Annotated in this window: 60 protein-coding genes (1 of these 60 cut by a window edge); 32 read left to right on the top strand and 28 right to left on the bottom strand. The window is 61.2% G+C overall.

Annotated features, from left to right (window positions below):
• Positions 1-151 precede the first annotated feature (151 nt).
• Genes MK745_RS04745 through puuE form a run of 3 tightly spaced genes read right to left on the bottom strand, consistent with a single transcriptional unit; the run spans position 152 to position 3,515 of the window.
• The gene (locus tag MK745_RS04745) at positions 152-1,555 is read right to left on the bottom strand and encodes a uracil-xanthine permease family protein (RefSeq protein WP_243612125.1); all 1,404 of its coding nucleotides are present in this window, start codon (positions 1,553-1,555) and stop codon (positions 152-154) included.
• Between the two features lie 59 nt (positions 1,556-1,614).
• Positions 1,615-2,103: an ureidoglycolate lyase gene (locus tag MK745_RS04740; protein ID WP_243612124.1), complete on the bottom strand. Its 489-nt coding sequence runs from the start codon at positions 2,101-2,103 to the stop codon at positions 1,615-1,617.
• On the bottom strand, positions 2,100-3,515 hold the full coding sequence (gene puuE, locus MK745_RS04735; RefSeq protein WP_243612123.1) for an allantoinase PuuE: 1,416 nt from the start codon (positions 3,513-3,515) through the stop codon (positions 2,100-2,102). Before puuE ends, MK745_RS04740 begins: the two co-directional genes overlap by 4 nt.
• 152 nt (positions 3,516-3,667) lie before the next feature.
• Here puuE and uraH point away from each other — a divergent pair, with 152 nt between their 5' ends.
• Positions 3,668-4,021, top strand: a complete 354-nt coding sequence (gene uraH / locus MK745_RS04730) for a hydroxyisourate hydrolase (protein ID WP_243612122.1) — start codon at positions 3,668-3,670, stop codon at positions 4,019-4,021.
• On the opposite strand, the gene MK745_RS04725 is transcribed toward uraH, so the two are convergent.
• Positions 4,018-4,947 (bottom strand): LysR family transcriptional regulator, encoded by a 930-nt coding sequence (locus tag MK745_RS04725; protein WP_243612121.1) that lies wholly within the window; start codon positions 4,945-4,947, stop codon positions 4,018-4,020. The genes uraH and MK745_RS04725 overlap by 4 nt on opposite strands.
• A 105-nt stretch (positions 4,948-5,052) precedes the next feature.
• On the opposite strand from MK745_RS04725, the gene MK745_RS04720 reads away from it, so the two are divergent.
• Positions 5,053-6,282, top strand: a complete 1,230-nt coding sequence (locus tag MK745_RS04720; protein WP_243612120.1) for a urate hydroxylase PuuD — start codon at positions 5,053-5,055, stop codon at positions 6,280-6,282.
• 57 nt (positions 6,283-6,339) lie between these two features.
• On the opposite strand, the gene cbbR is transcribed toward MK745_RS04720, so the two are convergent.
• Complete coding sequence (cbbR, locus tag MK745_RS04715; protein WP_243612119.1) at positions 6,340-7,275, bottom strand: LysR family regulator CbbR; 936 nt, start codon at positions 7,273-7,275, stop codon at positions 6,340-6,342.
• Between the two features lie 108 nt (positions 7,276-7,383).
• On the opposite strand from cbbR, the gene MK745_RS04710 reads away from it, so the two are divergent.
• From MK745_RS04710 to MK745_RS04660, 11 genes are all read left to right on the top strand, one after another.
• The gene (locus tag MK745_RS04710) at positions 7,384-8,394 is read left to right on the top strand and encodes a class 1 fructose-bisphosphatase (protein WP_279391735.1); all 1,011 of its coding nucleotides are present in this window, start codon (positions 7,384-7,386) and stop codon (positions 8,392-8,394) included.
• Between the two features lie 23 nt (positions 8,395-8,417).
• A complete protein-coding gene (locus MK745_RS04705; protein ID WP_243612118.1) occupies positions 8,418-9,290 on the top strand; it encodes a phosphoribulokinase in 873 nt (290 codons plus the stop codon).
• Between the two features lie 26 nt (positions 9,291-9,316).
• Positions 9,317-11,308 (top strand): transketolase, encoded by a 1,992-nt coding sequence (gene tkt / locus MK745_RS04700; protein WP_243612117.1) that lies wholly within the window; start codon positions 9,317-9,319, stop codon positions 11,306-11,308.
• A 20-nt stretch (positions 11,309-11,328) separates the two neighbouring features.
• A complete protein-coding gene (gene gap / locus MK745_RS04695) occupies positions 11,329-12,327 on the top strand; it encodes a type I glyceraldehyde-3-phosphate dehydrogenase (RefSeq protein ID WP_243612116.1) in 999 nt (332 codons plus the stop codon).
• A 13-nt stretch (positions 12,328-12,340) separates the two neighbouring features.
• Complete coding sequence (fba, locus tag MK745_RS04690; RefSeq protein ID WP_243612115.1) at positions 12,341-13,405, top strand: class II fructose-bisphosphate aldolase; 1,065 nt, start codon at positions 12,341-12,343, stop codon at positions 13,403-13,405.
• A gap of 97 nt (positions 13,406-13,502) precedes the next feature.
• On the top strand, positions 13,503-14,192 hold the full coding sequence (gene rpe / locus MK745_RS04685) for a ribulose-phosphate 3-epimerase (protein WP_243612114.1): 690 nt from the start codon (positions 13,503-13,505) through the stop codon (positions 14,190-14,192).
• Positions 14,193-14,269: 77 nt separating this feature from the next.
• A complete protein-coding gene (locus MK745_RS04680) occupies positions 14,270-15,193 on the top strand; it encodes an MBL fold metallo-hydrolase (protein WP_243612113.1) in 924 nt (307 codons plus the stop codon).
• Between the two features lie 15 nt (positions 15,194-15,208).
• Positions 15,209-15,754 (top strand): thioredoxin family protein, encoded by a 546-nt coding sequence (locus tag MK745_RS04675; RefSeq protein WP_243612112.1) that lies wholly within the window; start codon positions 15,209-15,211, stop codon positions 15,752-15,754.
• Entirely contained in the window at positions 15,751-16,398 is a 648-nt protein-coding gene (gph, locus tag MK745_RS04670) for a phosphoglycolate phosphatase (protein WP_243612111.1), read from the top strand. The genes MK745_RS04675 and gph overlap by 4 nt, the downstream gene beginning before the upstream one ends.
• On the top strand, positions 16,395-17,096 hold the full coding sequence (locus tag MK745_RS04665) for an HAD-IA family hydrolase (RefSeq protein ID WP_243612110.1): 702 nt from the start codon (positions 16,395-16,397) through the stop codon (positions 17,094-17,096). The genes gph and MK745_RS04665 overlap by 4 nt, the downstream gene beginning before the upstream one ends.
• Before the next feature lie 269 nt (positions 17,097-17,365).
• Positions 17,366-18,205 (top strand): DUF4393 domain-containing protein, encoded by an 840-nt coding sequence (locus tag MK745_RS04660; RefSeq protein WP_243612109.1) that lies wholly within the window; start codon positions 17,366-17,368, stop codon positions 18,203-18,205.
• A 16-nt stretch (positions 18,206-18,221) separates the two neighbouring features.
• Here the strand turns inward: MK745_RS04660 and parE are convergent, their stop codons facing one another.
• Complete coding sequence (gene parE / locus MK745_RS04655; protein ID WP_243612108.1) at positions 18,222-20,180, bottom strand: DNA topoisomerase IV subunit B; 1,959 nt, start codon at positions 20,178-20,180, stop codon at positions 18,222-18,224.
• A gap of 282 nt (positions 20,181-20,462) precedes the next feature.
• On the opposite strand from parE, the gene MK745_RS04650 reads away from it, so the two are divergent.
• A complete protein-coding gene (locus MK745_RS04650; RefSeq protein WP_243612107.1) occupies positions 20,463-20,855 on the top strand; it encodes a hypothetical protein in 393 nt (130 codons plus the stop codon).
• 99 nt (positions 20,856-20,954) lie between these two features.
• Here the strand turns inward: MK745_RS04650 and MK745_RS04645 are convergent, their stop codons facing one another.
• Positions 20,955-21,239, bottom strand: coding sequence for a DUF2218 domain-containing protein (locus MK745_RS04645; RefSeq protein ID WP_243612106.1), 285 nt, complete (start codon positions 21,237-21,239; stop codon positions 20,955-20,957).
• A 185-nt stretch (positions 21,240-21,424) separates the two neighbouring features.
• On the opposite strand from MK745_RS04645, the gene ppk2 reads away from it, so the two are divergent.
• Together ppk2 and MK745_RS04635 are read left to right on the top strand one after the other, a co-directional pair.
• On the top strand, positions 21,425-22,378 hold the full coding sequence (ppk2, locus tag MK745_RS04640) for a polyphosphate kinase 2 (RefSeq protein ID WP_243612105.1): 954 nt from the start codon (positions 21,425-21,427) through the stop codon (positions 22,376-22,378).
• A gap of 238 nt (positions 22,379-22,616) precedes the next feature.
• Positions 22,617-24,002, top strand: coding sequence for an MATE family efflux transporter (locus tag MK745_RS04635; protein WP_243612104.1), 1,386 nt, complete (start codon positions 22,617-22,619; stop codon positions 24,000-24,002).
• 145 nt (positions 24,003-24,147) lie between these two features.
• Here MK745_RS04635 and MK745_RS04630 read toward each other — a convergent pair whose 3' ends face one another.
• The 3 genes from MK745_RS04630 to MK745_RS04620 are packed head-to-tail and all read right to left on the bottom strand — an operon-like array spanning position 24,148 to position 26,125.
• Complete coding sequence (locus tag MK745_RS04630; RefSeq protein ID WP_243612103.1) at positions 24,148-24,552, bottom strand: hypothetical protein; 405 nt, start codon at positions 24,550-24,552, stop codon at positions 24,148-24,150.
• Entirely contained in the window at positions 24,549-24,926 is a 378-nt protein-coding gene (locus tag MK745_RS04625) for a bleomycin resistance protein (RefSeq protein ID WP_243612102.1), read from the bottom strand. The genes MK745_RS04630 and MK745_RS04625 overlap by 4 nt, the downstream gene beginning before the upstream one ends.
• Positions 24,923-26,125, bottom strand: a complete 1,203-nt coding sequence (locus MK745_RS04620; RefSeq protein ID WP_243612101.1) for a pyridoxal phosphate-dependent aminotransferase — start codon at positions 26,123-26,125, stop codon at positions 24,923-24,925. Before MK745_RS04620 ends, MK745_RS04625 begins: the two co-directional genes overlap by 4 nt.
• Positions 26,126-26,209: 84 nt before the next feature.
• On the opposite strand from MK745_RS04620, the gene MK745_RS04615 reads away from it, so the two are divergent.
• The 3 genes from MK745_RS04615 (at position 26,210) to MK745_RS04605 (ending at position 27,481) form a co-directional block, all read left to right on the top strand.
• Positions 26,210-26,620: a helix-turn-helix domain-containing protein gene (locus MK745_RS04615; protein WP_243612100.1), complete on the top strand. Its 411-nt coding sequence runs from the start codon at positions 26,210-26,212 to the stop codon at positions 26,618-26,620.
• Position 26,621: 1 nt separating this feature from the next.
• Complete coding sequence (locus MK745_RS04610) at positions 26,622-26,879, top strand: succinate dehydrogenase assembly factor 2 (protein ID WP_243612099.1); 258 nt, start codon at positions 26,622-26,624, stop codon at positions 26,877-26,879.
• 104 nt (positions 26,880-26,983) lie between these two features.
• A complete protein-coding gene (locus MK745_RS04605) occupies positions 26,984-27,481 on the top strand; it encodes a MarR family winged helix-turn-helix transcriptional regulator (protein WP_243612098.1) in 498 nt (165 codons plus the stop codon).
• 41 nt (positions 27,482-27,522) lie between these two features.
• On the opposite strand, the gene MK745_RS04600 is transcribed toward MK745_RS04605, so the two are convergent.
• The gene (locus MK745_RS04600) at positions 27,523-28,266 is read right to left on the bottom strand and encodes a DUF1194 domain-containing protein (RefSeq protein WP_243612097.1); all 744 of its coding nucleotides are present in this window, start codon (positions 28,264-28,266) and stop codon (positions 27,523-27,525) included.
• 5 nt (positions 28,267-28,271) lie between these two features.
• Positions 28,272-28,700: a VOC family protein gene (locus tag MK745_RS04595; protein ID WP_243612096.1), complete on the bottom strand. Its 429-nt coding sequence runs from the start codon at positions 28,698-28,700 to the stop codon at positions 28,272-28,274.
• Between the two features lie 146 nt (positions 28,701-28,846).
• On the opposite strand from MK745_RS04595, the gene MK745_RS04590 reads away from it, so the two are divergent.
• The 3 genes from MK745_RS04590 (at position 28,847) to MK745_RS04580 (ending at position 30,548) form a co-directional block, all read left to right on the top strand.
• Positions 28,847-29,638: a thymidylate synthase gene (locus MK745_RS04590; RefSeq protein ID WP_243612095.1), complete on the top strand. Its 792-nt coding sequence runs from the start codon at positions 28,847-28,849 to the stop codon at positions 29,636-29,638.
• 4 nt (positions 29,639-29,642) lie between these two features.
• A complete protein-coding gene (locus tag MK745_RS04585; RefSeq protein ID WP_243612094.1) occupies positions 29,643-30,119 on the top strand; it encodes a dihydrofolate reductase in 477 nt (158 codons plus the stop codon).
• 120 nt (positions 30,120-30,239) lie between these two features.
• Positions 30,240-30,548 (top strand): hypothetical protein, encoded by a 309-nt coding sequence (locus MK745_RS04580; RefSeq protein ID WP_243612093.1) that lies wholly within the window; start codon positions 30,240-30,242, stop codon positions 30,546-30,548.
• 57 nt (positions 30,549-30,605) lie between these two features.
• Here MK745_RS04580 and MK745_RS04575 read toward each other — a convergent pair whose 3' ends face one another.
• Positions 30,606-30,812, bottom strand: a complete 207-nt coding sequence (locus MK745_RS04575) for a cold-shock protein (protein ID WP_243612092.1) — start codon at positions 30,810-30,812, stop codon at positions 30,606-30,608.
• Between the two features lie 201 nt (positions 30,813-31,013).
• Here MK745_RS04575 and MK745_RS04570 point away from each other — a divergent pair, with 201 nt between their 5' ends.
• Together MK745_RS04570 and MK745_RS04565 are read left to right on the top strand one after the other, a co-directional pair.
• The gene (locus tag MK745_RS04570; protein WP_243612091.1) at positions 31,014-31,325 is read left to right on the top strand and encodes an ArsC/Spx/MgsR family protein; all 312 of its coding nucleotides are present in this window, start codon (positions 31,014-31,016) and stop codon (positions 31,323-31,325) included.
• A gap of 50 nt (positions 31,326-31,375) precedes the next feature.
• The gene (locus tag MK745_RS04565; protein ID WP_243612090.1) at positions 31,376-31,744 is read left to right on the top strand and encodes a hypothetical protein; all 369 of its coding nucleotides are present in this window, start codon (positions 31,376-31,378) and stop codon (positions 31,742-31,744) included.
• On the opposite strand, the gene MK745_RS04560 is transcribed toward MK745_RS04565, so the two are convergent.
• The 6 genes from MK745_RS04560 to MK745_RS04535 form a co-directional block, all read right to left on the bottom strand.
• Positions 31,733-32,293: a DoxX family protein gene (locus MK745_RS04560; protein WP_243612089.1), complete on the bottom strand. Its 561-nt coding sequence runs from the start codon at positions 32,291-32,293 to the stop codon at positions 31,733-31,735. The two genes, MK745_RS04565 and MK745_RS04560, sit on opposite strands and share 12 nt — an antisense overlap.
• A gap of 9 nt (positions 32,294-32,302) precedes the next feature.
• Entirely contained in the window at positions 32,303-33,049 is a 747-nt protein-coding gene (locus MK745_RS04555; protein WP_243612088.1) for an HvfC/BufC N-terminal domain-containing protein, read from the bottom strand.
• On the bottom strand, positions 33,046-33,903 hold the full coding sequence (bufB, locus tag MK745_RS04550; RefSeq protein ID WP_243612087.1) for an MNIO family bufferin maturase: 858 nt from the start codon (positions 33,901-33,903) through the stop codon (positions 33,046-33,048). Before bufB ends, MK745_RS04555 begins: the two co-directional genes overlap by 4 nt.
• Before the next feature lie 61 nt (positions 33,904-33,964).
• A complete protein-coding gene (locus MK745_RS04545) occupies positions 33,965-34,267 on the bottom strand; it encodes a BufA1 family periplasmic bufferin-type metallophore (RefSeq protein ID WP_243612086.1) in 303 nt (100 codons plus the stop codon).
• 238 nt (positions 34,268-34,505) lie between these two features.
• Positions 34,506-36,455, bottom strand: a complete 1,950-nt coding sequence (gene thrS / locus MK745_RS04540; protein ID WP_243612085.1) for a threonine--tRNA ligase — start codon at positions 36,453-36,455, stop codon at positions 34,506-34,508.
• Between the two features lie 147 nt (positions 36,456-36,602).
• Positions 36,603-38,228: a thiamine pyrophosphate-binding protein gene (locus tag MK745_RS04535; protein WP_243612084.1), complete on the bottom strand. Its 1,626-nt coding sequence runs from the start codon at positions 38,226-38,228 to the stop codon at positions 36,603-36,605.
• A 233-nt stretch (positions 38,229-38,461) separates the two neighbouring features.
• Between MK745_RS04535 and MK745_RS04530 the strand changes: the two genes are divergently transcribed.
• The 5 genes from MK745_RS04530 to MK745_RS04510 all read left to right on the top strand — a co-directional run bounded on the left by MK745_RS04530 (position 38,462) and on the right by MK745_RS04510 (position 41,449).
• Positions 38,462-39,217 (top strand): alpha/beta fold hydrolase, encoded by a 756-nt coding sequence (locus MK745_RS04530; protein ID WP_243612083.1) that lies wholly within the window; start codon positions 38,462-38,464, stop codon positions 39,215-39,217.
• Positions 39,217-39,441: a hypothetical protein gene (locus MK745_RS04525; RefSeq protein ID WP_243612082.1), complete on the top strand. Its 225-nt coding sequence runs from the start codon at positions 39,217-39,219 to the stop codon at positions 39,439-39,441. The genes MK745_RS04530 and MK745_RS04525 overlap by 1 nt, the downstream gene beginning before the upstream one ends.
• Before the next feature lie 18 nt (positions 39,442-39,459).
• Complete coding sequence (locus tag MK745_RS04520; RefSeq protein ID WP_347813643.1) at positions 39,460-40,197, top strand: alpha/beta hydrolase; 738 nt, start codon at positions 39,460-39,462, stop codon at positions 40,195-40,197.
• A gap of 15 nt (positions 40,198-40,212) precedes the next feature.
• Positions 40,213-40,659, top strand: coding sequence for a VOC family protein (locus tag MK745_RS04515; protein WP_243612080.1), 447 nt, complete (start codon positions 40,213-40,215; stop codon positions 40,657-40,659).
• Between the two features lie 79 nt (positions 40,660-40,738).
• Positions 40,739-41,449 (top strand): alpha/beta fold hydrolase, encoded by a 711-nt coding sequence (locus MK745_RS04510; RefSeq protein WP_243612224.1) that lies wholly within the window; start codon positions 40,739-40,741, stop codon positions 41,447-41,449.
• Between the two features lie 58 nt (positions 41,450-41,507).
• Here the strand turns inward: MK745_RS04510 and phaZ are convergent, their stop codons facing one another.
• Positions 41,508-42,791 carry a polyhydroxyalkanoate depolymerase gene (gene phaZ, locus MK745_RS04505; protein ID WP_243612079.1) on the bottom strand — a complete coding sequence of 428 codons (1,284 nt, stop codon included), beginning with the start codon at positions 42,789-42,791 and terminating at the stop codon, positions 41,508-41,510.
• 108 nt (positions 42,792-42,899) lie between these two features.
• On the opposite strand from phaZ, the gene MK745_RS04500 reads away from it, so the two are divergent.
• From MK745_RS04500 to phaR, 3 genes are all read left to right on the top strand, one after another.
• On the top strand, positions 42,900-44,693 hold the full coding sequence (locus MK745_RS04500; RefSeq protein ID WP_243612078.1) for a PHA/PHB synthase family protein: 1,794 nt from the start codon (positions 42,900-42,902) through the stop codon (positions 44,691-44,693).
• Positions 44,694-44,822: 129 nt separating this feature from the next.
• Complete coding sequence (locus tag MK745_RS04495) at positions 44,823-45,266, top strand: phasin family protein (protein ID WP_243612077.1); 444 nt, start codon at positions 44,823-44,825, stop codon at positions 45,264-45,266.
• A gap of 187 nt (positions 45,267-45,453) precedes the next feature.
• On the top strand, positions 45,454-46,005 hold the full coding sequence (phaR, locus tag MK745_RS04490) for a polyhydroxyalkanoate synthesis repressor PhaR (RefSeq protein WP_243612076.1): 552 nt from the start codon (positions 45,454-45,456) through the stop codon (positions 46,003-46,005).
• A gap of 82 nt (positions 46,006-46,087) precedes the next feature.
• Here the strand turns inward: phaR and MK745_RS04485 are convergent, their stop codons facing one another.
• The 8 genes from MK745_RS04485 to MK745_RS04450 all read right to left on the bottom strand — a co-directional run.
• On the bottom strand, positions 46,088-47,308 hold the full coding sequence (locus tag MK745_RS04485) for a DegT/DnrJ/EryC1/StrS family aminotransferase (RefSeq protein ID WP_243612075.1): 1,221 nt from the start codon (positions 47,306-47,308) through the stop codon (positions 46,088-46,090).
• Between the two features lie 101 nt (positions 47,309-47,409).
• Positions 47,410-48,717: an NAD(P)/FAD-dependent oxidoreductase gene (locus MK745_RS04480; RefSeq protein ID WP_243612074.1), complete on the bottom strand. Its 1,308-nt coding sequence runs from the start codon at positions 48,715-48,717 to the stop codon at positions 47,410-47,412.
• Between the two features lie 74 nt (positions 48,718-48,791).
• On the bottom strand, positions 48,792-50,150 hold the full coding sequence (locus MK745_RS04475; RefSeq protein ID WP_243612073.1) for a glutamine synthetase family protein: 1,359 nt from the start codon (positions 50,148-50,150) through the stop codon (positions 48,792-48,794).
• Positions 50,147-50,830, bottom strand: a complete 684-nt coding sequence (locus tag MK745_RS04470) for a type 1 glutamine amidotransferase (RefSeq protein ID WP_243612072.1) — start codon at positions 50,828-50,830, stop codon at positions 50,147-50,149. The genes MK745_RS04475 and MK745_RS04470 overlap by 4 nt, the downstream gene beginning before the upstream one ends.
• Before the next feature lie 122 nt (positions 50,831-50,952).
• Positions 50,953-52,269, bottom strand: coding sequence for a glutamine synthetase family protein (locus tag MK745_RS04465; protein ID WP_243612071.1), 1,317 nt, complete (start codon positions 52,267-52,269; stop codon positions 50,953-50,955).
• 190 nt (positions 52,270-52,459) lie between these two features.
• Complete coding sequence (locus MK745_RS04460) at positions 52,460-53,266, bottom strand: ABC transporter permease (RefSeq protein ID WP_243612070.1); 807 nt, start codon at positions 53,264-53,266, stop codon at positions 52,460-52,462.
• The gene (locus tag MK745_RS04455) at positions 53,263-54,147 is read right to left on the bottom strand and encodes an ABC transporter permease (protein ID WP_243612069.1); all 885 of its coding nucleotides are present in this window, start codon (positions 54,145-54,147) and stop codon (positions 53,263-53,265) included. The genes MK745_RS04460 and MK745_RS04455 overlap by 4 nt, the downstream gene beginning before the upstream one ends.
• Before the next feature lie 90 nt (positions 54,148-54,237).
• Positions 54,238-54,433, bottom strand: the 3' end of a protein-coding gene (locus MK745_RS04450) for a transporter substrate-binding domain-containing protein (RefSeq protein ID WP_243612068.1). Its footprint extends 515 nt past the window's final position; only the last 196 of its 711 coding nucleotides appear in the window; its start codon lies beyond the right edge, outside the window; it ends in the stop codon at positions 54,238-54,240.

The following is a 54,433-nucleotide window of genomic DNA, read 5'->3' as shown; positions in this document are numbered from 1 at the left end:
ACCTGTCCACAAGTCCGGAGGTTCTCAGAGGTATCACCTGCCGGGGGGGCGCGCGATGGTGAGCGGGGCGTGCGGGTTGAGGAGGGGGCCGCGAAGAAAAACCGGGACGCCGTAGCGCCCCGGTTTCGGTGTGTCGTTCCCGTGCGAGGGTTTAGTCGTCGCGGGAGTGGCCTGCGTGGCCGCCGGCGATTTCCTCGGTGGCTTCGGCGGCAAGCTCTTCCGGCAGGATCAGGTTCAGCACGATGGCGATGATCGCGGCCGGCAGGATGCCGGAGGTTGCGAGGACTTTCAGCGTGCCGGGCATGTATTGCAGCGCGCCGGGTTCGAGCTGAAGCCCGAGGCCGAGCGACAGGGCAATCGCGAAGATCACCATGTTGCGGCGGTTCCAGTCCACGTCGGAGAGCATCGAGACGCCTGCCGCGACGACCATGCCGAACATAACGATCACGCCGCCGCCGAGCACTTCGATCGGGACTGTCGAGATGATCGCGCCGACCTTGGGGATGAGACCACCAAGGATCAGGAAGAGCGCGCCGATGGTGACGACGTGGCGGCTCATGACGCCGGTCATGGCGATGAGGCCGACATTCTGGCTAAACGACGTGTTGGGAAGCGCGCCAAAGAGACCGGAGATCGCGGTGCCGATCCCGTCTGCGAAGGTCGCGCCCTGGATCTCTTTGTCGGTGGCTTCACGGCCTGCGCCGCCCTTGGTGATGCCCGAGACGTCGCCCACGGTTTCCACTGCGGAGACGAAGGACATGAGGCAGAAGCCCAGGATCGCGGCGAAGGAGAATTCCAGCCCGAAATGCAGCGGGTTCGGAAGCGCGATGGGCGCGGCGCGGCCGACATTGGCGAAGCTCACCATGCCCATGAAATAGGCCACGACATAGCCGACCAGCAGGCCGAGCAGCACGGCAGAGACCGACATCATGCCTTTGGCGTAGAATTTAAGGCCGAGGGTCACGACGATCACGAGGCCCGCGATGAACCAGTTTTGCAGGCTGCCATATTCCGGCGTGCCGATGGCGGGAACGCCGCCCGCGGCATATTGGATGCCGACTTTGACCAGCGCGAGGCCGATCATCGTCACCACGAGCCCGGTCACGAGCGGCGGCAAGGCAAAGCGGATTTTGCCGATGAAGAGGCCAAGGATGGCGTGGAAGAGGCCGCCGACAAGCACACCGCCCATAAGGACGGCGACGGCATCGACGCCTTTGCCCGCAACAAGCGGGATCATGATCGGGATGAAGGCGAAGGAGGTGCCTTGCACAATGGGCAGGCGCGCGCCGACGGGGCCGAAGCCGATGGTCTGAAACAGGGTCGCGATGCCTGCGAAGAACATCGACATCTGGATCATGTAGATCATCTCGGGGAAGTCGGGCGAGTTGGAGCCAAAGCCAAACCCTGCCGCGCCGCAGACGATGATCGCGGGCGTGACGTTGGAGACGAACATGGCAAGCACGTGCTGGATCCCGAGGGGCACGGCCTTGGCGAGCTGGGGGGTGTAATTGGGATCGCGGAGCTGTTCCGGGGTCCCGATCGACGTATCAGTCATTCTAGTCCTTCCTGTTCCAGTATGTTGCGGGCCCGTTTCTTGGCGACGGGTTGGAGTTTCTACGGGGCGACGACGGTATAGGGGTCGTCGAACCAGTATTCTTCGAGGTTCGTGCCGTCCCCGATCCGGTCCACCACGGCGAAAAGGCCGGGGGCATGGAGCGGTGTCAGGACGCCGTGCCATGTATTGATGTGAAAATTGATGCCCTGATGCGGCGCGGTCAGGAAAGCGCGCGGCGTGCCGGGCGTGCCGTCCTCATCCGGTGCGACGATGACGAGGAACGGCGCCGGGGTGAGCGGCAGGAAGGCCTGGCTTCCGAGCGGGTGACGTTCGACCATGTCGAGATGGTAGGGAAAGGCGCGCGGGGTCGCGTCAAAGAGGCTGATCCCGGCGCGGCCACCGTCGAAATCCAGCGTGGCGAGGTCGTGGTGACGCCCGCAAAGCCCCTGATTGATGATCTTGTCGGGGGTGTCCCGCAATTCGATCACATCGCCGAAGGGCGCGAAGGCGTCGGCGGTGAGGGGCTGGGCTGTGATCGTGCGGCTCATGGCAGGAGGTCCATCAGGCGGAACTCTGCGATGCGCTCGACCTGGCGGCAGGCCTCGTTCATCTCGGTCGCGGTGTCATTGTCGATGCGGCGGGTGAAGGCGGCGAGGATCGAGGCCTTGTCGTGGTCGCGCACGGCGATGATGAAGGGAAAGCCGTGTTTTTTGACATAGGCGGTATTGAGCGCGGTGAAGTTCTCGCGTTCCGTGTCGGTGAGCATGTCGAGCCCGGCGCTGGCCTGTTCGGAGGTGCTTTCGCTTGTCAGGCGGCCTGCGGCGGCGAGTTTGCCGGCGAGGTCGGGGTGGGCGTTGAGCACGGCGAGGCGTTTGTCGTCCGAGGCGGTGCGGAAGATGCGGCAGAGCGCGTTGTGGACACCTGCGGCGCAGTCATGGGCGGGGCCAAGCTCGAGCCCATGCGCGCCTTCTGCGATCCATGGGGAATGCTCAAAAATGCCGCCATAGGCCGCGACGAAGTCTTCGCGCGACATCTCGGAGGGGCGTTGCCAGCGGGCATGGGGATGGGTCTTGGCCCAGTGCTCGGCAATGTCGATGCGGCGCGGGGTCCAGACGCCTTCGAACCCTTGGATGTAGTCGAGGAAGCGTTTCAGGCCCGCGAGCTTGCCCGGACGGCCGATAAGGCGGCAATGCAGGCCGATGGACATCATCTTGGCCGCGCCTGCCTCGCCCTCGGCGTAAAGCGTGTCGAAGGCGTCTTTGAGGTAGGTGAAGAACTGTTCGCCGGTGATATAGCCCGGCGCGGTCGCGAAGCGCATGTCGTTGGCTTTAAGCGTGTAGGGGATGATGAGCTGATCGCGCTCGCCGACCTCCAGCCAATAGGGCAGGTCGTCATCGTAGGTGTCGGAGATATAGTCGAACCCGGCTTCTTCGGCGACGAGGCGGACGGTATTGGCGCTACAGCGTCCGGTATACCAGCCGCGCGGGCGCGCGCCCACGACCTCGGTATGCAGGCGCACGGCCTCGGCGATGGCGGCGCGTTCGTCCTCTTCGGGCATGTCCTTGTGTTCGACCCATTTGAGCCCGTGCGAGGCGATTTCCCAATCGGCGGCTTTCATCGACGCGACCTGCTCGGGCGAGCGGGCGAGTGCGGAAGCGACGCCGTAGATCGTCACCGGGATGTCTGCGCCGGTAAAGAGGCGGTGCAGGCGCCAGAAGCCGGCGCGTGCGCCGTATTCATAGATCGATTCCATGTTCCAATGGCGTTGACCGGGCCAAGAGGCGGCCCCCGCGATGTCAGACAGGAACGCCTCGGAGCCTGCGTCGCCGTGAAGGACGCAGTTTTCACCGCCTTCTTCGTAGTTGAGGACGAATTGGACGGCGATCTTGGCGCCGCCCGGCCATTGAGGATCGGGCGCGTTGGGGCCGTAGCCACGCATATCGCGGGGATATCTGCTCACGTTTGGGTCTCCGGTCATGATCGTTTATCTCTATCTCACAACAATTCGAAAAACTTTCATTGATTTTTTGAAAGTGTTCTTTGCTACTGGTGCCTGTCTTTCGGGCGGATTTGTCGCCACAAGGGGGCGATTGAACAGATTGGGAGCATAGCATGTCTGGATATCTCACAACGCATGTTCTGGATACCGCGCAGGGGTGTCCGGCGCAGGGGATGAAGATTGACCTCTACCGGATCGAGGGCGAGGCCCGGACCCATCTGCGTAGCCTTGTGACCAATGCGGACGGGCGCACGGATGCGCAAATCCTGCCTAAGGAAGAGTTTGCGATTGGCACCTATGAGCTTGTCTTTCACGCAGGCGACTATCTCGATGCCTGTGGCACGCCGCCTGAGGAGCCACGCTTCCTTGACGTGGTGCCGCTTCGGTTCGGGATGAGCGAAGCCGCGCATTACCACGTGCCGCTTCTGCTCTCGCCGTTCGGCTATTCGACCTATCGCGGTAGCTAGACCGGGTCTGACAGCACCTGTCGCTTGGCCAGTTCGTCCTGAATCCGTGTCGCCATGAAATCGATGAAGAGCCGGGTTTTCGGGTCTTGGTGGCGGCGGTGGGTGTAGAGGCAAGCGAGGTGAATTGGCACCGGGGGCGAGTCTGTGAGGACAGGCACGAGAGCGCCGGAGGCGAGGTGTTCTGAGATCTCGAAGACGGGTTTGAGAATGATGCCGTGGCCTTCGAGCGCCCAGTTGGTCAACACGTCGCCATCATCGGATTCAAACGGCCCGCGCACGGCGAATTTTCGATTGCCGTCTGGGGTTTGCAACGTCCATTGGAATTCCGGCGCACCGGGATAGCGCAGGTTCAGGCAGTCATGTTTGCCGCTCGTCAGCTCGTCCGGGGCGCCCGGTAGGCCGCGCGTTTCGAGATAGGTTGGCGCGGCGCAGAGCACGCGCGGACAATCCGCGAACTTGCGCATCCGAAGCGTGCTATCTTCCGGCACACCCAGAAAAAAGGCCACATCGAGCCCTTCGGCGGTCAGGTCGAGCTTGCGGTCGGACAGGCGCAGGCGGAGGTCGATTTGCGGGTATTGCGCCTTGAAGGCGGGCACATGCGGCGCGATGAGGCGGCGCCCGATGCCTAGCGGGGCCGCGACATGCAGGCTCCCGCGTGGGGATTGGGTGATGGAACTCACCGCTGCCTCGGCCTCGTCGATCGTGTCGAGAATCTTGCAGGCGCCACCGTAGAAGACCTCGCCCTGTTCTGTGGCGTTCAACTGACGGGTGGTGCGCATGAAGAGGCGCACGCCAAGGTATTCTTCGAGCTGTGAAATCCGTGACGAGGCGACGGCCGCAGAAATGCGCTGATCGCGGGCGGCTGCGGACATATTGCCCAATTCATAGACGCGCACAAAGGTGCGGATATTGTCGAGATAGGACATGTTGATTTTCTGGTTTTCTTTGAAGCTCTTCGGATTTTTTCTACAATAGAGGAAAAGTCTCGCAGGCGCTACGGTGCCCGCACGGCAAAAACAGGGGTGTGCACCATGGTTATGACCTTTCTGATCGACTGGGCGGAGTTCGCCCTGCGCTGGCTTCATGTCATCACGGCGATCGCGTGGATCGGGTCGTCCTTTTACTTTATCGCGCTGGACCTTGGCCTGCGCCGCGAGGGAGACCTCGGGGGCGCGGATGGCGAGGAATGGCAGGTGCATGGGGGCGGGTTCTACCATATCCGCAAATACCTCGTGGCCCCGGCGGCGATGCCGGAACACCTCATCTGGTTCAAGTGGGAGAGTTATTCCACGTGGCTCAGCGGGGCGGCGCTCTTGATGGTGGTCTATTGGATGGGGGGCGAGCTTTACCTCATCGATGCGAGCAAGACCGAGATGGTTCTGTGGCAGGGGGTGCTCTTGTCGGCGGTGTCGCTTACCATTGGCTGGATCGTTTATGACCGCCTCTGCAAATCGGGGCTGTCGGAAAAGCCGACGCTTTTGATGCTGCTTTTGTTCGCGCTGCTTGTGGCGATGGGCTGGGGCTATACGCAGGTCTTCACGGGTCGGGCGATGATGCTTCACCTCGGGGCGTTCACCGCGACGATCATGACGGCGAATGTCTTTTTCATCATCATGCCGAACCAGCGCATTGTGGTCGCGGACCTCAAGGCCGGGCGCAAGCCAGACCCGAAATTCGGCAAGATCGCCAAGCTGCGCTCGACCCATAACAACTATCTCACGTTGCCGGTGATCTTCCTGATGCTGAGCAATCACTACCCGCTGGCATTCGCGACCGAGTATAACTGGATCATTGCGGCGCTGGTCTTCCTGATGGGGGTCACGATCCGGCATTTCTTCAACACGATGCATGCGCGCGGTGGGATGAAATGGTGGACCTGGGGGGCGACGGTGGCGCTTTTCGTGGCGATCATGGTGCTGTCGATGGCGGGGCCGGACTATAGCAGTCTTGAGGAAGAGGAAGCGCGCGCCTTCACCACCACCGAGCAGGTTTACGCCAGTGCGGACGGGTTCGAGGATGTGACGGATATCGTCCTCGGGCGCTGCTCTATGTGCCATGCGCGCGAGCCGTTCTGGGACGGGATCGGTCATGCGCCGAAGAACGTGCTTCTTGAGACGCCGCAGGAGATCGCGGCAGAGGCCAAGCGGATCTATACGCAGGCCGCCCTCAGCACCGCGATGCCGCCCGCCAATATAAGCTGGATGGAGCCGGAAGAGCGGCGGATCATCGCGGAATGGTTCAAGGCGGCACAGGGCGGCTGAAGCGCGGGCGCGGAATTCTTTGAAAGTTCCGGGCCGTTTTGTTTTGAAGATAACGGGTCAGGCCTCGTCGCGCAGGCGGGGCAGGAAATCGGCCTTGAGCGCGAGGATGAAGTCGCGCACGGTTTCCAAAGTCGGGGTCATGCGCAGGTCGGTGCGGTGCAGCAGATACCAGTGCCGCACGATAGGCAGGCCCGGCACATCAAGCGCGACAAGGCGGCCTGAATTCAACTCGTCCGTCACCGTGTGCTGCGAGATCATGGCGATGCCAAGCCCGGCGATCACGGCCTGTTTGATGGTCTCGTTGCTGCCCATCTCGACTTGGCGGTAGGTCATGCCTTCGCCCACGCGGTCGAGGTAGCGCATCATCAGGATACGCGTGCCAGAGCCAAGCTCGCGCGAGATGAAGGTCTCGGAGAGGAGGTCGGCGGGGCTTATGTTGTCGACCTGAGCGAGGCGGTGGCTGGGCGCGGCGATGATGACGTGCGGGTGCGGGCCGATCTCGTAGGAGATATTGGCCGGGCTGCGCGGGGGGCGGCCCATGATGGCAAGCTCGATGGCGCCTTGTTTTAGGTCGCCGATGATCTTGTCGCGGTTGCCGACTTTCAGGATCACGTCGATATCGGGGTGCGCATCGCGCAGGCGCACAACGAGGCCCGGGGCGAAATACTTGCCGGTCGAGACCACGCCGAGCACGGCAACCCCGGATTGGCCGTCACGCAAGGCGCGCACCTTGTCGAGGCAGCTATCCAGGACGGAATCGATTTGCAGCGCGGTGGACAGAAGCGCCTCGCCCTCGGCGGTCAGCACGGCACCGCTTGCGCCGCTGCTGGTGAGGACGCGAGAGCCGATGGCGGCGTCGAGACCGCGCAGTTGGGTGTGCACCGCCGGGGGGGTGAGGCCGAGTGTCTCAGCCGCAGCGGTGATGGTGCCGTGATCGGCCACTGCCGCCAGCGCACGTAACTGCTTGAGAGTTATGGACTCTTTCTTTGGCATCCTCACCGCATATTAAAATGTGCTTATGCAGCACGTCTATTTTTTAAATTTTCTAACAATCTCGATTATGGAATGCAATGTCCAACAAACGCCAGTTGGGACAGTGCCATGCCTGAAAACATCTCTCCGATTGTGACCGATCACATCCCCGAGCCGCTGCGCCCGGTGATGGCGGCGATCTGCGCCGTGTCGATGGATGTGGCGCGGATCATTGCGCGCGGGCCGCTTGGCGCGGCGCTGGGCGCGCAGGTGGGGGCGGCGAATGCTGATGGCGACGATCAGAAGGCGCTCGACGTGATTGCCGACGAGATGTTCGCCAAGGCGCTTGCCGCGACCTCGACGCGGTTCTGGGCCTCGGAAGAGCGCGACGAAGTGATCGAGCTCAACCCGAAAGGAAAATATGTCGTTGCGATGGACCCGCTTGATGGGTCGTCGAATATTGACGTCAATGTCTCTATCGGGTCGATCTTTTCGATCTATGAGGCCAAGGAGACGGGCGAGGCGAGTGTCTTGCGACCGGCCTCGGAACAGCTTGCGGGCGGCTACGTGATCTACGGGCCGCAGACGGGGCTTGTCGTGACCTTTGGCGATGGCACGCAGCACTACATCCTTGATCCCGAAACGGGGCGGTTCGAACTTGCCGAGGCGCGGGTGGTGATCCCGGCGCAGAGCAGCGAGTTTGCCATCAACGCTTCGAACTATCGCCATTGGACCAAGCCGGTGCGCGCCTTCATCGACGATTGCATCGCGGGCGATTCAGGGCCGCGCGGGCGCAATTTCAACATGCGTTGGGTCGCGTCGCTTGTCGCGGAAACCCATCGGATCATCACGCGGGGGGGCGTGTTCCTTTATCCGTCGGACGAGCGTGAAGGCTATGAGCAGGGGCGGCTGCGGATGCTCTATGAATGTGCGCCGATTGCCTTTGTCGTCGAACAGGCGGGCGGGCGGGCCACGGATGGCTGTGACCCGATCATGGGCAAGGGCGCGAGCCGCCTGCATCAGCGCACACCCTTCGTATTTGGTTCGTCCGAGAAGGTCGCCCGCGTCGCGACCTATCACGATCTTCCCGACCACGAGGTCTCGGCGCTGTTCGGCAGCCGTGGTCTGTTCCGCAACTGACGCGCGCAAAGGACTCTGACATCATGAGCAAGAAACACCCTATCATCTCTGTCACGGGCTCTTCCGGCGCGGGCACGTCGACGGTCAAATCCACCTTCGACCAGATTTTCCGCCGCGAGGGGATCAGCGCGGTGAGCATCGAGGGCGATGCGTTTCACCGCTATGACCGCGCGGCGATGAAGACCGAGTTGGAAAAGCGCAAGGCGGCGGGCGACGAGACGTTTAGCCATTTCTCATATGATGCCAACGAGTTGGGCGAATTGGAGCGGGTGTTTCGCGACTATGGCGAGACCGGCAAGGGCCGCACACGGCACTATGTGCATGACGATATGGAGGCCGAACGCTATGGCGTGGCGCCGGGGCTTTTCACCGATTGGTCCGAGTTCGAGGAGGGATCGGACCTATTGTTCTACGAGGGGCTGCATGGGGCGGTCGTCAATGACGATGTGAACCTTGCCAAGTTTGCAGATCTCAAGATCGGGGTGGTGCCGGTCATCAACCTCGAATGGATCCAGAAGATTCACCGCGACAAGGCGCAGCGGGGCTATACGACGGAGGCGGTCACGGACACGATCCTGCGCCGGATGCATGCCTATGTGCATTGCATCTGTCCGCAGTTTATCGAAACGGACGTGAACTTTCAGCGTGTGCCGGTGGTCGATACCTCGAACCCGTTCTGTGCGCGTTGGATTCCGACGGCGGATGAAAGCATCGTGGTGATCCGGTTCAAGAACCCGCGCGGCATCGACTTCCCCTATCTCACCTCGATGATCGAGGGGAGCTGGATGAGCCGGGCGAATTCCATCGTCATTCCGGGGGGCAAGATGGACCTCGCGATGCAGCTTATTTTCACGCCGATGGTTCACCGTCTGGTGAGCGAGAGCAAGCGCGCCTGAGGCGTGCGCGAGAGGGAGGAGAGACCATGAACCAGCAGGCCAAAATTTCGACCGATATGGAGACGCAGATGGCCAATGCCATTCGCGCGCTCAGCATGGACGCGGTGCAGGCGGCAAATTCGGGCCACCCCGGTGCGCCGATGGGTATGGCGGATGTGGCGACGGTGTTGTTCAACCGTTTCATGACTGTGGATCCGAGCGCCGACACGTGGCCGGACCGGGATCGCTTTGTGATGAGTGCGGGGCATGGCTCGATGCTGGTCTACGCGATCAACAACCTCTTGGGCTATGACGATATGGGCATGGACCAGATCCGCGCCTTTCGCCAATGGGGATCGCGCACGGCGGGACATCCGGAATATGGCCATGCCAAGGGGATCGAGACGACAACCGGCCCGTTGGGCCAAGGGATCACCACGGCGGTCGGCATGGCGCTTGCCGAGCGGATGATGCAGGCCCGGTTCGGGGATGAGCTGGTCGATCACTACACTTATGTGATCGCGGGGGATGGCTGTCTCATGGAGGGGATCAGCCACGAAGCGATTGATTTTGCGGGCCATATGGGGCTTGGGCGGTTGGTTGTGCTTTGGGACGACAATGACATTACCATTGACGGCAGTGTGAGCCTCTCGTCCTCGACGGATCAGAAAGCCCGGTTTGCCGCGAGCGGCTGGCATGTGCAGGCGGTGGACGGGCATGACCGCGAGGCGGTGGCCGAGGCGATTGCGGCGGCCAAGGCGGATGCGCGCCCGTCGCTCATCGCGTGCAAGACGATCATCGGGTTTGGTGCGCCGACCAAGCAGGGCACCAGTGCGACGCATGGCGCGCCGCTTGGGGCAGAGGAGATCGCGGCGGCGCGGAAGGTTTTGGGCTGGCCGCATGATCCGTTCGTGATCCCGGCGGAGGTGCGTGAGGCGTGGGAGGTGATTGCCGCGCGCGGCAAGCGGGCGCGGGAGGCTTGGGAGGCACGTCTTCAGGCCTCGACGTCGCGGGCCGCTTTTGAGGAAGCGATGGCGCCTGTGGATGGGGCCAAGCTCGGCACGGCGATCAATGCCTATAAGGCCAAGCTCTCGGCGGACGCGCCCAAGGTGGCGACCCGCAAGGCGAGCGAGATGGCGCTTGAGGTGGTGAATGCGACCTTGCCGAACACCGTGGGCGGCTCGGCGGACCTTACCGGCTCGAACAACACCCGCACCGGCGGCATGACCCCGGTCAGCCGCGAGAATTACGGCGGGGAGTATATCCATTACGGTATTCGCGAGCATGGCATGGCGGCAGTGATGAACGGGATCAGCCTGCATGGGGGTCTCAAGCCCTATGGCGGCACGTTCCTGGCCTTTGCGGACTATTGCCGCCCGGCGATCCGCCTCTCGGCACTGATGCAGCAGCCGGTGGTTTACGTCATGACGCATGACTCGATCGGGCTTGGCGAGGATGGGCCGACGCATCAGCCGGTCGAGCATGTGGCGAGCCTGCGGATCATGCCGAACGTAAACGTGTTTCGGCCCGCCGATGCGATCGAGACGGCGGAGGCTTGGGAAATCGCGATCAGCGACCCGTCCACACCTTCGGTCCTTGCGCTCTCGCGTCAGGGATTGCCCACGGTGCGCACGGAGCATGACGAGGAGAACCGAACCAAGCGTGGGGCCTATGTCCTGCGCGCGGCGGAGGGCACGCGCGACGTGACCCTGATGGCAAGCGGGTCGGAGGTTGAAATTGCGCTCACAGCCGCCGATCTGCTTGCTGCTCAGGGGGTGCGGGCGGCCGTGGTTTCGGTGCCTTGTATGGAGCTTTTCGCAGCGCAGGACGCAGGCTATCGCGCCGAGGTTCTTGGCGCTGCGCCACGCGTCGCCGTTGAGGCGGCGGTGCAGAGCACGTGGAACGCACTCATTGGAGAGAATGGCGGTTTCGTGGGCATGACAGGCTTTGGCGCGTCGGCCCCGGCGGAAGACCTCTATCGCAATTTCGGCATCACGGCAGAAGCCGTCGCCGACAAAGCCCGCGCCTTGATGGCCTGAGCTGGGAGAGAACAAGACACATGACGATCAAGATAGGCATCAACGGCATGGGGCGCATCGGGCGATGCACCCTCGGCGCGATCATCGAGAGCGGGCGGGACGATATTCAGGTGGTGAAAATGAACGCCACCGGCCCGATCGAGACCAACGCCCACCTGCTCAAATATGACTCGGTGCATGGCCGGTTTCCTGGCGAGATAACCGTCGACAGCGATACGATGGATGTCGGGCAGGGTCCGATCAAGGTCTTCTCGACCTATGATCCGACCGAGCTCGATTGGTCGGGGGTCGATGTTGTCCTTGAATGTTCGGGGCAGTTCAATTCGCGCGAGGCCTCGGCGGTGCATCTGGGGCAGGGGGCAAAGCGTGTGCTTGTCTCTGCGCCTGCGAAGAATGCCGATCTGACAGCGGTTTACGGTGTGAATCATGAGAAGATGGAGGCCGGGCACGCAGTTGTCTCGAACGGATCCTGCACGACGAATTGCCTCGCGCCGATTGCCAAGGTGCTCAACGATGCGGTGGGGATCGAGAACGGGATCATGACGACCGTGCATTCCTATACCGGGGATCAGCCGACGCTCGACCGGCGTCACAAAGACCTCTACCGCGCGCGGGCCGCAGCGATGAGCCTCATCCCGACCTCAACCGGGGCGGCGGCGGCGATTGGCGAGGTGCTGCCGGAGCTGAACGGGAAGCTCGACGGGTCGGCCATACGCGTGCCGACGCCGAATGTCTCGGCTGTGGACCTGACGTTTCAGGCAGGCAAGGATGTCACCGAGGCCGATATCAACGCGATCATCGCAGAGGCGGCGGCGGGCCGGATGCAGGGCGTCCTGTCCTATGAGACCGAGCCGAAAGTCTCGGTCGACTATAACCACAACACCCATTCGTCGAATTTTGCCAGTGACCAGACGAAAGTCATGGGCGGACGGCTTGTGCGTGTCCTTGCTTGGTATGATAACGAGTGGGGGTTCTCGTGCCGGATGGCCGACAACGCCGCTTACATGGGCCAGCTTTAAGGAGACCGCCGACATGGCTTTGATTACGCTTCGCCAACTTCTCGATCACGCCGCCGAAGAGGGCTATGGCGTGCCCGCGTTCAACATCAACAATATGGAACAGGGCCTTGCTATCATGAAGGCGGCCGAGAAGGTCGATGCGCCGGTGATCCTTCAGGCGAGCCGCGGGGCGCGCTCTTATGCGGGCGATATCATGCTGCGCCACATGGTGCAGGCGCTGGCCGAGATGTTCCCGCAAATCCCGGTCTGTATGCATCAGGACCACGGCAACAACGAGGCGACCTGCATGACAGCGATTCGCCACGGGTTCACCAGCGTGATGATGGATGGCAGCCTCGAGGCGGACATGAAGACGCCCGCCTCCTATGAGTACAACCTCGACATCACCAAGCGCGTCACCGACATGGCGCATTGGGTCGGTGCGTCGGTCGAGGGCGAACTTGGTGTTCTTGGCTCGCTCGAGACTGGCGAGGCGGCAGAAGAGGACGGCTCCGGTGCGTCCGGCAAGCTTAGCCAAGAGCAGCTTTTGACCGACCCGGATCAGGCGGTCGATTTCGTCACCAAGACGCAATGTGACGCGCTCGCCATTGCCTGCGGCACGAGCCACGGTGCCTATAAGTTCACCCGCAAGCCCGATGGCGACATCCTGTCGATGAAGACCATCGCGGCGATCCATGAAAAGCTGCCCTCGGTGCATCTTGTCATGCATGGCTCGTCCTCGGTGCCGCAGGAATTGCAGGACCTCATCAACGCCTATGGCGGCGAGATGCCCCAGACCTATGGTGTGCCGGTCGAAGAGATCGAGAAGGGCATTAAGATGGGGGTGCGCAAGGTCAATATCGACACCGATTGCCGGATGGCGATGACCGGGCAGTTCCGCAAGGTGGCGACGGAAACCCCGACGCAGTTCGACCCGCGCAAGTTCCTCACCGCTGCGATGAACGAGATGGAAGACCTCTGCCGCGACCGGTTTGAACGCTTTGGCACGGCGGGCAACGCCTCGAAGATCACCGTGATCGACATGGACGACATGGCTGCGCGCTATGCCGACGGGGCGCTGGTACAGAAGTCCGCATGAGTTTCTGAGGGGCGGAGGCGTGTCCTCCCCTCAGATGCCCGGCGGGGCGGTCCTCCACTGCCCCGCCGTTTTTGGAAATATATCAGGGGGCTGACCCATGACCTTCAACCGCAACATCAAGATCGCGCCGTCGATCCTTTCTGCTGATTTCGCCAATTTCGGGGCGGAGATTCGGGCGATTGAGGATCAGGGGGCGGATTGGGTGCATGTGGACGTGATGGACGGCCATTTCGTGCCCAACCTGACCTTTGGCCCGCCGGCAGTGAAGGCGTTTCGCCCGCACGTGAAGACCTTTATGGACGTGCATCTGATGATCGCGCCGGTGGACCCGTATATTCAGGCCTATGCCGATGCGGGCGCCGATATGATCGTGGCGCATTTTGAGGCCGGGCCGCATCCGCACCGCACGTTGCAGGCGATCAAGGCGACGGGGGCGAAGGCGGGGATCAGCCTTAATCCCGGCACGCCAGCTTCGGCGGTCGAGTATCTGCTTGACCTGTGTGACATGGTGCTTGTGATGAGCGTGAACCCCGGCTTTGGCGGGCAGAAATTCATCCCCTCAAGCGTCGAGAAAGTGCGTCAGATCCGCGAGATGATCGGCGATCGGGAGATCCATATTCAGGTCGATGGCGGGGTCGATCCGACGACGATTGGCGCTTTGGTCGAGGCGGGCGCGGATTGCTTTGTCGCGGGCTCGGCGGTGTTCAAGGGCGGCACAGTGGACACGCCCGAGGTCTACGGCGCGAACATCCGTGCCTTGCGCGAGGCAGCGGCGAAGGCGGGGTAGGCATGAGCCCATTGCTATTCATATCTGTGAATGTCAGCATGTTCAGCATCTCGAAACAGGATTAAGAGGATGTTCACATGACACTGACGCGGAGGACCCTTCTTCAGGGGGCAGTGGCCGGAACAGCATTGGCAGGGCTTGGCGGGCGTATGGCCTTTGCCTCGGACAGCGCGACACTTGGCGAAAAGACACTCACCACGCTTTCGGACGGGAACCTTGTCTTGCCAGTCGATTTCACCTTTAACGGTGTGTCCGAGGCCGACCGTGCGCCGATCTTCAAGCAGTTCGGCTTTGGCGACGGGATGCTTGAGCCGGAGTGCAACGTCACGCTTTTGCAAGACGGGGAGCGGACGATCCTGTTTGACGCGGGTTCTGGCCCCGCTTTCATGCCGAGCGTCGGGAGGCTTCCCGATGCGCTCGACGAGATGGGGCTTTCGGTCGACGATATCACCCACGTGGTCTTTACCCATGCGCATCCCGATCACCTTTGGGGCGTGCTTGATGATTTCGACGATCCGCTCTTTACCGAGGCGACCTATATGATGGGGCGCAAAGAATGGGACTATTGGTGGAACCCCGAGACCGTCGATACGATCGAGGAGTCGCGCAAGACCATGGCCGTGGGCGCCAAACGCCGGATGGAGGCGCTTGAGGACGCGATCACCTTCTTTGACGATGGTGAGGAAATCCTGCCCGGCATCGCAGCGCGCGCCAGCTATGGTCACACGCCGGGGCACATGGCCTTTGAGGTGCGTTCGGGAAGCGAGAGCGTCATGGTTCTTGGCGATTGCATCGGCAACCACCACGCGGCCTTCATGGCGCCGGGGCTTGGCCTTGGTTCGGATCAGGACCGCGAGACAGCGGCTCAGACGCGGCTTGGCCTCATGGATCAGCTCGCTGCCGAGCAGACCCGTATCATTGGCTACCACCTGCCCGGCGGCGGCATGGGCCGTGTCGAGCGCAAGGATGGCGCCTATCGCTTTGTGCCGGAAGGCGCATAATCATGGAGTGCTCGCATGGCCACAATCCCTCCTGTCTGTGACTTCGGATGGCGGGCGCCGGATTTCAGGCTCCCGGCCACGGATGGCAAGACCTATGGGTTTGGGGATGTGGCCGGCGAGAACGGCACGCTCATCATGTTCATCTGCAACCACTGTCCTTATGTGATGGCGGTGCTGGACCGGATCCTGCGGGATGCGGAAGACCTGCAAGAGCTTGGCATCGGTGTCGCGGCGATCAGTTCGAATGACGCCGAAGCCTATCCGCAGGACGGGTTTGACGAGATGAAGAAACTCGGCCTGCCGTTTCCCTATCTTTATGATGAAGATCAATCGGTTGCGCGGGTCTTTGACGCGGTTTGCACGCCGGATTTCTTTGGCTTCGACGCGACAGGGGGTTTGCAGTATCGCGGGCGTCTCGATGCGTCGCGCAAGGAGGCCGGGCCGCCCGATTTGCGCCGCGATCTTTACGAGGCGATGAGGCAGGTGGCCGAGACGGGCAAGGGGCCGCAAGACCAGGTGCCCTCGATGGGCTGTTCGATCAAATGGAAGGAAAGCGCATGAAGGCGATCATCTTTGACCTCGACGGGACGCTTATCGATAGCGCGCCAGATATCCATGCTTCGGTGAACAAGATGCTGGCGGCCGAGGGGCAGGACGCTTTGGACCTTGCCACGGTGACGGCGTTCATCGGCAACGGGCTTCCGAAGCTTGTCGAGCGGGTGATGCAGCGGGTCGGGATGGATATGGCGGAGTTTGATCGGATCGTGGCGGATGTGCTGGCGATCTATAACGCCCCTGCCGCCGATCTGACGCGGCCCTATCCGCATATGGCGGAGGTGCTGGCGGGTTTGAAAGAGGCCGGGTATCGGCTTGGCGTCTGCACCAACAAGCCGCATGAGCCAGCGGTGATTATCCTTCAAGATCTGGGGCTTGAGGGGTTTTTCGATGTGGTGATCGGGGGCGATAGCACGGATGCGAAAAAGCCCGATCCCAAGCCCCTGCAAGCGGCGATGGCGGCGCTTGGGGGGGATGTGCTTTATGTGGGTGATAGCGAGATTGATGCCGAGACAGCGGAGCGTGCGGGGGTGCCGTTTGCGCTCTTTACCGAAGGGTATCGCAAGGTCGGCATCGACGAGATGACCCATGCTCATGCGTTCGACGATTTCCGGCAGCTGACCGAGATCACGGGAGCGGTTTTCGCGTGACGCTCAAGGCGTTGATTTTCGACGTGGACGGGACGCTGGCGGAGACGGAAGAGGCGCATCGCGCGGCGTTTAACCGGGTGTTTTCCGAAGAGGGCTTGGGCTGGCATTGGTCGGTTGAGGACTATCGCGCGCTGTTGAAAACCACCGGCGGGAAGGAGCGGATACGGGCGTTTTGCGGGATGCCCGAGGCCGGGGGCGTGACGCTTTCCGACGCGGAGATTGCGCGGATTCATCGCGTGAAAACAGGCTATTACGTGGATATTCTGGCGCAGGGGGCACTGCCCTTACGGGATGGCGTGCGGGCGTTGATTGAGACGGCGCGGGCCAAGGGGCTGCGCGTGGCGGTGGCGACGACGACCTCGCGGGAGAATGTCGAGGCGCTGTGCCAGTGTTGCTGGGGGCAGACGGGGGCGGATGTGTTCGACGTGATTGCCGCAGGAGACGAGGTCGCGGCGAAGAAACCGGCGGGGGATGTGTATGAGCTGGCGCTCGCGCGGTTGGGGCTTCGGGGGGAGGAGTGCCTTGCGTTGGAGGATAGCCGCAACGGGGTTTTGTCGGCTCGTGCGGCGGGGATTCCGGTTGTCGTGACGCCGTCGGTTTATACGGAAGCGGATGATTTCAGCGGGGCGGAGGCGGTGGTGCCGTCGCTTCGGGGGGGGGATTTGGCGGGGGCGCTGGTGGCGGGTTTGGTGGGGTAAGGCCACGTCGGTATCGCGTCGGTATCACGTCGGTATTGCGTCGGTGTGGGTTTTGGGGTGGTGGGTTGGAAACCCACCCTACGGGGGTGTTTAGGTCATCGCCCTTGCCAGAGGATGCGGGATGCCTGCATCCCGCACGCGCCCGACCCGCCCCCATGGGCGGGCGCGTTCCGCACCCACCCTCGGGATCGGGCGCTTGGATGGCGGTTGATCGTGATGCTAAGAAACGTCAATACTGCTTTTGGCAAGTTAACTAGTGAGGCAGCTACATGAGCGCAGATGAAGAAAAGCCCGGCAAGGTTAGCGACGCTTTGAATGCGGCAGCCAACTTGGCCAAAGCTGTTCCTATCTATGATGATGCTCTTAAACCAATTGCGACCGAAACAGGAAAAGCTCTCGGAACTGTGGGGAAAGTGGTCAATGTTGCGCTTGCGCCGGTCCGAGGGTTGGTTTGGAGCGCTGAGTTCGTCGAGAAATGGGTTGAGCAATCCGTGTCGCAGAAGCTGGAAGGGGTTCCTGAAGAGGAAATCCGGACACCGGATTTGGCGATCGCGGGGCCGACTATTGAAGCGCTGAAGTTCTACGGTCAGAATCCGGAATTGAGCGAAATGTTCGCGAACCTACTAGCCTCTTCTATGCAAACGGCGAAAGCTAAAATAACCCACCCGTCGTTCGTTGAAAAAGTGAAAGCAATGAGTTCACTAGATGCACAGGTGTTTGCCTATCTAGCGAATGAGAAGGCTGCAAGCACAATTACTGTTCAAGACGTATACAAAGACAACGGCGGTCGAAGTGACCTTTACCAGTTCTGCAACCCGGACCTTCTACTGCTTGCACATCAAGCGGGATTTAGAGGCAAAGATGTATATCTTGCTGTGCAGGCTAGCATTGAAACCCTATCAGGGCTGGGGCTAGTTCACCCTAGAGCTGATGCAACCCTGACGTCTCCAGAGAAAGTCAAAGACTACAACTCGTTTGAGGAAAGCGATTGGTTCAAAGCCTTTACGGAACTACCGAAGAAAGAAAGCAGGGCGATAGAATTGAAGAGAAACTGCATTCTGACTACCGAAGTGGGAAATCGGTTTGCGGAGTCGGTTCTAGCCAAATAGTGCAAACGCCTTCCCCTCAAACATCCAACTCCTCCACGAACCGCGCGTTTTCCTGAATATACTGGAAGCGCAGTTCCGGCTTTTTGCCCATCAGACGCTCCACCAGATCGCCGGTTTCGCCGGGCTCGTCCTCGTCGATGGTGACGCGGATGAGCTTGCGTGAGGCGGGGTCCATGGTGGTTTCTTTGAGGTCTTTGGCGTCCATTTCGCCCAGGCCCTTGAAGCGGCTCACGTCCATTTTGCCTTTGCCGCCGAGACCTTTGGCGAGGACGGCGTCTTTTTCGGCCTCGTCGAGGCAATAGACACGGCGCGCGCCTTGGGTGACGCGGAAGAGGGGCGGGCAGGCGAGGTAGAGGTGGCCTGCGTCGATCATCGGACGCATCTGAGTGAAGAAAAACGTCATCAGGAGCGAGGCGATATGCGCGCCGTCCACGTCGGCGTCGGTCATGATGATGACCTTATCATAGCGCAGGTCGTCGACGTTGAATTTCGAGCCCAGCCCGACGCCGAGCGCCTGGGTCAGGTCGTTGATCTCCTGGTTGGAGCCGAGTTTGGAGGACGCGGCGCCAAGGACGTTGAGGATCTTGCCGCGCAGGGGCAGGAGGGCTTGGGTCTTGCGGTCGCGGCCCATCTTGGCCGAGCCGCCCGCCGAGTCGCCCTCGACGATGAAAAGCTCGGTGCCTTCGCGGTTGGTCGCGGTGCAGTCCACGAGCTTACCCGGCAGGCGCAGGCGCTTGGTCGCGGATTTGCGCTGCGTTTCTTTTTCCTGACGGCGGCGCAGGCGTTCCTCGGCGCGCAGGATGAGGAAATCGAGGATGGCGCCAGCGGATTTGGTATCGGCGGCGAGCCAGTTGTCGAAATGGTCGCGCACGGCGTTTTCAACAAGGCGTTGGGCCTCGACGGTGGCGAGGCGGTCCTTGGTTTGGCCGACGAATTCCGGTTCGCGGATGAAGCAGGAGACGAGGGCGCAGCCCCCCGTGATGAGGTCTTCGCGGGTGATCTCCTTGGCCTTGCGGTTGTTGACCAACTCGCCATAGGCCTTGATCCCCTTGAGGATCGCCGCCCAGAAGCCCGCGACATGGGTGCCGCCTTCGGGAGTGGGGACGGTGTTACAGTAGGACTGGATGAAACCGTCGCGCGAGGGGGTCCAGTTGATCGCCCATTCGACCTTGCCCGCGGTGCCGAAGCGTTCCTGAAAATCGACGGTGCCGGCGAAGGGCTGGTCGGCATAGGTCGAGGAGCCGTTCATCGTCTCCTTAAGGTAGTCCGAGAGGCCGCCGGGGAAGTGGAAGGTGGCCTCGGTGGGCGTTTCCTTGTCGTCGATGGCGGATTTCCAGCGGATCTCGACACCGGAGAAGAGATAGGCCTTGGAGCGGATGGATTTGAACAGGCGCGCGGGTTTGAAACGGTGCGAGCCGAAGATATCGGGGTCGGCGTGGAAGGTGACGGTCGTGCCGCGCCGGTTGGGGGCAGCGCCGACTTTTTCCACCGGGCCTTGCGGCAGGCCACGCGAGAAGCGTTGCTCGTAAAGCTCTTTGTTGCGGGCGACCTGAACGATCATGGAATCGGAAAGCGCGTTGACCACGGAGGCGCCGACACCGTGGAGGCCGCCCGAGGTCTGATACGCCTTGCCGGAGAATTTCCCGCCCGCGTGAAGGGTGCACAGGATCACCTCGAGCGCGGATTTGTCCGGGAACTTGGGGTGCGGATCGACAGGGATACCGCGGCCGTTGTCGCGGATGGTGATCGAGTAGTCCTCGTGCAGTTCGACCTCAATCCGGTTGGCATGGCCTGCAACGGCCTCGTCCATTGAGTTGTCGAGGACTTCGGCGACCATATGGTGCAGCGCGCGCTCATCGGTGCCGCCGATATACATGCCGGGGCGTTTGCGCACCGGTTCAAGCCCCTCGAGAACCTCGATGGAGGAGGCGTCATAGGTTTGCGATTGGGTCTCGGTCAGGAGATCGTTTGCCATGCGGGTGCGCTGCTCTTCTTGGTGTTGATTGGCACGCATTATGGCAGGGGAGCGGGGCAGGGGAAAGAGCGGTTTCGCGCTGTGCGATCCCCGCAGATTAGGTCATTGGGCGGTGGGAAGGTCTTTGTTCCGCTGCGGCATTTGGGGGTGATGTAGGGGAAGAGTGCAGGCAAGGAGTGTTGCCAATTCTTTTTGCTACCTCTAGAAGAAACTCTTTAAGCGACTTCAATCATTTGGGTGGTTATCCTTACTATGCTCGGACCAGTTATTCAGGGAATTTCAGTGCTTGCACTGTTGGTATCATTGGTGCCGACCTTTTGGCATGGCTACAAATGGAAGCAGAGACATCCAGAGAAGCTTGGCTTTAATTGGGGATACTTCATCGCCTATAGCACGGCATTTTTTTATGTCTTTCCGTTGGGCGGATTGCTTGCGGCTGTTGTTGGGAGCCCGAAAGGCGTTGATTTCGAGTTCGCAGCCCCCCTAGCGGTGCTTCTGGTTGTGATAGTGGTGGCATCATTTATGGCCGTGAAGCGCCGTAGATGGGCTTTGATCGTGGTGACGCTGCTTTCGCTGAACCCGCTCTGGATGATTATCAATGTGTTTTACCTGAGAAACCGCTGGGCAGAGTTTCGAGAGGAAGCGGCGGGACGCAGAGCGATTCCTTCGACCTGAAATGCATTGAGAAAGGGTTTTGCCCTGCGTCTGGGTATGCGGAATTGAGCCGCTGACGTCGCAAGCAGATCGAGAGTCAATCGGGGCCGAACTTGGAGATCAGCTCCAGTCGATCACGAGCTCTTCGCGGAAGGCGAAGCGCAGGATGTGGCGGTCGACCACGTCGCGGAAGGTTGCGAGGTCGGCTGTATCCGGGGTCGTGGCCTGCATGGCGAGGTGATCGGGCGCGGCCTGCATCGCCAGCGTGTTGCCATTGGGAAAAGCGATGGTCGCGGCTTCGGGGGTCATGGAGACCTCGGCCTTGTGCGACCAGTGTTTGCCGAGTTGTTGCAGGTAGCGCGAGGCGTGCGCGGTTTGCGCTGTGGCGGTTGCTGTCTGGGTCATGGGGGGTGTCCTATGTTGTGTTGCCCAAGATATCGGCGTTGGCGCGGTTCTGTGCAACGCACAGGAGCGCACCGCCTCTGTGCGCAAAAACAGGCCCGACAAAGGCGCGATTTGTTGACGTGTATCAAGGCCACGTCAAGCAGGATGCAGTAGTCTTCGCACAAGTTCAGAAAAAGGAGACACGAATGACCGCATCCCCTGCGAATGCCCCTGCTGCGATCACGAAAGCCGAAGAGGAGATCAAGGTTGCCTCGGTGAAAAAATCCAGTGCCAACCGCAAGGTGCAGCCGACCGCCGAAGAGGTGCGCCGCGCCTTTGAGACGGGCGAGTACCCTTATGACACCAAGCTCTCGCGCCGCGTCTATGAGCGTCAGAAGGCGCAGATTCAGGCCGAGCTTCTCAAGGTGCAGATTTGGGCACAGGAGACCGGGCAGAAATTCGTGCTTCTGTTCGAGGGCCGGGATGCGGCCGGCAAGGGCGGCACGATCAAACGCTTTACCGAGCACCTTAATCCGCGACAGGCCCGCGTTGTCGCGCTGAACAAGCCGACTTGGGAGGAAAAGGGCCAGTGGTATTTCCAACGCTATATCCAAGAGCTTCCGACAGTGGGCGAAATGGTGTTCTACGACCGCTCTTGGTACAACCGCGCCGGTGTTGAGCGGGTGATGGGCTTTTGCGAGCCGAACGAATATCTCGAATTCATGCGCCAGACACCGGACCTTGAACAGATGCTCGTGCGCTCGGGTATCCGGCTCTACAAATACTGGTTCTCGGTGACGCAGGATGAACAGCGCGCCCGTTTTGAGAGCCGGGCTACAGACCCGCTCAAACAGTGGAAGCTGTCGCCGATCGATAAGGCGTCTCTCGACAAGTGGGACGACTATACCGAGGCGAAAGAGGCGATGTTCTTCTATACTGACACGGCGGATGCGCCTTGGACGGTGATCAAATCGAACGACAAGAAACGCGCGCGCCTGAACTGCATGCTGCATTTCCTCGATTCGCTCGACTATCCGGGCAAGAACCTCAAGATTGCCCATGCGCCGGACCCGCTCATTGTGTCTTCGGCTCACCATGTGATCCACCGCTCCGAGCATATCCTCGGCACGGCGCTGCATCCCGATACACGCAAGGGATAAGGGCCTTCGTAGCACTGTCGCAGGAGGGGCGCGGTGCTGTCTGAACGTCGAATGGTCCTTACTGGACGGCTCTGATCGATGGGCGATCAGGGCCGTCTTCGTCTTTCGAGGCCAAGCCCGCCCGCGCTGGGCCGGTCTCGTCGCAGAGATACGCCTGTGTCATTTGTGTCGCGGGGGGCTGCTGGATCGCGCATAGCGTGTCTTGCCAATCCCGAAATCCGCTTCTACTGCTTTTGCCATGACGACGCGAACCCTACCTTCTGCGATGACCCCTCGGGGCCATCTGGCCGCGATTCTCGGCCTTGGCGTGCCCCTGATCGGGGGCCACGTGGCGCAATTTGCCATCCATCTGACAGATACGGTCATGCTGGGCTGGTATTCGGTCGAGGCGCTTGCGGCAGTGGTGCTTGGGTCGAGTTTTTTCTTTGTCCTGTTCATCCTTGAATCGGGCTTTGCCATCGCGGTGATGCCGCTGGTGGCCGAGGCGGCGGCCGAGGATGACGAGACGGCATTGCGCCGTGCGACGCGGATGGGCATGTGGCTCTCGGTGATCGCGGCACTTCTGACTTTGCCGGTAATGTGGTTCTCCGGGCCGATCCTGCGTGGACTCGGGCAAGCACCGGCGCTGGCGGCGGATGCGCAGGTGTATCTGCGGATTGCGGGGGTGGGGCTTATTCCGGCGCTTCTCGTGATGGTGCTCAAGTCCTATCTTGCGGCGCTCGAGCGCACGCGGGTGGTGTTCTGGGTCACGGTCGGCGCGGCGGTGTTCAATGCGGTGATCAACTACGCGCTGATCTTCGGCAACTGGGGGGCACCAGAACTCGGCCTGCGTGGCGCGGCCATTGCCTCGCTCGGTGTGCAGGCGGTGTCGCTCTTGGGGATCGCGCTATATGCGGCGTGCGCCTTGCCTGAGCATGATCTTTTTGCCCGGCTCTGGCGGCCCGACTGGGATGCGTTTGCGCATGTGTTCCGGCTTGGTGTGCCAATCGGGGTCACCAACCTTGCTGAGGTCGGGCTTTTTGCAGCCTCGAGCGTGATGATGGGCTGGCTGGGGACGGTGGCGCTTGCGGCGCATGGGATCGCGCTACAACTGGCCAGTGTGAGCTTTATGGTGCACTTGGGCCTCTCCAACGCGGCGACGGTGCGTGCGGGCAATGCGCTTGGGCGGCGGGACGCGGATCATCTTGCGCGCGGGGCATGGATCGTCATCGCGCTCTCGATGGGGGTCGCCGTGGCGACGGTGGCGGTTTTCCTGACCGTTCCCGACGTGCTTTTGGGTCTGTTCCTTGCGCCGGAAGACCCGGACCGCAGCCTGATCATCGCCACCGGGGTGATGCTCTTGATGATGGCGGCACTGTTCCAGGTGGTGGATGCGGCGCAGGTCATGGCGCTGGGGCTGCTGCGCGGGGTCAAGGATACACGAGCGCCGATGATCATCGCCACGGTGAGCTATTGGATTGTGGGCGCGCCCTTTGCCTATGTCTTCGGCTTCGTACTGGGCTGGGAGGGGCCGGGTGTGTGGTTCGGCCTCGTCATGGGGCTGAGCGTGGCGGCGGTCCTGCTGATGCTGCGCTTCTGGCGTGGCAAACTGCCTGCGCTCCGCAGCCATTTCGCGCGCTCCTGATCTTCCCCTTTGTGGAAATACTCCGGGGGTCTGGGGGCAGGGCCCCCAGTTGCAAATGGGGTCTGGGGGCTGCGCCCCCAGCCACGCCCAACGCTTTGACGGCGCAGGCCTTGGCCTGCGTCTCAAAGAGGCGGGAGCCTCCCCCTCAATCCTCTTTCATCAACCGGTCGGCCTTCTTGCGCACAAGCACCGAGCGCAGGTCATGCATCGCCAGAAGAAGCGCATCCGTAACCTCTTCGAGCTGGTCTTCCGAGGCGCGGGATTGGGCCCATTGCGTCGTCAGGTTGAGGTGATCCACTGTGCGCAGGATATCGTCGATGTCACGGGCGGCGAGGACGCCCTGGCGTTCGCTCATCCAGTCGCGGATGACCGCGACATCTTCTTCCGACAGCGCGCGATCGCCATGCGGCTTGATCTCGCCGTTGCGGATATTGACCACGGCGATCTGGTCCATCTCGATCCGGCGCTGGCGGTTGTCGCTATCGACGCGGAACACCACGGCGCCGTTCTCGCGGACGCGGAAATAATACTCTGGCAGGTCTGCGCTCATGCCGGGCCTCCGTCTTCCATGATCCGCCACAGGCTGCCGTCGGGATCAATCATGCAGAACATGCCGGGCACGTCGCCCGCTGGGTCGGTGATCCCGGTCAGGCGGGGAATATCCGTCTCCTCTGACCAGCATCCTGCCGCGGCCCAGCGGTCCCGGATCGGCGCAATCGCAGGAGTGCGCAGCCCGGCGGAGAACCAGCTTGTCTTCGGGTCGAGATCCGGATGGGGGAAGAATTCCACCAATAGACCGTCGAGATGCAGGATCATCCAGCCATCCCCGCGGTAGGCGCGTTCAAAGCCGAGCGCGGCGTAGAACGCCTCGGTCGCGTCGAAATCGCGGCTGGGGAGGTTGGCAGTGATCCTGCTTTGATTCATGACAGCCCCGCGCAGAAAGCCTGGATCCGGGTGCAGGCTTCTTTGAGGTTCTCGTCCGAGGTTGCATAGCTGACGCGGAAGTTCGGCGAGAGGCCGAAGGCCGCGCCAAAGACCACGGCAACGCCGGTTTCTTCGAGCAAGGCAGTGGCGAAGGCCTCGTCGCTATCGATCTTGGCGCCGCCCTTGGACGTCTTGCCGATCAGACCGGCGATCGAGGGGTAGACATAGAACGCTCCTTCCGGCACCGGGCAGGTGATGCCGTCGATCTCGGACAGCATGGAAACCACGAGGTCGCGGCGGCGTTTGAAGATCTCGTTATTGGTGGGCAGGAAATCTTGCGTGCCGTTGAGCGCCTCGATGGCGGCCCATTGCGAGACCGAGCAGGGGTTCGAAGTCGATTGCGACTGGATCTTGCGCATGGCGGCGATGAGTTCGACCGGGCCAGCGGCATAGCCGATCCGCCAGCCGGTCATCGCATAGGCCTTGGAGACGCCGTTGCATGTCAGGGTGCGGTCATAGAGCGCCGGTTCGATCTCCGCCGGGGTGCAGAACTCGAAATCGTCATAGGCGAGGTGCTCGTACATGTCGTCGGTCATCACCCAGACATGCGGGTGCCGCATCAACACATCTGTCAGTGCCTTCAACTCGTCGCGGCTATAGCCTGCGCCGGTCGGATTGGAGGGCGAGTTAAAGATCAGCCATTTGGTATTGGGGGTGATTGCCGCCTCGAGCTGTTCGGGGGTCAGTTTGAAGCTGTTCTCGAGCGTCGCGGCGGCGATGACAGGGATGCCGCCCGCGAGCAGCACCATGTCCGGATAAGAGACCCAATAGGGCGCCGGGATCACCACCTCATCGCCTTCGTTCAGCGTTGCCATGAGGGCATTGTAGAGGATCTGCTTGCCGCCCGTGCCGACGCTCACCTGCGCCGGGGTATAGGACAGGCCGTTGTCGCGCTCGAGCTTGGCGCAGATCGCCTGTTTTAGCTCGGGGATGCCGTCGACGGGGGTATATTTCGTCTTGCCAGCGGCGATGGCGGCGACGGCGGCGTCCTTGATATTCTGCGGCGTATCGAAATCCGGCTCGCCCGCGCCGAGGCCAATCACATCCTTGCCCGCAGCGCGCAATTCGGCGGCCTTGGTCGTCACGGCGATGGTCGGTGACGGTTTCACGCGAGAAAGCGTCTCGGAAAGGAAGGACATGGGAACCTCGTTTGTGTTCAGTACCCCCATGTCTTAGGGTGCGCCCGGGACCCGATCAAGCGGTTAGGCAGAGGAGACCGATAAATGACGGAAGAAACCATCTTGGACCAGACGGACGACAACTGGTTCGGGGAGGACGTGGCAACGTTCGGAGATCGTCTTGCCGCGGCCCGCAACAACGCCTCGATGACGCAAGGCCAACTTGCCCGCCGTCTGGGTGTCAAGCTGACGACCGTGAAAGGCTGGGAGGACGATATTTCCGAGCCGCGCGCCAACAAGCTTCAGATGATGGCCGGCCTTTTGAACGTGTCGGTTGGCTGGCTCCTGATCGGGGAAGGCGAAGGCGTCGACCTCACCCCAGAGGAAGAAGCGGTCCCCGGTCTTGATGCGATCCTCGTCGAGATGCGTGATTTGCGCACTGATCTCAAATTGAAGCTTGACCAGATGGCGCGGCTGGAAAAGAAGCTTCGGTTGAAACTGAAGGATATCGGCTAAGATGACAGAACCCCGCGAGACCCGCCTGAAACGCCTCAAGATGCGCTCTATGCGCCGGGGCATCAAGGAAATGGATATCATCCTCGAGCGCTATGCGGATGATAACCTCGCGGGGATGGATGCAGCGGCTCTCGATCTTTACGAGGATCTGCTGCACGAAAACGATCAAGACCTCTATCAATGGGTGACGGGCCAACAGCCCGCACCCGACCGGTTTCAGGGGCTGATCGGGAATATCTCGCGCGCCATCAGCGGCTAGCGCAGCTTTCACTTTGCATTTTATCTATTCTCGACGCGGTTTAACCGATTGTTGGGCTTTGTCGCGCAATCTCCGACCTCAACACGGACGAGTCGGAGATGCAGATGAGCATTCACACACAGCTTGAGACGCGCCTCGATCAGGGGTTCATGGCCTCCTATCTTGATGCGCTGGCGCTTGTCGAGCGGCTGCATCGGCTCTTGCTCGACGTCATCAAGGACGAATTCGAGCGAGTCGGGGTGCCAGAGATCAACGCGGTTCAGGCGCTTCTTTTGTTCAACATCGGCGACAACGAGGTTACGGCGGGCGAGTTGAAATCGCGCGGCTACTACCAAGGCAGCAATGTCAGCTATAACCTCAAGAAACTCGTCGAGATGGGGTTTATGCACCATCAACGCTGTGAGATTGACCGCCGCTCGGTGCGGGTCCGGCTGACGCAGAAGGGGCGCGAAATCCGCGATGTGGTCGCCGCCCTGTTTGAGCGCCATGCGGATGGCTTGCGCGACAAGGGCGTGCTTGGGGCGGAGGGGATCGAGGAGATCACCTTTGCGCTGCGCCGGGTCGAACGCTATTGGGCCGATCAGATCCGCTACATTTACTAGGCTGTGCATCCCGGACCCCGCGCGTTTTGCACAGTCCTTGGTTAACGAGTGCGGGTGTCTTCCACAGGGGGCAGCAGGCCGAGCGTCGGCGGGCTTAGTTCGCGCTCCAACTTGCGCTTCATGGCGCGTTCGAAATCGGCATAGCCTGTGGCGATCTCGAGAAAGGCGCCGGGGCCGTGCAGGACTTCGTTCTTGTAATATGGGATGAGATCGGTTTCGGCCTCGAACTCAGCAGCATTGATCGCCAGACCGTTGACCACGATGTCACGGAAGGCAAAGGCGTTGTAGGCCTCTTCCGGGCCGAAGCCTTCGTTGTTCTTGCCGTCGCCGGAGACATCGATCGTATTGTAAAGACAGCGTGGCGCGGATTGGAACATCGTCGCGCCATAGCCAAGCGCATAGCCAAGCGCGGTGGGGAATTTCGTGGTGCTGCGCTCGGAGGACGCCAGTGTCGCCGCCGCCTCATAAAGCGCGGCAGGGCTCTCAATCAGGGTCCAGTTAAGGAGGATCTTCTGATTGTAGCGCCCGCTCCATTCATAGACCGCCAGCGCCACATGCTGCGGCGCGATGAAGAAGGCGCGTTCCACATCTGGCGACAAGAGCGCGCGGGCAAGGCCGCGCCGTTGCAGCGCGTCCTCTGTTGCATTGACCGAACTGGACACATCGAGCGCCAGCAGCAGCGCCAGACGACACTCGACCGCACGCGCAGGCCCGGCCGCAAGAAGCGCAAGCCCGGCAGCGGCATATCCCAGCCGCCGCACAGTGCGGAAAGCGCGACCGCGCATCGCGATCACCAGTGGCCCGTGCTTTCCATGCTGAGCCAGGGCTCGGCGGCAGGCAGGGCCTCGCCCTCTTGCAGAAGTTCGATGGAGATATTGTCGGGCGAGCGCACGAAGGCCATGCGCCCATCACGCGGCGGGCGATTGATGGTGACGCCGTTGTCCATCAGGTGCTGACACATCTCGTAGATATTGCCGACCTCATAGGCCAGATGGCCGAAATGACGCGAATCCGAAGGCAGCTCGTCATCGCCGTCCCAGTTATAGGTGAGTTCGACCGGGCAGTCTTCCTGCCCCTCTGGCGCCATGAAGATCAGCGAAAAGCGGCCCGCCTCGCTATCGTAGCGGCGCGTTTCCTTGAGGCCGAGCAGGGCATAGAAGGCCATCGAGGCCTCGAGGTCTTTCACGCGGACCATGGTGTGCAGGTATTTCAGATGCATGTGCGGTTTCCCTTGTCGTCGCTCTTGTTCGTCGTTGCCCCGATGAAAGCAAACCCGCGCCGCCATGGCCAGTGTAATCCGCCTTCCAACGCGATCACGAAGTCTTTATGAGAGAAGGGAGGGATTTTGGATCAGGGAGACCGCCCGTGCAGCAATATCACGACGCGCTGAGGACGATTCTGGATCACGGGGTGGAGTCCTCGGACCGCACCGGCACCGGCACGCTTTCGTATTTTGGGATGCAGGCGCGCTATCCGCTGGCGGATGGGTTTCCGTTGGTGACGACGAAGAAACTGCACCTGCGCTCGATCATCCATGAACTGCTGTGGTTCCTCGCGGGCGATACCAACATCGGCTATCTCAAGGACAATGGCGTCTCGATTTGGGATGAATGGGCCGATGAGAACGGCGACCTTGGCCCCGTTTACGGCCATCAATGGCGCCATTGGCCGGGGCATTTGGGTGAGATCGACCAGGTGGCCGATCTTGTCGAGGCGATCAAGACGACGCCGGATAGCCGCCGTCTCATCGTGTCGGCATGGAACCCGGCGGATGTGCCGGATATGGCGCTGCCGCCGTGTCACACGCTCTGGCAAGTGCGGATCGCGGGCAACAAGCTGCATCTGCAGCTATATCAGCGGTCGGCGGACATGTTCCTTGGCGTGCCGTTCAACATCGCCTCTTATGCGTTGCTGCAGGTGATGTTGGCGCATGTGACGGGCTATGAACCGGGCGATTTCATCCACACGATCGGCGACGCGCATATCTATTCCAACCATATGGAACAGGTTCAAACACAGCTTGCGCGCCGCCCGAAACCCCTGCCGCAGTTGCGGATCACGCGGGATGTGCCATCGCTTTTTGATTTCAAATACGAGGATTTCGAAATCCTCAACTATGATCCGGACCCGGCGATTTCGGCTCCGGTTGCGGTGTAACTCTATGATTTCATTGATGGTTGGTCGGGATCGTAACGGCGCGATCGGCAAGGACAACGATATCCCGTGGCACGTGCCGGAAGACCTCAAGGCGTTTCAGCGCGAAACCCTCGGCGGTGCGATCATCATGGGCCGCAACACTTGGGATAGCCTGCCCGTGAAGCCGCTCAAGAACCGGATGAACATCGTGGTGACACGGCAGCTGGGGCTCACAGAGCATCAGGCGGGCTCGGTCGAGGAGGCGATCGCAATCGCCTATGCGGCGGGGTATCGGCGGGTCTATGGCATTGGTGGCGCGGGGATCTATCGTGCGATGATGCCGCTGGCCGAACGTCTATTGGTGACGGAAGTGGATCTTGCCATCGAGGATGCAGATACGTTTTTCCCGGACTTTTCGGAAGAAGATTGGCGGCGGGTTGGGACGTATGATCTGCGGGCGCAAGACCCGACTTGTATCCTGCATGAGTACCTGCGGCGCTAAGCCCGTGAGGGCGCTCCGGAAAACACCTTGTTTCCACTAGGGAAATTGACAGCGCGGCCAGCGCGCCCGTAGGATCGCGGCATTCAACATGCATATTCTCTTCGATGGGAAGGATTCCCGATGACGACGGTTCTCAAGACGATTTCCAAGCTGTCTGCGGCGCTCGTGTTAATGGCGGCGCCGGCCATGGCCCAGACCTGGAGCAGCAACGCGCCGCAGATTGGCCAAGTGAACAAGCCAGAAGGCCTGATGATCCACCCCTATCCGGCCTCGGGCAACTACTGTCCGAGCGGGCTTCAGCCGATCACGATGGGGGGTGTGATCTGTTGCGGCACGCCGAACACGGGCGAAACCTATTATAACCGCGCCTCGTATCGCCGCAGCTATGGCGGCTACGATTGCCCGGCTGGTGTCAAAGGGTGTGATTGAGGCAAATCTCGCCGAAAGAGCGGGGCGCTGATCCGGCGCCCCGGCCCACAGCGGGCGTCAAAGCGCCTTGAGATCGCCTGCCATCTGTCGTCCGTCGCGGCCTTCAATCAGTTCGAATGAAATCTTCTGATTGTCCGCAAGTCCGGTCATACCCGAACGTTCCACGGCGGAGATATGGACAAAAATGTCCTTGCCGCCATCTTCCGGCTCAATAAAGCCGTATCCCTTGGTGGTGTTGAACCATTTAACGGTGCCGACCGGCATACCGTGTCTCCTTCTATTGCCTTGCTTGCCGCCGGAGTTCCGGCCCGACGACCGCATTCAGCCGCGCACCCCGGGCCATGGCGCCGCGAGACGAACGGAAATGCTACACCGAGGATTGCACGGCGATTGTAAAAAGCAAGCAAAACGACTTGAAAAACAGGCGTCTTGGCGTCAGGTCTTGGCGCAAAAGAGGGGTAATCCATGCGACTCTATGGTCTTAAGACATGCGATACGTGCCGTAAGGCGTTGAAGGTTCTAGGAAATGCAGAGTTCGTGGATGTGCGGGCAGAGGGCGTTCCGGAGGCGCTTCTCAATCGGGCATATGCGGAATTTGGCGACGCTTTGGTCAATACACGGTCAACGACATGGCGCGGTTTGAGCCCGGCAGAACGCCAAGAAGCACCGATTTCCCTTTTGCAGAAGCATCCGACTCTGATGAAACGACCGCTGATCGAGGTCGATGGGGCGCTCTATCTTGGCTGGGGCAAGGATGTGCAGGCGGCTCTTGGCTAAGGGCGCGGGCGCTCTTATGTAGACGGTCTGACACGACAACAGGAGGCCTCATGCGCAACGCGGCTTTGACCCTTGGAATTATTGCCGGGCTCGGCGGAATGCTGATCGGCTTTTTCAGCTGGGGCTATACGGACCTCATTGATCGCTATGGCGAGGTGCCGGACCTGTTTGAGCAGGTGCAGAACGTGCAGCTTGTGCGTTTTGGCGGGCTGTTTGCGCCAATGCTGGCGATTGCCGGGGGTGCGATGGCGCGGGCGCGGGCGCTTTGGGGCGGTGTTCTGATGCTTCTGTCGGCGCTAGGCATGTATGTGGCGTTTGATTTCAATGCCTTCACCATGTTCCCGATCAGCTTTGCCCTTCTGGGCGGTGTGCTGGCGATTGCCGCCGGGAAGCCGGATGAGCCGAAATCACATTTCTAAGGCGCGGCGGGGCGCAAGCAGGCGGTCGAGAGCGACCGGGCCTGCGCCCTTGATGACCAGAACCAGCAAGAGAAACACCCAGAAGGCGCGTTGATCGAGGATCACGGCATCGGGGATGCGGTCGAACCATGCGCCGAGGGTTTCGGCGTGTTCGATACCGCCGTGGCCATAGAGATCGGTCAGGGATTGCACAGTGACGAAGCCGATCATGCCAAGCGCGGCGAGGCGGGTTGCGAGGCCGAGAACGATTAGGGCGGGGAGGATGAACTCGGCCCAAGTTCCGGCGAGCACGACGAGGTATTGCAGCAGCGACATTTGCGAACTGTCATAACCTGCGGCTTCGAAGGCGCGCGGGAAGATTTGCACGTATGCGCCTGTCGAGGGAGAGAAAAGCCCGGACACGCCATCGCCGAGCTTGGTCAGGCCGGAGGCCCAGAAATAGCCAAGCAGAACGGCAGCGAAGATCAGCCGCGCAAGAAGCGGCAGGAGGGCATCAAGGCGGGACACGCGGGCGGTGACGGCGGTGTAGAGCTGGATCAAGGACGACATGGGAAGACCTCAGGGTAGGATCGCGGTGATGGCCTCGGCAGAGAGGAGGCACGCGAGACAGGTGGACAGATCGAAATCGGGGCTGGCCTCGGCGGCGGTCTCGGCGGCGTCGCCGAGGGTTTGGCCCGCCATGAGGGCCGTTGCAAAGGTGAGCCCGCCGGGCGGCAGGAGATGCGGCAGGGGATCATAGCCGGTGCGCGCGACGAGGACGGACTGTGTCTCGGCGCGAGGCTTGGGCGCCTTGGGATCAAGGGCAAGGCGGTAGATCGAGAGAAGCGGCCACTCGGAGCCCAGAAGGCAAACCGCCGGGGCAAAGCCAAAGCGCGTCTCGGGCAGGTCTTCGGGCGCGATATGGGCCAGCGCGTCGGGCGCAATCGGCGCGTGGTCGGCGGCGTGATATGCAGCGCGCAGGGCCTGCTCGAGGTGCGCCACGTCAGCGAGGTAGCCCTTTGCGGCCAGCGCGTCGAGCGAGGCGAGGAAATCGGGAAACCCGGCGCCGTAATGCATCATCAGGGGGCTTTCCGGCGGCGAGCTGCGCAGGAAGCGGCCCGCGACAGAGCGGAAATTCTCGTCCCCGAGAAGGCGTGCCGTGGCAGGAAAGCTTGCCTCGAGCGCCTCGGTCAGGGAAACCGCGACGTTGTTGCGATAGACGTTGAAGCGTTTGGTCGCACTGCGGCCCAGCCCGTCCTGAAGATCGGGCGGCGCGGGGCGCTCGGCGTCAAGGATTGCGGCGCGAAAGGCGCTTTGACGGCTCATGCGGGCACCTTGGAGAGGGCGTCTGCTGCGCGGGCGGCTTCGGATTCTAGCTCGGGCCAGGCGGGCACATCATTGTCCCACTCGATGAGCACAGGGCGCGGGCCGGAGAGGGCAAGCGTGTGGTCCAGAAGCGCCCAGACGGGATCGACGATGGGCGCGCCGTGGCTGTCGATGAGGAGCGGTGCGCCGTGTTCGTCTTCGTCCTCATCATGGCCGCCGAGATGAATCTCGCCCACGGCGTCGAGGGGGAAATCGTTGATATAGCTGCGCGGATCATAGGCGAGGTTGGTGGCGGAGACGAAGACGTTGTTGACGTCAAGGAGCAGGCCACAGCCGGTGCGGCGGCTCACTTCGCGCAAGAAATCGGGTTCGGACCATGTGCTTTCGGCAAAGGCGAGGTAGCTTGACGGGTTCTCGAGCAGCATGGGGCGGTCGAGGGCCTCTTGCACCTGATCGATATGGGCGCAGACGCGGGCCAGGGTATCTTCTGTGTAGGGCAGGGGCAGCAGGTCGTTCAGGAAGGCGCTTTCATGGGTGGACCATGCGAGATGTTCGGAGAAGGAGGCGGGGTTGAGCCATCCAATAAGGTGTTTCAGGCGCGCGAGGTGATCGGGATCAAGCGGGGTTTCGCCGCCGATCGAAAGGCCGACACCGTGCACGGAGATCGGGAAGCGTTCGGCCAGCGCACGCAGCTGTGCAAGCGGGCGGCCGCCATCCCCCATGTAATTTTCGGCATGGATTTCGAGCCAGCCGACGGTGCCGGGGTTTTCTACGATGTCGTTGAAGTGCTGTGGCTTGTAGCCGACACCCGGCGTTGCGGGCAGGGCAGGAAAACGGGAGCTTGCATCGAGCATCGGAGGCACCTTTCGTCAGAGAATGTGGCGCCCCGCCGAGGGACGGGACGCCGGGGGTGGCTTATGCCGGCAGGTCGCGGTCGAGTTCTTCGAGCGAGCCCATACGCTTGGAGCCGTCTGCCATGTCGGGCAGTTCGATATCCATGCAGGTGCCCGCGTCGACGAGGGTCCAGGCGTTGCCTTGGTAGTCAACGGTCGAGGTGCCTGCGCAGGTCGTGCCAGCGCCTGCGGCGCAGTCGTTTTCACCTGCGAGCGAAACACCGTAGCACTTTTCCTTTTCCATCGCGGAGGCCGCTTGGGTGGTTGCGGTGAGGGCAGCAGCGACGGCGCTTGCGACGGCGAGGGTTTTGACGGTCTTGGACATAGTTTCTCTTCCCTTTGGTTTAGAAAACTGGCCGACCCGATTGGGCGGCATGGGAAGAACTTAGGTGTGGCAGCCTGTCACGGACCAATCACGGGGCCGTGTGTCACGCGTCCGTCAGGGGACGTGACAAAAGCGTGAGAAATCCACGTTGGATCGGGCGGTTTTGTTTCAAAACGCGAAACGCGCCCCGGTTTTCCGAGGCGCGTCTGCGATTTTGTTGCAATTTCGGCCAACTGCGCTAGGCGAGATCGGGCGGCAGTGCCTCTTTCGCGAGTTCGGTTACAATCTCATCAAGGCTCTGGACCTTGCTTTGCTTCTCGCCAAGGCGGCGGGTCGAGACAGTGCGCTCTTCGACTTCCTTGCGTCCGATGGCGAGGATGACGGGCACCTTACCGACCGAATGTTCGCGGACCTTGTAGTTGATTTTCTCGTTCCGCGTATCGGCCTCGGCACGCACACCCTTGGCGCGCAGGGCGTCTACGACCTCGTACACGTAGTCATCGGCCTCGGAGACAATGGAGGCCACGACAACCTGACGGGGGGCAATCCAGAAAGGCAGCTTGCCTGCGTGTTCCTCGATCAGGATACCGATGAAGCGTTCGAACGAGCCGAGCGTCGCGCGGTGCAGCATGACCGGGCGGTGTTTCGCCCCGTCCTCGCCGATATAGGTCGCGTCGAGGCGTTCGGGCAGGACGAAATCGACCTGCAGCGTGCCACATTGCCAATCACGCCCAATGGCGTCGGTCAGCACGAATTCGAGCTTCGGCCCATAAAAGGCGCCTTCACCGGGGTTCAGATCGAAATCACAGCCCGCCGCGATGGTCGCGGCCTTGAGTGCCTCTTCGGATTTGTCCCAGACCTCGTCCGAGCCCGCACGGGTATCGGGGCGATCGGAGAACTTGATCGAGAACGTCTCGAAGCCAAGGTCGCGATAGATGCGCGACAGGAAGTCGATAAACTTCTTGGTTTCGTCTTCGATCTGAGCTTCGGTGCAGAAGATATGCGCATCGTCCTGCGTAAAGCCGCGCACGCGCATGATGCCGTGCAGCGCGCCCGAAGGCTCGTAGCGGTTACACGAACCGAACTCGGCCATGCGCAGGGGCAGGTCGCGGTAGGACTTGAGGCCTTGATTGAAGATCTGCACGTGGCAGGGACAGTTCATCGGCTTCAGGGCGTTGATCGCCTTTTCGCGCGCATGTTCCTCGTCCACTTCGACGATGAACATGTTTTCCTGATACTTGTCCCAGTGGCCCGAGGCTTCCCAGAGCTTGCGATCGACAACCTGCGGTGTGTTGACCTCGACATAGCCGCCACGGGTCTGCTGGCGGCGCATGTAGTCTTGCAGCATGGTGTAGATCGTCCAGCCGTTCGGGTGCCAGAAGATCTGACCGGGGGCTTCTTCCTGCATGTGGAAGAGGTCCATCTCGCGGCCGAGCTTGCGGTGGTCGCGCTTGGCGGCCTCTTCGAGCATGTGGAGATGCGCCTTGAGGTCTTCCTTGTTCTTGAAGGCGACACCGTAGATGCGCTGAAGCATGGCGCGGTCACTATCGCCGCGCCAATAAGCCCCGGCGACGCTCATCAGTTTGAAGGCATCTGCGGGCACTTGGCCGGTGTGCTGAAGGTGCGGGCCGCGGCAGAGATCTTGCCAATGGCCGTGCCAATACATGCGCAGCGGTTCGTTGCCGGGGATCGCTTCGATCAGCTCGACCTTATAGGGCTCGTTGTTGGCCTCATAGAAAGCCACCGCGCGGTCGCGCTCCCAGATTTCGGTGGTGACGGGATCGCGACGGTTGATGATTTCCTTCATCTTCTTCTCGATGGCGCCGAGATCTTCGGGAGTGAAGGGCTCTTCGCGGTCGAAATCGTAATACCAGCCATTGTCGATCACCGGGCCGATGGTGACCTTCACGTCAGGCCAGATCTCTTGCACGGCGCGGGCCATGATATGAGCGAGGTCGTGGCGGATCAGTTCGAGCGCCTCGGCGTCGTTGTCCTTCATGGTGTTGATGGCAATAGAGGCGTCGGCCTCGATCGGCCATTGCAGATCCCAATGCTGGCCATCGACGGTCGCGGAGATCGCTTTCTTGGCAAGGGAGGAAGAAATGGAAGACGCGACTTCGGCAGGCGTTACGCCTTTGCCGTAAGAGCGTGCATTACCATCAGGAAAAGTCAGGGAAATATCGGCCATCAGCCTCAAGCTCCTCGTCAGTTTGGCGCCCACGGAACGCCCGGTTGCGGGTATATGGTTCGGGGACTATTTGCGCCGGATGCGCAGACATGTCAACCGGGCAGCACGCGCCGCCCGGTTGCAAAGATCAAATGTCGCGCCAGATGGTCAAGCGCGCATGCGTGGCACGTCATGGGGATCAAGGTGCAGCTCGATCAGGGCCGGACCGGATTTATGGCCGCGCAGCATGTCGAGCGCCTTTTCAAGATCCGCATCCGAGCGCACCTCGACCCCGATTCCGCCAAGGGCGTTTGCCGTGGCGGCGAAAGAGGGCCATTGGAATTCCGACAGAGATGGATCCATCTGGCGGTCTAGGAACTGAATATGTTCGGCGCCATAAGCGGCATCGTTGGCCACGATCACCGTCAGGTTCAGCCCCATACGCACGGCGGTGTTGAACTCGTTGATGCCACCCATCATGAAGCCGCCATCGCCGGTAAAGAGAACGGTGGGGCGGTCCGGATCGGCCACGGCGGCGCCGATGGCTTCCTGAAGGCCAAGGCCGATGGAGCCGAAATTCACCGTCGGCACAAAGCTATGCGGGTTCGGCACGGAGAGGCGGCACCAGACCTCGGTCATGAAGCGGCCGCCGTCAGTGACGAGGATGCGGTCCTTGGGGAAGAGCTCTTCGAGGTGTTCCAGCGCGTGCACGAAGTTCACGCACCCTTCGGCGGTCTTGTTGGGGCCGACCGGGTGATGGGTCAGTTCGCTGGTCTCGAGGTCGCGGGTAAAGCCGCTGCCGGGGATTTCGGCCTCATCGAGCCAATAGAGGATGGTCTCTGCAGTGAGGCCCGCATCGGCCACGAGTGCGGCATCGGGGTGCAACCCGCCGCCGATCTGCGACGGGGCGATATCGATCTGCACGATGCGTTTGCCCGACATCAGCTTGCCCTTGTCGGTGGTGAAATCATGCAGGCCGGTGCCGAAACAGACGATGCAGTCGGCCTTGGCGATGAGATCATAGGCGGCGGGTGTGCTCAGCGTGCCGAAGATGTCGATATTGTAGGGGTGATCATTGAACAGCCCCTTGGCCTTGAGCGTGGTGGCGAGCGGTGCCTCGAGGCGGTCGGCAAGCTTGATGAGTTGCTCGCGCGCGGCGACAGCACCCAATCCGGCAAGGATCAGGGGGCGGCGAGCGGAGGCGATCATGCCGATGGCATTGTCGAGCGTATCACCCTCGGCGACGCCGCCGGGGGCCGTGAAGACGTCGAGCACATGGGTTTCGTGGGTCGTCTTTTCCCACATGAAATCAGCAGGCATGTTGAGGACGATGGGGCGGCGTTCGACCTGGGCGCGGTAGAAGGCGCGGGCCAAGTCCTTGGCGGCGGTGGCCGGGCTGCGCAGTTGTTCGAAGCCTGCGCCGGCGGCTTTCACCACCTCGCGCTGGTCAATGCCTTGCAGGTGGCGCGGGTTGTCGACGGGGGTATCGCCCGCGAGAAGAACAAGCGGGACGTGGCCGCGCAGCCCCTCGGTCAGGGCGGTCATGCAGTTGGTGAGCGCCGGGCCGTGGGTCACGGTTGCGACGCCGACCTTGCCCGCGACATGATGATAGGCCATCGCCATCAGGACGGTGCTACCCTCATGGGCGGCGGGGACGAAGCGGCCTTCGCATTCGCGCACGTAAGCATCGACCATGAACAGGTTGGCATCGCCCATCAGACCAAAGAGGGTCTCTACGCCTTGATCGGCAAGGGCGCGGGCGATGGATTGGTGGACGTGGATTTCCTGGCTCATGGGGGTGTCTCCTGTTGCGTTTTGTCCTTGATAGAGGAGGAGCGATGCGGGGTGTGCGTAATCTCGCGCGTTTGTAAGGTGATCTATGCGGTGTCTTGCCTTTTTTGTGTAATTCAATGCGTGAAATGCGCGTCAAGGCGGGTGGATATGCGCTTTGGCGAATTCGAGACGCGGGAGTTGTGGAGCACGCCGTCCCCCGGCATGATGCGGGCAAGACCAACGGGAGACAGAGCATGCATGCCCAATATCTGGACACGCCACAAGGACGGCGGATCGCCTATCACAAGAGCGGGAAGACCGGGCCGACGGTGGTGTTCCTTGGTGGCCTCAAATCCGACATGGAAGGCACCAAGGCGCTTTACCTTGAGGCGTGGGCCAAGGCGCGGGGGCAGAGTTTTCTGCGCTTTGATTACTCGGGGCATGGAGAAAGCTCTGGCACATTCGAGGAGGGATGTATCGGGGATTGGCACGAGGATGCGCTCGCGGCGGTCACGGCGCTGACCTCCGGGCCGCTGGTGCTTGTGGGTTCGTCCATGGGCGGCTGGCAGGCGCTCTTGCTGGCCCGTGCGATCCCTGAACGGATTGCCGGCCTTGTCACCATCGCCGCTGCGCCGGATTTCACCGAGGACAGCTATTGGGCAGGCTTCTCGGAGGCGCAGAAAGAGGCGATCGAGACCGTGGGACAGGTAGAATTGCCGTCGGATTACATGGACCCCTATATCGTGACGCGCCGCATGATCGAAGATGGGCGCAAGAACCTCGTGTTGCGCGCGCCTTTGAAGTTACCGTTCCCGGTACGGATGGTGCAGGGAACGGAAGACGAGGCCGTGAGCCGTGAGGTGGCGCTGCGCCTGCTCGATCATGCGGAAGCAGAGGATATCCGTCTCATCTTTGTGAAGGGGGCGGACCACAGGTTCTCGGATGAGGCTTGTCTTAAACTGATCGAAGAATGTGTTATTTCGGTTATAGACGTCAAGGAATCTGTCTAATGCGAACATTTGGGCGTTTCTTGGGGCGGCTGCTTCTTCTTGTGGGTCTGCTGCTTGGCGGGCTCTGGTTTTTTGGTCCGCGTGAGACGGTTTCGCTTGTTCCTGAGTTTGACCCTGCCACGATTGGTCCGGATGTAGACGCCTATCTCGCCGCGCGAGAAGCCGGGTATTCGGGGCTCACGCCGGGTGTGGAGAAGCGCGTTGTCTGGGCCGGGACGACCTGAGAGGCCACGGACCAGGCGATTGTCTATGTGCACGGCTTCTCGGCGACCAGTGAGGAAATCCGCCCGGTGCCGGATCTTGTCGCGGCCGAGCTAGGCGCGAACCTTGTCTATACGCGGCTTGCCGGGCACGGGCTTGGAGGTGCGGCATTGGCGGAGGCGCGCGCCTCGGAGTGGATGAGCGATGTCGCGGAAGCTATTGCTGTTGCTCATAAAATTGGAAATGATGTTATCATCATTGCGACATCGACAGGGGCGACGCTTGTTGCCGAGGCGGCGTTGCAGCCGGAGATGATGCAGGGTGTGGCGGGGATCATCCTCGTCTCGCCGAACTTTGCGATTGCTGATCCCGCCTCTGTTGTGCTGACCTTGCCTGCCGCACGATATTGGGTGCCGACAGTCGCCGGTCAAACGCGCAGCTGGGAGCCGGGGAACGAAGGCCATGCGACCTATTGGACCCATCGCTATCCGACGCAGGCGCTTTTCCAGATGGCGGCATTGGTGAAACACGCGCGGGGGCAGGACTATGGCGCCGTCACAATCCCGGCGCTGTTCCGTTTTTCAGACGCGGATCAGGTCGTCGACCACCGCGCCACGCGCGCGGTCGTGGATGCTTGGGGCGGGCCTGTGACGGTTCAGGCGGTGCAGATGGCCGAAGGCGATGATCCTTCATCCCACGTTATTGCAGGCGATATCATGTCCCCCGGTCAGACGCAGGATGCGGTCACGGCTTTCGTAAATTGGATCAATGCGTTGTGATGGAAAGGTCAAGTCATGGATGAGGCGATTTTCGAGCAGCGGGTGAGCCTCATCACCCTTGCTGTAGGCGATATGCAACGGGCAGCGGCCTTCTATGAAGCGCTTGGGTGGTGCCGTGTCGAAAGCCCGGATGGCGTCATCGCATTTGACCTCATCGGGCAGACGCTCGGTCTTTATTCCCGCGCTGCCTTGGCCGAGGAAACCGGTTTGCCGGAAGAGGCGCTTCGCGGATCGGGCGGCATGACCTTGGCGTATAACGTGCGCGAGAAGGAAGATGTTGCGACACTGCTCGCGCGGGCGGTGGGCGCGGGCGCGCGGTTGTTGAAGCCCGCGCAGGATGTGTTTTGGGGCGGGCATCACGGGTATTTCGAAGACCCGGACGGACATATCTGGGAGGTGGCGCATAACCCGTTCTCGCCGCTTGGGCCGGATGGGGCGTTTCGCTGGAACGGATACGGGTAAGTGTTGACCTAGATCGCGCATGGGCGGAAAGTAGAGTTGCAAACGTCAGAAGTTGCGGTTCAAGAGAGGCGAGATGAGCATGTCGGAACCCTTGGTTCTGCTTCCCGGAATGATGTGCGATGCGCGCCTGTTTGGGCCGCAGATCGCGGAATTGTCGTCGGAGATGCCGGTGATGACTGCGCCCGTGACGGGCGGGGAGCGCGTATCAGAGATCGCGTCGGGGTTGTTGCCGCTCTTGCCGCAGAAATTCGCTTTGGCGGGGTTGAGCTTTGGCGGGATCGTAGCGATGGAAATCCTGCGGCGTGCGCCGGATCGTGTCACGCGCATCGCGCTTTTGGATACCAACCCGCTTGCAGAGACGCCGCAAAGCTCGGCCGCGTATGAGCCGCTCATCGTGAGCGCGAAGGCGGGACAGCTTGGCAAGGTGATCGAGACGTTTATGCAACCCGACTATCTTGCCCCCGGACCGCAGCGGGCGGAGATTCTTGGGATCGTGAAAGAGATGGGTCTTTACCTTGGGCCGGATGTGTTCATCCGTCAGGTGCGGGCGTTGCAACGTCGAAGGGACCAACAAAGCACGTTGCGCAAGTGTAAGGTGCCTGCGCTGGTGATGTGCGGTGAGCATGACACGCTGACGCCGGTCAAGCGCCACACGTTCATGGCCGAGTTGATCCCCTATGCGGAATTGAAGGTGATTGAGGGGGCGGGGCATCTTCCGACGCTCGAGCAACCGGCGGCGACGACGGCGGCGCTTCGTGATTGGATGCGACAGCCTTACGTTCTTCAGTAGTCCAAAGAAGAACGGAGCCCCGAAAGGCTCCGTTTCATCATGAAAGCGTGCGGTGCAATCAGGCGGCGCTATTCTTGTTGGCCGGTTTCGCGGCGGCTTTGGCCTTGGGGGCCTCGGCGTTGGCGTCAATGAATTCGAGCACCAGCGGACGGATATTGTTGCGCCAGCTTTTGCCAGCGAAGATGCCGTAGTGGCCTGCGCCCGGTTCCACGTGGCTCGCCTTTTTCTCGTCCGGCAGGCCGGTGCAGAGGTCGAGCGCGGCGATACACTGACCGGGGGCCGTGATGTCGTCCTTATCGCCTTCGACGGTCTTGACTGCGACGGTCGTGATCTTGCCGATATCGACCTTGCGGCCCGCGACGATGAATTCGTTCTTGGCAATCTCACACTTCTTGAAAATGCGGTCGACGGTTGTGAGGTAGAATTCCGCCGTCATATCCATCACGGCGAGGTATTCGTCGTAGAAACGGTTGTGGGCGTCATGATCAGAGGCCTCGCCGCGAGTCACGCGCATGATCTGGTCGCGGAAGGCTTTGCCGTGGCGGTCGGCATTCATCGACATGAAGGACGAAAGCTGTAGCAGGCCGGGATAGACGAGGCGTCCGACGCCAGGGTATTTGAAGCCGACCCGCTGAATTGCGGTTTCCTCGAGCTGGCCCATGGTGACGCGGTTGCCGAAATCCGTCACTTCGGTGGCGACGGCATCGGGGTTGATCGGGCCGCCGATGAGCGTCAGAGAGCGCGGCTGCGCCTCGGGATCTTCCTCGGCGAGATAGGCCGTTGCGGCAAGGGTCAGCGGCGCTGGCTGGCACACGGCGATCACATGGGTGTCGGGGCCAAGCTCTTTCATGAAATCGACAAGGTAGAGCGTGTAGTCTTCGACATCGAACTTGCCAGCGGAAACGGGGATGTCGCGCGCGTTATGCCAGTCGGTGATGTAGACCTCGCAATCGGGCAGGAGCGACAGGACCGTAGAGCGCAGCAATGTTGCGTAGTGGCCGGACATCGGTGCCACGAGGAGCACCTGACGCTTGCGGCGTTTGCGGCCCTGAACGGCGAAATGGATCAGGTCGCCAAAGTCACGTTCGACCACGGTTTCGATCTGCACGAGGTGGTCGCGGCCATCCTCACACGTCACAGAGTGAATGCCCCAGTCGGGTTTGACGACCATGCGTTGGAACGTGCGCTCGGTCACTTCGCCCCATGCGCGCATCCATTGAAGCGCGGGATTGGGCACAAGCGCGAAGGCCGGGTAAGAGGCCATGGCGGCGGCGGACGCGCCCAACCATTGGTTCGTGTTCCGAGCCGTTTCCATCAAGTCGTACGTCGCCATATAGCGCATTTGCGTCTCCTGATTATCCCGTCTACGGTAATTGATGCGGGAGCGGGGAGCCCTGAGGAGGGCCTTTGTTATGCTGCGTAGCAGCGAGGATAGGGCTATTTTTTGAATATGACAACAAAAGAGAATAACTCAGACGCCAATCTGGACGCGCTGAACGAGAACCTGGCGCGCGTGGAGGAGTTGTCGAAACGACTTTCCGAGGTCATGTCGCACCACAAACCGCTGCGCCGCGATCTCAACGCCCCGGACGAAGAAGTCTTCGTCAATGCCGCCAACGCTTATATGCAATCGTTGAACCACAATCCCGGCCAGTTGATTGAGCATCAGCTCGATTTCTGGACGAAATCCGTCAAACATTTCGTTGAAGCGCAGCATATGTTGCTTCAGGGCAAGCTCGAGGCGGCCCCGGATGAAACGCCGTCGGACCGGCGTTTTTCCAATCCGCTTTGGCAGACGCATCCCTATTTCAATTTCATCAAGCAGCAATACATGCGCAACGCCGAGGCCATTCGCACCGCGGTCAAGGATGTGGAGGGGCTTGCCGACAAGGACCGGCATCGGCTCGAGTATTTCTCGCAGCAGATCATCGACATGATGTCGCCGACCAATTTCCTCGGCCTCAACCCGGATGTGATCGAGAAGGCGATCGAGACGGACGGCGAATCGCTTGTGCGCGGTCTCGAGAACCTGATTACCGATCTCGAGGCGAATAATGGCGAACTACTGGTGCGGCTCTCGGACGAGAACGCGTTCGAGATTGGCGGCAATATCGCCACGACGCCCGGCAAGGTCGTCTTCCGCAATCGCATGTTCGAGCTCTTGCAGTTCACGCCGACGACCGACGAGGTCCACGCGACGCCGCTCATTATCTTCCCGCCGTGGATCAACAAGTATTACATCCTCGATCTCAAGGCGCAGAACAGCATGATCAAATGGCTGGTGGAGCAGGGCTATACCGTGTTCATCGTCAGTTGGATCAACCCGGACCGGTCTTATTCGGATGTCGGGATGGAAGACTATATCGAGGACGGGTTCCTTACCGCGATCGACGAGGTGAAGAAGATCACCGGCGAGAAGCAGGTCAACGCGGTGGGCTATTGCATCGCGGGCACGACGCTTCACCTGACGCTTTCGCTGATGAAGCATCGCAAGGACAAGTCGGTCAAATCGGCGACCTTTTTCACGACGCTCACCGATTTCTCGGATCAGGGGGAATTTACGCCGTTCCTGCAGGACGACTTCATCGACGGGATCGACGAGGAGATTTCGGAAGAGGGCATACTGCGGTCTTTTATCATGCAGCGGACGTTTTCGTTCCTGCGTTCCAATGACCTGATCTATGGCCCGGCGATCAAGAGCTACATGATGGGCGAAGCGCCGCCCGCATTCGATCTTCTTTATTGGAACGGCGATGGATCAGGCTTGCCGGGGCGTATGGCGCATGAATACCTCCGCCAGCTTTGCCAGCAGAACCAATTCGTCACCGACGGGATCGAGCTTTGCGGCGAACGGCTGCATATTTCGGATGTGGAATTGCCGCTCTGTTCAGTCACCTGTGAGACCGATCACATCGCGCGCTGGAAGGATTGTTATCGCGGCTTCCAGCAGACCGGCAGCAAGAACCGCACCTTCATCGTTTCGCAATCCGGGCATATCGCCGGGATCGTCAATCCGCCGAGCAAGAAGAAATACGGCCACTACACCAATAAGGATGTGAGCGGCACGGCAGAGGAATGGATGGACGGCGCGAAATTCACTGAAGGCTCTTGGTGGCCGCGGTGGGACACGTGGCTGTCATCTCGCTCTGGCAAGATGGTTCCAGCGCGAAATCCAGGTGATTCGGAGCATCCCGTGCTCTGCGATGCCCCCGGAACCTACGTGAAGGTCACGGCAACGCGCTGAAATCACGAGATAATCTGAAAATATGCTGCGGTGCAGCAAAAAATACTTGAAATGCTGCACCGCAGAAAGCATATTGTTCCCAGAAGATGAAACGCGGGGTTGGCCCGCACATCCGAAAGGAACTGTAAGATGGCTAAGACTCAAGATCTCAACACGATGCTCAAAGACATGATGGGCGCATTCCCGGTCGACACTTCGGCAATGGAAGACGCGTTCAAGAACACCGCGTCCATGAACGAAAAGCTGACCTCGGTCGCTCTCGAAGCTGCAGAGAAATCTTCGGAAATCTCCTCGAAGTGGACCAAAGAAACCATTTCCAAGCTCTCCGACATGGCGAAAGCCAAGGACGAGCCGGCCGACTACGCCAAGGCAATGACCGATTTCGCTTCGGCTCAGGCAGAAGTTGCCGCCGAGAACATGGCCGCTTTCGCTGAAGTCGCGAAGAAAGTTCAGATGGAAACCGTCGAACTTCTGATGGCTGCCGGCAAAGACGCCACCGAAGAGGCAACCGCCGCTGTCAAGAAAGCCACCGACGAGGTGACTTCGGCTGCCAAGAAGGCAACCGCGAAGTAATCGCGCGCGAATATATCGGCACCACTCTCCTCCCTGTCCGGTGCCGAGCGCGAGGGCGAGCCATTGGCTCGCCCTATTTTTTTGGAATTGCGCGCCCTATGGGCCAACGCCTTGCGTGTTTTTGTTTGTGTTTTCGCTGCAGTCGCATAAGGTTTTCTGCATCGCGCAAGAAATTGGGGAGATGATTGTGGCCGACGACAAGAAACCGCTTCTTATCAAACGATATGCGAGCCGCCGGCTCTACAACACCGAGACCAGCGATTACGTCACGCTTGAGGATATCGCGAATTTCATCCGCGATGGGCGCGAGGTTCAGATCGTGGACCTGAAGACCGGGGATGACCTGACGCGGCAATACCTGCTGCAGATCATCGCCGAGCATGAGAGCCGCGGTGAAAACGTGCTTCCAGTCAATGTGCTCAACGATCTGGTGCGCGCCTACACGACGCAGGCCACCAGCATGGTGCCGCAGTTCCTTCAGACCTCCTTTGACATGCTGCGCGAGAGCCAGGAGAAGGTCATGGAGAGCATGGGCGGTGGTATGAAAGTGCCCGGGCTCGAGGCCATGCAGGCCCAGCAAGAGGCATTCCTCAAGGCGATGACCGGAGGTATCAACCCCTGGACCGCGGGTAGCACGACGCCCGGCGAGAGCGAGGATGCGTCCGAAGAGGGCGAGGATCTCGACGAGATCAAGAAGCAACTCGCGGAGTTGCAATCGAAGCTCAACAAGATGAAGTGATCTTTGGCCCGAAAGGGTCGGACCGCAGAAAAAAAGGCGCCTCGCGGATGCGGGCGCCTTTTCTCTTTGGTTTGGCAATGGCTCAGGTGCCGTAGGCGGCCTGTTGCGGGGTCATGACGTCTTCGGCAGCACCGGTCAGGGCGCCCGCGATAATGTCGAGCTCGTCTTTCGTAAGCCGCGCGGGCAGGCGCACGTCACAAGCGTTCATCAGCATGGCGCGGGTCTTTGGCAATTCCGGCAGATCCTTGATGAATTGCCAATTCCAGAAGGCGCGGGCGTTGTCGGTTGAGCGACCAAAGACCTGCACCTTGACGCCACGCGCGTTGGCGGCGGCTTGGAAGGCGAGAACCTGATCGTCATCCATGTTGACGATATTGAATTGGATCGAATCTGGCGCGCGCTCTTCCGGGGCGAGCTTTTCCGGCACGGTGAGCCAGGGCGAGGCGTTCAAGAGGCCCGCCACGTAGTCATGATTGGCACGGCCATCGCGCACGCGGCGCGGCACCTCGAGAAGCTGCGGACGGATCATCGCTGCCGACATGTTGTTGAGGCGCAGGTTGTAAAGCGGCAGCATGTTCTGCCAACGGGCAAAGGCCAATTCGAGCGCGCCGGTGTTGTCGCCTTCCGGGGCTTTATGCTTCTGCCAGGTGTGTTCGTAGGCGCCCGACATGATGACGGCGCGTGCCACGAGATCGGCGTCGTCGGTGATCAGGATGCCGCCTTCGCCCGCATTCACCAGCTTGTAGGATTGAAACGAGAAACAGCCGATGGCGCCGATGGTGCCAATCTTCTGGCCGTGCCATTCGGTGCCGAGGCTATGGGCGGCGTCTTCGATCACGGGGATATCGCGCGCGTTGCAGAGCGCCATGATCGCGTCCATGTCCGAGGTATGGCCGCGCATATGACTGATGATGACGGCGGAAATGTCGTCGTCGAGGCGGCGTTCGAAATCGGCGATGTCGATGCGGTAATTCTCGCCCACTTCGCAGAGTACCGGTGTGCAATCGGCATGTACGACCGAGGACGGCACGGCGGCGAAGGTAAAGCCGGGGATCAGCACGCGGGCATCGCGCGGAAGGTTCAGCGCCTTGAGCGACAGGAAAAGCGCGGCGGAACAGGAAGACACAGCGAGCGCGTATTTGGTGCCCATCATCTTGGCAAACTCTGCCTCGAGAAGCGAAACAGGCGCGTTTTCCGGCGCGGTATAGCGGAACAGGTCGCCCGATTGCAGAAGGCGGTCGATCTCTTCGCGCGCGGAAGGCGGGATGGGTTCGGCGTCATATACGTTCGGCGGCAGGGTCATAGTTTTCACATTTCTTAATTCGAGTTGTGAAATTTATAAAACAAAAGCCGAAATAAAGCCAGTGGCCGAGGGGCACCTCTTCGTGAATTTTCGGTAACAGATCAGATGCCGAGGCGGTCGCGCAGGGCAAACCATGTCATCGCCATGGCGAGAAGTGGGGTACGGAACATGCCGCCACCGGGGAAGGGCGGCGCCGGGACGCGGGACATGGTGTCAAAGCCTTCGCTCTGCCCGGCGATGGCCTCGGCCACAAGACGGCCCGCATGGGTTGCGGTGCCGACGCCATGGCCGGAATAGCCTGAAGCCGAGAGGATATTCGGGGCGAGCCGGGCAAAGACCGGCATCCGCTTCATGGTGATCCCGAGGGTGCCGCCCCAGGCATAGTCGATCTCGATATTGGCGAGCTGGGGGTAGATCTCGGTCATCGGTTTGCGCACCAGCGCGGCGATGTCCGAGGGGAAGCGATAGCCATAGCTCTCGCCGCCACCAAACAAGAGGCGGTTGTCGTGGCTGAGGCGGAAGTAGTTGATAACAAATTTGGAATCGGCGATGGCCACGTCCCGGCGCAGCACGGTTTGCAGCTCGTCTTCGGTAAGTGGTCGGGTCGCGGCGATATAGTTGTTGATCGGCATGACTCGCGCCGCGACCTTGCGATCAAGCGTGCCGAGATAGCCGTTGCAGGCAAGCACGACGTGCTCGGCGCTCACCCGGCCCTTGTCGGTGCGCACGGTCGGGCGGGGGCCCTTGTCGATATGGTGGACATGGGTGTTCTCATAGATGCGCACCCCGGCGGCCTTGGCGGCGCGGGCAAGACCGAGCGCATAGGTGAGTGGGTGCAGGTGGCCTGCGCCCATATCGAGCGAGCCGCCGACATATTTCGGCGAGGGGCAGATCGCCTGAAGCGCGTCATGGTCGAGCGCCTCGATCTGGTCATAGCCATATCGGTCCTGAAGATGGTCGACATAGGCGTGTTCATGCCGAACTTCGCGGGCGTTGAAACAGGCATGCGCGACGCCCGGCTTCAGGTGGCAGGCGATGTCGTGCTTGGCGATGAGGCCCTTGGTGACGTCCTTGGCCTCTTCTGCGAGCTGCCAGAGCTTGAGCGCGTCGTCCTTGCCGACGAGCGTTTCGAGACCGTCCTGTTCCATGCGCTGGCCCGAGCCAAGCTGGCCGCCATTGCGCCCCGAGGCGCCAAAGCCGACGCGATGCGCCTCGAGCAGGGCGACATCATAGCCGCGCTCGGCCAGATGGAGCGCCGTCGAAAGCCCGGTATAGCCCGCGCCGATGACACAGACATCAGCCTTTGTCTCGCCGCGCAGCTCTTCGAATGGGGCGAGCGGATCAACGGTCGCCGCGTACCAGCTTTGGGGATATTCCCCTTTCTTATCATTGGCATAAAGGAGGTTCATTGCGGCGCTTTCGTCTTCATCTTGGCCAAATACTCGTGCCGAAGGCAGCGGGCGCAGGCCGCGCCCGGCCGAGGTCAGACGTTGAGCAACAGGTGCTCACGTTCCCACGGTGAGATCACGGAGAGGAATTCCTCATACTCCGTGCGTTTCACGATGGAATAGACTCGGGCGAATTCCGGGCCGAGCACCTCGTGCAGCTTTTCGGCCTCGTCAAAGACATCAAGCGCGCCACCAAGGATACGCGGAATCGCCTCTTCGCCGTCATAGGCGTCGCCCTTGAATTGGGCGGTCGGGCGTTCCTGTTCGATGAGGCCGAGATAGCCACAGGCGAGGGAGGCCGCGATACCGAGATAAGGGTTGCAGTCCATGCCTGCGAGGCGGTTCTCGACGCGGCGCGCCTTGGGCGAGGAGATTGGAATGCGGATACCCGTCGTGCGGTTGTCGCGCGCCCATTCGAGATTGATCGGCGCGGCGTGGTCGCGCACATAGCGGCGATAGGAGTTCACATAGGGCGCGAGCATTGCGATGGCCGAGGGCAGGTGATTTTGCAGGCCGGCGATGAAATGGAAAAACGCGTCCGTTTCGCCACCTTGCGGACCGGAGAAGATATTCTCGCCGGTCTCGATATCGAGGATCGAATGGTGCACGTGCATGGCACTGCCGGGTTCGTCCTCGATCGGCTTGGCCATGAAGGTCGCATAGCAATCATGGCGCAGCGCGGCTTCGCGGATCAGGCGTTTGAAGTAGAACACCTCGTCGGCGAGCTTCACCGGGTCGCCGTGCAGGAGATTGATCTCGAGCTGACCGGCGCCGCCTTCCTGGGTGATGCCGTCGATCTCGAAACCCTGCGCTTCGGCGAAATCATAGATGTCGTCGATCACCGGGCCGAATTCGTCCACGGCGGTCATGGAATAGGCCTGACGCGCGGCGGCGGGGCGGCCGGAGCGTCCCATCATCGGCTCGATCGCCTTGGCGGGGTCGATGTTGCGCGCGACGAGGTAGAACTCCATCTCTGGTGCGACGACAGGTTCCCAGCCCTTGGCGCGGTAGAGATCGACTACGCGTTTGAGAACGTTGCGCGGGCTATAGGGGATCGGATCGCCCTTGGTATCATAGGCGTCATGGATGACCTGAAGCGTCCAGTCGCCGGTCCACGGTGCGGCGGTTGTCGTGTCCATATCGGGGCGCAGCACCATGTCTTTCTCGATGAACCCGTCATCGCCCGCAGCCTCGCCCCAGCCGCCGGTGATCGTTTGGTAGAAGATCGAGTCGGGCAGGTGGAAATAGTCCTGACGTTCGAATTTCTTGGCCGGAACGGCCTTGCCGCGTGCAATGCCGGGAAGATCACCGATGATGCACTCCACCTCGTCGAGCCGGCGGCCTTCGAGATATTCTCGGGCGGCCTCGGGGGCGGTCTTGAGCCAGTCACTCATGCTGTGCGCTCCTTGCGGAAGAAATCCGCCATCTGGTCGGCAAAGCTTTCGCTTGCCGTGGGTTTGTCGAGGTTGTTCGCTGCGGCGTCGAGTAGGTCGTCGGGCACATTGCCGCGTCCACGAGTCTCGATCAGGCCGGCGATAAAGGCGGCGTCGAACTCGGGGTGGGGCTGCACTGTGAGGATCTGGTCGCCATAGAGCAGGGCGGCGTTCTCGCAAAAGTCGTTGGAGGCCAACACGATGGCGCCTTCGGGGCGTTCGGTGACCTGATCCTGATGCCAGGCGTTAAAGGCGAGCGGTGCGCCGCCGAAGTCATAGGTCTGGTAGCCCACGGCCCAGCCGCCGGGGTATTTCTCGACCTTGCCGCCAAGCGCTTGGGCGATGATCTGATGGCCGAAGCAGACACCGATCAAGGGGCGGCCTGATTCCGCGATCTCGCGGATGAGGTCTTCGAGGGGGGGAATCCAAGGGTGATCCTCGTAGGCGCCGTGTTTGGAGCCAGTGATGAGCCAGCCATCCGCGGCAAGTGCGTTTTCAGGAAAATCGTTGTCTACAACACTATAGGTTTCGAAGCTAAACCCTTGTCCATGCAGCAAATCTTGGAACATGTCTGTGTAGTCGCCGAGGACGGGTTTGAGGTCGTCGGGGGCATGGCCGGTTTGGAGGATGCCGATTTTCATGACGTCACCGATTTTTTGATCAAATTGAAGGTAGCCGAGCGAATCGTTTCCGGCAAGGGGGACCGCTTGTCCCGCCGCTAGCCGTGTCCCGCACGCAGCCCTGCGTGGGCCGCGTGGGGCGCTCAGACCCTTTCGAGGTAGAGCTTCCAGCGATCCCGGCGCGGCACGTCGGCGAGGTTGCGCAACTCCTGCCGCTTGGTCATCACGAGGTTGCGGATCAACATACGCGGCAGACAGCGGGCGATGAAGGGATCGCTCTCGAAGAGGTCGATCGCCTCGGCCCATGTCGGGGCAAGTTGCGGCAGGTCGTGTTCATAGGCGTTGCCGTCGATGGGCGGCGGCGGGGTCAGGCCTTCTTCGATGCCTTCCATCGCTGCGCCAAGCACGGCGGCGAGCATCAGGTAGGGGTTGATATCGCCGCCCGCGACGCGGTGTTCGATGCGGCGCGCGGCGGGTGGGCCGCCGGGAATACGGATCGCCACGGTGCGGTTCTCATAGGCCCATGCCGCGCCGGTGGGCGCGTGGGAGCCGGGTACGAGGCGGTCATAGCTTGGCCCGTGGGGCGCGAAGATCAGGGTCGAGGCGGGCATGGCGGCGACGCAGCCCGCGACCGCCTGCATCAGCGTCTCGGTGCCTTCAGGGCCGCCATTGTCAAAGACGTTCTTGCCGTCCTCATCGACCACCGAAAAATGCACATGCATGCCGTTCCCCGCGTCTTCGGCATAGGGTTTGGCCATGAAGGTCGCGGCCATGTTGTGCTTACGCGCAAGGCCGCGCACGAGGAGTTTGAACAAGAGCGCGTCGTCGGCGGCGCGCATGGCCTCTTGATGGGTGAGGGTCACTTCGAACTGTCCAAGGCCCGCCTCGTTGGTGATCGTCTGCACCGCGAGGGACATCTTGCGGCAGCCCTCGTAGAGGTCGGTGAAGAAGTCCTCGAAGGCGTCCAGTTCGTCAATCGAGAGGATGTCGGGGCCGAAGAGGCGGCGTTTGGAGCGCGGATCACGGGGCGGGCGCAGCACCTTGTCGCTATCGTCGACGAGGGAGAACTCCATCTCGGTCGCGGCCATGACGGTCCAGCCACGGGCGCTATAGCGCGACAGCACATCGGCCAGAGCGGCGCGGGGATCGCCGAGGAACGGCGCGCCATCGTCGGTCTTCATGGTCATGAGAACAAGGGCCGAGGGGGAGTTCAGCCACGGCATGCGGACGGGGCCGCGCTCGGTCGGGACGAGGATGCCATCGGCATCACCGGTCTCGAAGACAAGCGGCGAGTCCTCGATATCGGCGCCCCAGATATCGACGTTGAGGGCGGAAAGGGGCATGCGCACTGCGCCCTTGGCGAGCTTGTCCGCGTTGGACGCGGGGATGCGCTTGCCGCGCAACTGTCCGTTGAGATCAGCCGCGCCGACGCGCAGCGTTGGGAACTGGTCCAGATCCATTGGTCACCCGTGGGTCGGAAAATTTGATCAAAATATTCCCGTCATGCCTGCAATTGTCCAGCCCTTTGTGTCGAGAGGGCCGAAAATGGCACATCTGCATCGCGTCGGTATCACGTCGGTATTGCGTCGGTGCGCGATCGCTTTGAAATAATTCCGCCCGAAAATTTCACGGAAACCGGGGGGCAACGCCTCAGCGGATGAGGTTCGGGCGCAGCTTGACCCGCCGGCGAGCGTTCGAGGGCAGGTGGCGGTTCAGGTGCCGATTGGCGAGACCGAACAGGCCGACGATGCAGAGCGTCAGCAGGATGAAATAGCCTGCGAGGATCGGGTAGGGGATGAAGGGGTTGAACGTCTTGTCGGCGAAGTAATTCGCGTAGTAGAGCGCGTCGCCCTTTTGCCGCCATGCCGGGAAGCCAGAGAAGAACACCAGCGTCGTCGCGTGGAAGAGGAAGATCGCTTCGTTGGTGTAGGCGGGCCATGCGAGGCGCAGCATGGTGGGGAAGGTGATGCGCCGGAAGCGCGCCCAGCCGGACATGCCGTAGGCGTCGGCGGCTTCAAGGTCGCCCTTGGGGATCGACAGAAGCGCGCCATAGAAGATCTCGCCGGAATAGGCGGCGGTGTTGAAGAACAGCACCACCAGCGCGCCGAGCCAAGCGGAGGTCAGTGGTGAGAAGAACGGCACCACCTGTTTCAGGGAGAGGAACAGGAAGTAGGCAAAGAAGAACTGGATGAACAGCGGCGAGCCGCGAAAGATGAAGATGAACCATTCCGCCGGTTTGCGGATCCAACGGTTGCCGGAGGATTTCCCGACCGCCAGTGCGGTGGCAAAGAAGAACCCGGCCATGAGCGCGAGCGCGCCGAAGTAGATATTCCAGATCATCCCCGAACCGATCAGGGTAAACTGTTGGCAGAGGGTAAAGTCTTCTTTCGGCAGCAGGCGTTCGCCAATGCCGACCGAGCGAAACGCGTAATCTGCGATCGTGTCCCAACAGCTCATGCGGCGGCCTTTCTCTGGGCTTCGCCAGCGGCCGTGGCCTGACCGTGGGTGAGTTTCTTCATGATCCGGTCGAGGGCGATTTCGGAGACCTTGGTAAAGGCGAGGTAGAAGACGAGGAGCGCGAGGAAATACCACATGCGCCAGTCGCCATGCGGGTAATCGGTAAAGCGGGCGTTCTTGGTGCCGCCGAGTTCACGCGCCCAATAAACGATGTCTTCGACTCCGAGGAGGAAGAGGAGCGGTGTCGCCTTGATCAGCACCATCCAGAGGTTCGACAGGCCGGGCAGGGCATAGACCCACATCTGCGGCACCATGATGCGCCAGAACGCCTGGCGTTGGGACATGCCATAGGCTTCGGCGGTTTCCATCTGGGCGCGTGGCACGGCGCGCATGGCGCCGAAGAGGACGTTGGCGGCAAAGGCGCCGAAAACGATGGCGAAGGTCAGCACCGCGAGGAAGAAGCCGTAGGTCTCATGCACCCATTGCGGCGAGGTCGAGAGCGGCAGCTTGGCCGCGGCGCAGACCACGAAGTCATTGCCTTGGCGGACGGGTTGATCCCAGTCTGAGCAAAGCACCTTGTGGCGCAGCCATTCAAAGCCCTGATCAAGGGCGATGACGAAAAACAAGAAGAAGGCGATGTCCGGCACGCCGCGCACGATTGCGGAGTACCCTTTGCCAAGCCAGCGCAGCGGCGCGATATGCGAGCGGGCCGCGGTCGCCCCGGCAAATCCGAACAGGAGCGCGACAGGCGCCGTGATGGCCAGCAGCACAAGCACGGTCACGACCGAGATATAGAGGCCCATATGCTTGCCCGTGGTCAGGTAGCAACTCAGCCACGTGAGCCCGTCTAGCGTCGATGGATCTGCGCAGTAGGAAAACATGCTTGGGTCTGTCCGGTCTGGTCCTGTCAGTGACAGAAGGGTCCGCAGCCTTTGGGGCCGCGGACCCGGGTGTCCCTTTGCGGGATCAGTTTACCACTGGGAAGCGACTTCCCATTTGGCGATCAGCGCGTTGAGCGTGCCGTCGTCTTTCATCGACTGGATGGCCGCGTCAAACTTGGCTTTGAGCTTTTGATCGGATTCGCGCACGCCCATGCCGACGCCGCCACCGATCTGCTCCATGCGTTCGAGCATGACGAGACCGTCGGTGCCTGCCACGGTGTCGAGG

The organism is Shimia aestuarii (assembly GCF_022814865.1).
In the GTDB taxonomy this organism is placed as follows: domain Bacteria; phylum Pseudomonadota; class Alphaproteobacteria; order Rhodobacterales; family Rhodobacteraceae; genus Shimia; species Shimia aestuarii_A.
This window is presented reverse-complemented; position numbering and strand designations above follow the sequence as displayed.

What these genes read in the sequence shown, in the direction of transcription:
- MK745_RS04745 (WP_243612125.1), bottom strand. Translation starts at nt 1,555, where the DNA reads ATGACTGATACGTCGATCGGGACCCCGGAACAGCTCCGCGATCCCAAT.
- MK745_RS04740 (WP_243612124.1), bottom strand. Translation starts at nt 2,103, where the DNA reads ATGAGCCGCACGATCACAGCCCAGCCCCTCACCGCCGACGCCTTCGCG.
- uraH (WP_243612122.1), top strand. Translation starts at nt 3,668, where the DNA reads ATGTCTGGATATCTCACAACGCATGTTCTGGATACCGCGCAGGGGTGT.
- MK745_RS04725 (WP_243612121.1), bottom strand. Translation starts at nt 4,947, where the DNA reads ATGTCCTATCTCGACAATATCCGCACCTTTGTGCGCGTCTATGAATTG.
- MK745_RS04720 (WP_243612120.1), top strand. Translation starts at nt 5,053, where the DNA reads ATGGTTATGACCTTTCTGATCGACTGGGCGGAGTTCGCCCTGCGCTGG.
- cbbR (WP_243612119.1), bottom strand. Translation starts at nt 7,275, where the DNA reads ATGCCAAAGAAAGAGTCCATAACTCTCAAGCAGTTACGTGCGCTGGCG.
- MK745_RS04710 (WP_279391735.1), top strand. Translation starts at nt 7,384, where the DNA reads ATGCCTGAAAACATCTCTCCGATTGTGACCGATCACATCCCCGAGCCG.
- MK745_RS04705 (WP_243612118.1), top strand. Translation starts at nt 8,418, where the DNA reads ATGAGCAAGAAACACCCTATCATCTCTGTCACGGGCTCTTCCGGCGCG.
- tkt (WP_243612117.1), top strand. Translation starts at nt 9,317, where the DNA reads ATGAACCAGCAGGCCAAAATTTCGACCGATATGGAGACGCAGATGGCC.
- gap (WP_243612116.1), top strand. Translation starts at nt 11,329, where the DNA reads ATGACGATCAAGATAGGCATCAACGGCATGGGGCGCATCGGGCGATGC.
- fba (WP_243612115.1), top strand. Translation starts at nt 12,341, where the DNA reads ATGGCTTTGATTACGCTTCGCCAACTTCTCGATCACGCCGCCGAAGAG.
- rpe (WP_243612114.1), top strand. Translation starts at nt 13,503, where the DNA reads ATGACCTTCAACCGCAACATCAAGATCGCGCCGTCGATCCTTTCTGCT.
- MK745_RS04680 (WP_243612113.1), top strand. Translation starts at nt 14,270, where the DNA reads ATGACACTGACGCGGAGGACCCTTCTTCAGGGGGCAGTGGCCGGAACA.
- MK745_RS04675 (WP_243612112.1), top strand. Translation starts at nt 15,209, where the DNA reads ATGGCCACAATCCCTCCTGTCTGTGACTTCGGATGGCGGGCGCCGGAT.
- gph (WP_243612111.1), top strand. Translation starts at nt 15,751, where the DNA reads ATGAAGGCGATCATCTTTGACCTCGACGGGACGCTTATCGATAGCGCG.
- MK745_RS04660 (WP_243612109.1), top strand. Translation starts at nt 17,366, where the DNA reads ATGAGCGCAGATGAAGAAAAGCCCGGCAAGGTTAGCGACGCTTTGAAT.
- parE (WP_243612108.1), bottom strand. Translation starts at nt 20,180, where the DNA reads ATGGCAAACGATCTCCTGACCGAGACCCAATCGCAAACCTATGACGCC.
- MK745_RS04645 (WP_243612106.1), bottom strand. Translation starts at nt 21,239, where the DNA reads ATGACCCAGACAGCAACCGCCACAGCGCAAACCGCGCACGCCTCGCGC.
- ppk2 (WP_243612105.1), top strand. Translation starts at nt 21,425, where the DNA reads ATGACCGCATCCCCTGCGAATGCCCCTGCTGCGATCACGAAAGCCGAA.
- MK745_RS04635 (WP_243612104.1), top strand. Translation starts at nt 22,617, where the DNA reads ATGACGACGCGAACCCTACCTTCTGCGATGACCCCTCGGGGCCATCTG.
- MK745_RS04630 (WP_243612103.1), bottom strand. Translation starts at nt 24,552, where the DNA reads ATGAGCGCAGACCTGCCAGAGTATTATTTCCGCGTCCGCGAGAACGGC.
- MK745_RS04625 (WP_243612102.1), bottom strand. Translation starts at nt 24,926, where the DNA reads ATGAATCAAAGCAGGATCACTGCCAACCTCCCCAGCCGCGATTTCGAC.
- MK745_RS04620 (WP_243612101.1), bottom strand. Translation starts at nt 26,125, where the DNA reads ATGTCCTTCCTTTCCGAGACGCTTTCTCGCGTGAAACCGTCACCGACC.
- MK745_RS04615 (WP_243612100.1), top strand. Translation starts at nt 26,210, where the DNA reads ATGACGGAAGAAACCATCTTGGACCAGACGGACGACAACTGGTTCGGG.
- MK745_RS04610 (WP_243612099.1), top strand. Translation starts at nt 26,622, where the DNA reads ATGACAGAACCCCGCGAGACCCGCCTGAAACGCCTCAAGATGCGCTCT.
- MK745_RS04605 (WP_243612098.1), top strand. Translation starts at nt 26,984, where the DNA reads ATGAGCATTCACACACAGCTTGAGACGCGCCTCGATCAGGGGTTCATG.
- MK745_RS04600 (WP_243612097.1), bottom strand. Translation starts at nt 28,266, where the DNA reads ATGCGCGGTCGCGCTTTCCGCACTGTGCGGCGGCTGGGATATGCCGCT.
- MK745_RS04595 (WP_243612096.1), bottom strand. Translation starts at nt 28,700, where the DNA reads ATGCATCTGAAATACCTGCACACCATGGTCCGCGTGAAAGACCTCGAG.
- MK745_RS04585 (WP_243612094.1), top strand. Translation starts at nt 29,643, where the DNA reads ATGATTTCATTGATGGTTGGTCGGGATCGTAACGGCGCGATCGGCAAG.
- MK745_RS04580 (WP_243612093.1), top strand. Translation starts at nt 30,240, where the DNA reads ATGACGACGGTTCTCAAGACGATTTCCAAGCTGTCTGCGGCGCTCGTG.
- MK745_RS04575 (WP_243612092.1), bottom strand. Translation starts at nt 30,812, where the DNA reads ATGCCGGTCGGCACCGTTAAATGGTTCAACACCACCAAGGGATACGGC.
- MK745_RS04570 (WP_243612091.1), top strand. Translation starts at nt 31,014, where the DNA reads ATGCGACTCTATGGTCTTAAGACATGCGATACGTGCCGTAAGGCGTTG.
- MK745_RS04565 (WP_243612090.1), top strand. Translation starts at nt 31,376, where the DNA reads ATGCGCAACGCGGCTTTGACCCTTGGAATTATTGCCGGGCTCGGCGGA.
- MK745_RS04560 (WP_243612089.1), bottom strand. Translation starts at nt 32,293, where the DNA reads ATGTCGTCCTTGATCCAGCTCTACACCGCCGTCACCGCCCGCGTGTCC.
- MK745_RS04555 (WP_243612088.1), bottom strand. Translation starts at nt 33,049, where the DNA reads ATGAGCCGTCAAAGCGCCTTTCGCGCCGCAATCCTTGACGCCGAGCGC.
- bufB (WP_243612087.1), bottom strand. Translation starts at nt 33,903, where the DNA reads ATGCTCGATGCAAGCTCCCGTTTTCCTGCCCTGCCCGCAACGCCGGGT.
- MK745_RS04545 (WP_243612086.1), bottom strand. Translation starts at nt 34,267, where the DNA reads ATGTCCAAGACCGTCAAAACCCTCGCCGTCGCAAGCGCCGTCGCTGCT.
- thrS (WP_243612085.1), bottom strand. Translation starts at nt 36,455, where the DNA reads ATGGCCGATATTTCCCTGACTTTTCCTGATGGTAATGCACGCTCTTAC.
- MK745_RS04535 (WP_243612084.1), bottom strand. Translation starts at nt 38,228, where the DNA reads ATGAGCCAGGAAATCCACGTCCACCAATCCATCGCCCGCGCCCTTGCC.
- MK745_RS04530 (WP_243612083.1), top strand. Translation starts at nt 38,462, where the DNA reads ATGCATGCCCAATATCTGGACACGCCACAAGGACGGCGGATCGCCTAT.
- MK745_RS04525 (WP_243612082.1), top strand. Translation starts at nt 39,217, where the DNA reads ATGCGAACATTTGGGCGTTTCTTGGGGCGGCTGCTTCTTCTTGTGGGT.
- MK745_RS04515 (WP_243612080.1), top strand. Translation starts at nt 40,213, where the DNA reads ATGGATGAGGCGATTTTCGAGCAGCGGGTGAGCCTCATCACCCTTGCT.
- MK745_RS04510 (WP_243612224.1), top strand. Translation starts at nt 40,739, where the DNA reads ATGTCGGAACCCTTGGTTCTGCTTCCCGGAATGATGTGCGATGCGCGC.
- phaZ (WP_243612079.1), bottom strand. Translation starts at nt 42,791, where the DNA reads ATGCGCTATATGGCGACGTACGACTTGATGGAAACGGCTCGGAACACG.
- MK745_RS04500 (WP_243612078.1), top strand. Translation starts at nt 42,900, where the DNA reads ATGACAACAAAAGAGAATAACTCAGACGCCAATCTGGACGCGCTGAAC.
- MK745_RS04495 (WP_243612077.1), top strand. Translation starts at nt 44,823, where the DNA reads ATGGCTAAGACTCAAGATCTCAACACGATGCTCAAAGACATGATGGGC.
- MK745_RS04485 (WP_243612075.1), bottom strand. Translation starts at nt 47,308, where the DNA reads ATGACCCTGCCGCCGAACGTATATGACGCCGAACCCATCCCGCCTTCC.
- MK745_RS04480 (WP_243612074.1), bottom strand. Translation starts at nt 48,717, where the DNA reads ATGAACCTCCTTTATGCCAATGATAAGAAAGGGGAATATCCCCAAAGC.
- MK745_RS04475 (WP_243612073.1), bottom strand. Translation starts at nt 50,150, where the DNA reads ATGAGTGACTGGCTCAAGACCGCCCCCGAGGCCGCCCGAGAATATCTC.
- MK745_RS04470 (WP_243612072.1), bottom strand. Translation starts at nt 50,830, where the DNA reads ATGAAAATCGGCATCCTCCAAACCGGCCATGCCCCCGACGACCTCAAA.
- MK745_RS04465 (WP_243612071.1), bottom strand. Translation starts at nt 52,269, where the DNA reads ATGGATCTGGACCAGTTCCCAACGCTGCGCGTCGGCGCGGCTGATCTC.
- MK745_RS04460 (WP_243612070.1), bottom strand. Translation starts at nt 53,266, where the DNA reads ATGAGCTGTTGGGACACGATCGCAGATTACGCGTTTCGCTCGGTCGGC.
- MK745_RS04455 (WP_243612069.1), bottom strand. Translation starts at nt 54,147, where the DNA reads ATGTTTTCCTACTGCGCAGATCCATCGACGCTAGACGGGCTCACGTGG.